This is a genomic window from Sporomusa sp., from assembly GCF_035561155.1.
Lineage (GTDB): Bacteria > Bacillota > Negativicutes > Sporomusales > Sporomusaceae > Sporomusa.
In genome coordinates this window covers 1-57,494 of record NZ_DATMYD010000153.1, presented here as the reverse complement: position 1 = coordinate 57,494, position 57,494 = coordinate 1, and the positions used below count along the sequence as shown (strand labels likewise).

General features: G+C 46.8%; 61 protein-coding genes, 1 pseudogene and 1 riboswitch (1 of these 63 running past the window's edge). Of the genes and pseudogenes, 13 read left to right on the top strand and 49 right to left on the bottom strand.

Features of this window, described 5'->3' with window-relative positions; genetic code table 11:
- Together VN447_RS20640 and VN447_RS20635 are read right to left on the bottom strand one after the other, a co-directional pair.
- A protein-coding gene (locus VN447_RS20640) for an S-layer homology domain-containing protein (protein ID WP_325527854.1) crosses the window boundary here: on the bottom strand, nt 1–502 show its 5' portion. The gene continues 908 nt to the left of window position 1, outside the view; the window shows 502 of its 1,410 coding nt (coding positions 1–502); the start codon lies at nt 500–502; its stop codon lies beyond the left edge, outside the window.
- 767 nt (nt 503–1,269) lie between these two features.
- Complete coding sequence (locus VN447_RS20635) at nt 1,270–1,626, bottom strand: hypothetical protein (protein ID WP_325527852.1); 357 nt, start codon at nt 1,624–1,626, stop codon at nt 1,270–1,272.
- Nucleotides 1,627–1,803: 177 nt separating this feature from the next.
- Here VN447_RS20635 and VN447_RS20630 point away from each other — a divergent pair, with 177 nt between their 5' ends.
- Complete coding sequence (locus VN447_RS20630) at nt 1,804–2,670, top strand: tetratricopeptide repeat protein (RefSeq protein WP_325527850.1); 867 nt, start codon at nt 1,804–1,806, stop codon at nt 2,668–2,670.
- Between the two features lie 153 nt (nt 2,671–2,823).
- Here the strand turns inward: VN447_RS20630 and VN447_RS20625 are convergent, their stop codons facing one another.
- The 4 genes from VN447_RS20625 to VN447_RS20610 all read right to left on the bottom strand — a co-directional run bounded on the left by VN447_RS20625 (nt 2,824) and on the right by VN447_RS20610 (nt 7,333).
- The gene (locus VN447_RS20625) at nt 2,824–3,384 is read right to left on the bottom strand and encodes a DUF2284 domain-containing protein (RefSeq protein ID WP_325527848.1); all 561 of its coding nucleotides are present in this window, start codon (nt 3,382–3,384) and stop codon (nt 2,824–2,826) included.
- Between the two features lie 212 nt (nt 3,385–3,596).
- Complete coding sequence (locus tag VN447_RS20620) at nt 3,597–4,958, bottom strand: S-layer homology domain-containing protein (RefSeq protein ID WP_325527846.1); 1,362 nt, start codon at nt 4,956–4,958, stop codon at nt 3,597–3,599.
- 57 nt (nt 4,959–5,015) lie between these two features.
- A complete protein-coding gene (locus tag VN447_RS20615; RefSeq protein WP_325527844.1) occupies nt 5,016–6,122 on the bottom strand; it encodes a uroporphyrinogen decarboxylase family protein in 1,107 nt (368 codons plus the stop codon).
- A gap of 35 nt (nt 6,123–6,157) precedes the next feature.
- Nucleotides 6,158–7,333 (bottom strand): MFS transporter, encoded by a 1,176-nt coding sequence (locus VN447_RS20610; protein ID WP_325527842.1) that lies wholly within the window; start codon nt 7,331–7,333, stop codon nt 6,158–6,160.
- 290 nt (nt 7,334–7,623) lie between these two features.
- Here VN447_RS20610 and VN447_RS20605 point away from each other — a divergent pair, with 290 nt between their 5' ends.
- Nucleotides 7,624–8,553 (top strand): LysR family transcriptional regulator, encoded by a 930-nt coding sequence (locus VN447_RS20605; protein WP_325527840.1) that lies wholly within the window; start codon nt 7,624–7,626, stop codon nt 8,551–8,553.
- Nucleotides 8,554–8,770: 217 nt separating this feature from the next.
- Here the strand turns inward: VN447_RS20605 and VN447_RS20600 are convergent, their stop codons facing one another.
- Nucleotides 8,771–9,391, bottom strand: a complete 621-nt coding sequence (locus tag VN447_RS20600) for a helix-turn-helix transcriptional regulator (RefSeq protein ID WP_325527838.1) — start codon at nt 9,389–9,391, stop codon at nt 8,771–8,773.
- Nucleotides 9,392–9,460: 69 nt separating this feature from the next.
- Nucleotides 9,461–10,069, bottom strand: a complete 609-nt coding sequence (locus tag VN447_RS20595; RefSeq protein WP_325527837.1) for a YitT family protein — start codon at nt 10,067–10,069, stop codon at nt 9,461–9,463.
- Nucleotides 10,070–10,687: 618 nt separating this feature from the next.
- Between VN447_RS20595 and arsM the strand changes: the two genes are divergently transcribed.
- The gene (arsM, locus tag VN447_RS20590) at nt 10,688–11,656 is read left to right on the top strand and encodes an arsenosugar biosynthesis arsenite methyltransferase ArsM (RefSeq protein ID WP_325527835.1); all 969 of its coding nucleotides are present in this window, start codon (nt 10,688–10,690) and stop codon (nt 11,654–11,656) included.
- A gap of 163 nt (nt 11,657–11,819) precedes the next feature.
- Here the strand turns inward: arsM and VN447_RS20585 are convergent, their stop codons facing one another.
- From VN447_RS20585 to VN447_RS20560, 6 genes are all read right to left on the bottom strand, one after another.
- Nucleotides 11,820–11,978, bottom strand: coding sequence for a hypothetical protein (locus VN447_RS20585; protein WP_325527833.1), 159 nt, complete (start codon nt 11,976–11,978; stop codon nt 11,820–11,822).
- 416 nt (nt 11,979–12,394) lie between these two features.
- Nucleotides 12,395–13,111, bottom strand: a complete 717-nt coding sequence (locus VN447_RS20580; protein WP_325527831.1) for a DUF1638 domain-containing protein — start codon at nt 13,109–13,111, stop codon at nt 12,395–12,397.
- A gap of 13 nt (nt 13,112–13,124) precedes the next feature.
- Entirely contained in the window at nt 13,125–13,781 is a 657-nt protein-coding gene (locus VN447_RS20575; RefSeq protein ID WP_325527829.1) for a cobalamin B12-binding domain-containing protein, read from the bottom strand.
- A 4-nt stretch (nt 13,782–13,785) separates the two neighbouring features.
- On the bottom strand, nt 13,786–14,514 hold the full coding sequence (locus tag VN447_RS20570) for a GntR family transcriptional regulator (RefSeq protein ID WP_325527826.1): 729 nt from the start codon (nt 14,512–14,514) through the stop codon (nt 13,786–13,788).
- 104 nt (nt 14,515–14,618) lie between these two features.
- Nucleotides 14,619–15,308, bottom strand: a complete 690-nt coding sequence (locus VN447_RS20565; protein WP_325527824.1) for an LrgB family protein — start codon at nt 15,306–15,308, stop codon at nt 14,619–14,621.
- Nucleotides 15,308–15,664 carry a CidA/LrgA family protein gene (locus VN447_RS20560; RefSeq protein WP_325527822.1) on the bottom strand — a complete coding sequence of 119 codons (357 nt, stop codon included), beginning with the start codon at nt 15,662–15,664 and terminating at the stop codon, nt 15,308–15,310. The genes VN447_RS20565 and VN447_RS20560 overlap by 1 nt, the downstream gene beginning before the upstream one ends.
- A gap of 226 nt (nt 15,665–15,890) precedes the next feature.
- On the opposite strand from VN447_RS20560, the gene cooS reads away from it, so the two are divergent.
- Both cooS and VN447_RS20550 read left to right on the top strand, forming a co-directional pair.
- Nucleotides 15,891–17,813 (top strand): anaerobic carbon-monoxide dehydrogenase catalytic subunit, encoded by a 1,923-nt coding sequence (gene cooS, locus VN447_RS20555; protein WP_325527820.1) that lies wholly within the window; start codon nt 15,891–15,893, stop codon nt 17,811–17,813.
- A gap of 12 nt (nt 17,814–17,825) precedes the next feature.
- Nucleotides 17,826–18,335, top strand: a complete 510-nt coding sequence (locus VN447_RS20550; protein WP_325527818.1) for a 4Fe-4S dicluster domain-containing protein — start codon at nt 17,826–17,828, stop codon at nt 18,333–18,335.
- A 71-nt stretch (nt 18,336–18,406) separates the two neighbouring features.
- Here the strand turns inward: VN447_RS20550 and VN447_RS20545 are convergent, their stop codons facing one another.
- From VN447_RS20545 to hisG, 11 genes are all read right to left on the bottom strand, one after another.
- Nucleotides 18,407–19,162, bottom strand: coding sequence for a 2Fe-2S iron-sulfur cluster-binding protein (locus tag VN447_RS20545; RefSeq protein ID WP_325527816.1), 756 nt, complete (start codon nt 19,160–19,162; stop codon nt 18,407–18,409).
- Between the two features lie 13 nt (nt 19,163–19,175).
- A complete protein-coding gene (locus VN447_RS20540) occupies nt 19,176–20,978 on the bottom strand; it encodes an NADH-quinone oxidoreductase subunit NuoF (RefSeq protein ID WP_325527814.1) in 1,803 nt (600 codons plus the stop codon).
- Nucleotides 20,965–21,459 carry an NAD(P)H-dependent oxidoreductase subunit E gene (locus tag VN447_RS20535; RefSeq protein WP_325527813.1) on the bottom strand — a complete coding sequence of 165 codons (495 nt, stop codon included), beginning with the start codon at nt 21,457–21,459 and terminating at the stop codon, nt 20,965–20,967. Before VN447_RS20535 ends, VN447_RS20540 begins: the two co-directional genes overlap by 14 nt.
- Nucleotides 21,460–21,618: 159 nt before the next feature.
- The gene (gene hisIE / locus VN447_RS20530) at nt 21,619–22,272 is read right to left on the bottom strand and encodes a bifunctional phosphoribosyl-AMP cyclohydrolase/phosphoribosyl-ATP diphosphatase HisIE (protein ID WP_325527811.1); all 654 of its coding nucleotides are present in this window, start codon (nt 22,270–22,272) and stop codon (nt 21,619–21,621) included.
- Nucleotides 22,269–23,027 (bottom strand): imidazole glycerol phosphate synthase subunit HisF, encoded by a 759-nt coding sequence (gene hisF, locus VN447_RS20525; RefSeq protein ID WP_325527809.1) that lies wholly within the window; start codon nt 23,025–23,027, stop codon nt 22,269–22,271. The genes hisIE and hisF overlap by 4 nt, the downstream gene beginning before the upstream one ends.
- A complete protein-coding gene (hisA, locus tag VN447_RS20520) occupies nt 23,027–23,764 on the bottom strand; it encodes a 1-(5-phosphoribosyl)-5-[(5-phosphoribosylamino)methylideneamino]imidazole-4-carboxamide isomerase (protein WP_325527807.1) in 738 nt (245 codons plus the stop codon). The genes hisF and hisA overlap by 1 nt, the downstream gene beginning before the upstream one ends.
- Before the next feature lie 7 nt (nt 23,765–23,771).
- Nucleotides 23,772–24,404 carry an imidazole glycerol phosphate synthase subunit HisH gene (gene hisH, locus VN447_RS20515; protein ID WP_325527805.1) on the bottom strand — a complete coding sequence of 211 codons (633 nt, stop codon included), beginning with the start codon at nt 24,402–24,404 and terminating at the stop codon, nt 23,772–23,774.
- Between the two features lie 12 nt (nt 24,405–24,416).
- A complete protein-coding gene (hisB, locus tag VN447_RS20510; protein ID WP_325527804.1) occupies nt 24,417–25,004 on the bottom strand; it encodes an imidazoleglycerol-phosphate dehydratase HisB in 588 nt (195 codons plus the stop codon).
- Entirely contained in the window at nt 25,001–26,044 is a 1,044-nt protein-coding gene (gene hisC, locus VN447_RS20505) for a histidinol-phosphate transaminase (protein ID WP_325527802.1), read from the bottom strand. Before hisC ends, hisB begins: the two co-directional genes overlap by 4 nt.
- Nucleotide 26,045: 1 nt before the next feature.
- Nucleotides 26,046–27,386 carry a histidinol dehydrogenase gene (gene hisD / locus VN447_RS20500; protein WP_325527800.1) on the bottom strand — a complete coding sequence of 447 codons (1,341 nt, stop codon included), beginning with the start codon at nt 27,384–27,386 and terminating at the stop codon, nt 26,046–26,048.
- Nucleotides 27,383–28,048, bottom strand: coding sequence for an ATP phosphoribosyltransferase (gene hisG, locus VN447_RS20495; RefSeq protein WP_325527798.1), 666 nt, complete (start codon nt 28,046–28,048; stop codon nt 27,383–27,385). The genes hisD and hisG overlap by 4 nt, the downstream gene beginning before the upstream one ends.
- 163 nt (nt 28,049–28,211) lie before the next feature.
- On the opposite strand from hisG, the gene VN447_RS20490 reads away from it, so the two are divergent.
- Entirely contained in the window at nt 28,212–29,168 is a 957-nt protein-coding gene (locus VN447_RS20490; RefSeq protein WP_325527796.1) for a D-2-hydroxyacid dehydrogenase, read from the top strand.
- On the opposite strand, the gene VN447_RS20485 is transcribed toward VN447_RS20490, so the two are convergent.
- Genes VN447_RS20485 through VN447_RS20475 form a run of 3 tightly spaced genes read right to left on the bottom strand, consistent with a single transcriptional unit; the run spans nt 29,165 to nt 31,195 of the window.
- Complete coding sequence (locus tag VN447_RS20485; RefSeq protein ID WP_325527794.1) at nt 29,165–29,692, bottom strand: HDIG domain-containing metalloprotein; 528 nt, start codon at nt 29,690–29,692, stop codon at nt 29,165–29,167. The two genes, VN447_RS20490 and VN447_RS20485, sit on opposite strands and share 4 nt — an antisense overlap.
- Entirely contained in the window at nt 29,685–30,869 is a 1,185-nt protein-coding gene (gene hisZ, locus VN447_RS20480; protein ID WP_325527792.1) for an ATP phosphoribosyltransferase regulatory subunit, read from the bottom strand. The genes VN447_RS20485 and hisZ overlap by 8 nt, the downstream gene beginning before the upstream one ends.
- A gap of 20 nt (nt 30,870–30,889) precedes the next feature.
- Nucleotides 30,890–31,195, bottom strand: a complete 306-nt coding sequence (locus VN447_RS20475) for a YerC/YecD family TrpR-related protein (protein ID WP_325527790.1) — start codon at nt 31,193–31,195, stop codon at nt 30,890–30,892.
- A 207-nt stretch (nt 31,196–31,402) separates the two neighbouring features.
- Nucleotides 31,403–31,509: riboswitch (SAM riboswitch) on the top strand.
- 139 nt (nt 31,510–31,648) lie between these two features.
- On the opposite strand from VN447_RS20475, the gene VN447_RS20470 reads away from it, so the two are divergent.
- A complete protein-coding gene (locus VN447_RS20470) occupies nt 31,649–32,470 on the top strand; it encodes a MetQ/NlpA family ABC transporter substrate-binding protein (RefSeq protein WP_325527788.1) in 822 nt (273 codons plus the stop codon).
- 65 nt (nt 32,471–32,535) lie between these two features.
- Here VN447_RS20470 and VN447_RS20465 read toward each other — a convergent pair whose 3' ends face one another.
- The 6 genes from VN447_RS20465 to VN447_RS20440 all read right to left on the bottom strand — a co-directional run bounded on the left by VN447_RS20465 (nt 32,536) and on the right by VN447_RS20440 (nt 39,651).
- Entirely contained in the window at nt 32,536–33,123 is a 588-nt protein-coding gene (locus VN447_RS20465; RefSeq protein ID WP_325527786.1) for a TetR/AcrR family transcriptional regulator, read from the bottom strand.
- Nucleotides 33,124–33,137: 14 nt separating this feature from the next.
- Nucleotides 33,138–33,656 (bottom strand): DUF456 domain-containing protein, encoded by a 519-nt coding sequence (locus VN447_RS20460; protein WP_325527784.1) that lies wholly within the window; start codon nt 33,654–33,656, stop codon nt 33,138–33,140.
- Between the two features lie 21 nt (nt 33,657–33,677).
- A complete protein-coding gene (gene purD, locus VN447_RS20455) occupies nt 33,678–34,949 on the bottom strand; it encodes a phosphoribosylamine--glycine ligase (protein ID WP_325527782.1) in 1,272 nt (423 codons plus the stop codon).
- A 26-nt stretch (nt 34,950–34,975) separates the two neighbouring features.
- On the bottom strand, nt 34,976–35,728 hold the full coding sequence (locus VN447_RS20450; RefSeq protein WP_325527780.1) for a YdcF family protein: 753 nt from the start codon (nt 35,726–35,728) through the stop codon (nt 34,976–34,978).
- A gap of 75 nt (nt 35,729–35,803) precedes the next feature.
- Entirely contained in the window at nt 35,804–37,525 is a 1,722-nt protein-coding gene (locus VN447_RS20445) for a glutamine--tRNA ligase/YqeY domain fusion protein (protein WP_325527778.1), read from the bottom strand.
- Nucleotides 37,526–37,683: 158 nt separating this feature from the next.
- Nucleotides 37,684–39,651 (bottom strand): methyl-accepting chemotaxis protein, encoded by a 1,968-nt coding sequence (locus VN447_RS20440; protein WP_325527776.1) that lies wholly within the window; start codon nt 39,649–39,651, stop codon nt 37,684–37,686.
- Between the two features lie 226 nt (nt 39,652–39,877).
- On the opposite strand from VN447_RS20440, the gene VN447_RS20435 reads away from it, so the two are divergent.
- Genes VN447_RS20435 through VN447_RS20420 form a run of 4 tightly spaced genes read left to right on the top strand, consistent with a single transcriptional unit; the run spans nt 39,878 to nt 44,278 of the window.
- Nucleotides 39,878–41,785 carry a spore germination protein gene (locus VN447_RS20435; RefSeq protein ID WP_325527774.1) on the top strand — a complete coding sequence of 636 codons (1,908 nt, stop codon included), beginning with the start codon at nt 39,878–39,880 and terminating at the stop codon, nt 41,783–41,785.
- A gap of 17 nt (nt 41,786–41,802) precedes the next feature.
- On the top strand, nt 41,803–42,885 hold the full coding sequence (locus VN447_RS20430) for a GerAB/ArcD/ProY family transporter (RefSeq protein WP_325527772.1): 1,083 nt from the start codon (nt 41,803–41,805) through the stop codon (nt 42,883–42,885).
- The gene (locus VN447_RS20425; RefSeq protein ID WP_325527771.1) at nt 42,870–44,117 is read left to right on the top strand and encodes a Ger(x)C family spore germination protein; all 1,248 of its coding nucleotides are present in this window, start codon (nt 42,870–42,872) and stop codon (nt 44,115–44,117) included. Before VN447_RS20430 ends, VN447_RS20425 begins: the two co-directional genes overlap by 16 nt.
- Nucleotides 44,114–44,278 carry a hypothetical protein gene (locus tag VN447_RS20420; protein ID WP_325527770.1) on the top strand — a complete coding sequence of 55 codons (165 nt, stop codon included), beginning with the start codon at nt 44,114–44,116 and terminating at the stop codon, nt 44,276–44,278. Before VN447_RS20425 ends, VN447_RS20420 begins: the two co-directional genes overlap by 4 nt.
- Nucleotides 44,279–44,353: 75 nt before the next feature.
- On the opposite strand, the gene VN447_RS20415 is transcribed toward VN447_RS20420, so the two are convergent.
- Nucleotides 44,354–45,202, bottom strand: coding sequence for a pirin family protein (locus tag VN447_RS20415; protein WP_325527768.1), 849 nt, complete (start codon nt 45,200–45,202; stop codon nt 44,354–44,356).
- Nucleotides 45,203–45,423: 221 nt separating this feature from the next.
- Here VN447_RS20415 and VN447_RS20410 point away from each other — a divergent pair, with 221 nt between their 5' ends.
- Nucleotides 45,424–46,746, top strand: coding sequence for a lipase family protein (locus VN447_RS20410; protein WP_325527766.1), 1,323 nt, complete (start codon nt 45,424–45,426; stop codon nt 46,744–46,746).
- A gap of 118 nt (nt 46,747–46,864) precedes the next feature.
- On the opposite strand, the gene VN447_RS20405 is transcribed toward VN447_RS20410, so the two are convergent.
- The 6 genes from VN447_RS20405 to VN447_RS20380 form a co-directional block, all read right to left on the bottom strand.
- Nucleotides 46,865–47,695, bottom strand: a complete 831-nt coding sequence (locus VN447_RS20405) for a hypothetical protein (RefSeq protein ID WP_325527764.1) — start codon at nt 47,693–47,695, stop codon at nt 46,865–46,867.
- 230 nt (nt 47,696–47,925) lie between these two features.
- Entirely contained in the window at nt 47,926–48,354 is a 429-nt protein-coding gene (locus VN447_RS20400) for a hypothetical protein (RefSeq protein ID WP_325527763.1), read from the bottom strand.
- 42 nt (nt 48,355–48,396) lie between these two features.
- Nucleotides 48,397–48,591, bottom strand: a complete 195-nt coding sequence (locus VN447_RS20395) for a hypothetical protein (protein ID WP_325527761.1) — start codon at nt 48,589–48,591, stop codon at nt 48,397–48,399.
- A gap of 31 nt (nt 48,592–48,622) precedes the next feature.
- Complete coding sequence (locus VN447_RS20390) at nt 48,623–48,895, bottom strand: DUF2933 domain-containing protein (RefSeq protein ID WP_325527760.1); 273 nt, start codon at nt 48,893–48,895, stop codon at nt 48,623–48,625.
- Nucleotides 48,896–49,621: 726 nt separating this feature from the next.
- Entirely contained in the window at nt 49,622–49,816 is a 195-nt protein-coding gene (locus tag VN447_RS20385) for a hypothetical protein (protein WP_325527758.1), read from the bottom strand.
- Between the two features lie 133 nt (nt 49,817–49,949).
- Nucleotides 49,950–50,075 carry a hypothetical protein gene (locus tag VN447_RS20380; RefSeq protein ID WP_325527756.1) on the bottom strand — a complete coding sequence of 42 codons (126 nt, stop codon included), beginning with the start codon at nt 50,073–50,075 and terminating at the stop codon, nt 49,950–49,952.
- A 154-nt stretch (nt 50,076–50,229) separates the two neighbouring features.
- Here VN447_RS20380 and VN447_RS20375 point away from each other — a divergent pair, with 154 nt between their 5' ends.
- Nucleotides 50,230–50,898, top strand: coding sequence for a cytochrome c biogenesis CcdA family protein (locus VN447_RS20375; RefSeq protein WP_325527754.1), 669 nt, complete (start codon nt 50,230–50,232; stop codon nt 50,896–50,898).
- A 392-nt stretch (nt 50,899–51,290) separates the two neighbouring features.
- Here the strand turns inward: VN447_RS20375 and VN447_RS20370 are convergent.
- From VN447_RS20370 to VN447_RS20335, 8 genes and pseudogenes are all read right to left on the bottom strand, one after another.
- Nucleotides 51,291–51,430 (bottom strand): annotated as a pseudogene (locus tag VN447_RS20370) (endolytic transglycosylase MltG); the annotation flags it as partial.
- A 261-nt stretch (nt 51,431–51,691) separates the two neighbouring features.
- Complete coding sequence (locus VN447_RS20365; RefSeq protein ID WP_325527752.1) at nt 51,692–51,946, bottom strand: SHOCT domain-containing protein; 255 nt, start codon at nt 51,944–51,946, stop codon at nt 51,692–51,694.
- Nucleotides 51,947–52,028: 82 nt separating this feature from the next.
- Entirely contained in the window at nt 52,029–52,379 is a 351-nt protein-coding gene (locus VN447_RS20360; RefSeq protein WP_325527750.1) for an ATP-binding protein, read from the bottom strand.
- A gap of 36 nt (nt 52,380–52,415) precedes the next feature.
- Nucleotides 52,416–52,835: an FMN-binding protein gene (locus VN447_RS20355; protein ID WP_325527749.1), complete on the bottom strand. Its 420-nt coding sequence runs from the start codon at nt 52,833–52,835 to the stop codon at nt 52,416–52,418.
- The gene (locus VN447_RS20350; protein WP_325527747.1) at nt 52,835–53,548 is read right to left on the bottom strand and encodes an ABC transporter ATP-binding protein; all 714 of its coding nucleotides are present in this window, start codon (nt 53,546–53,548) and stop codon (nt 52,835–52,837) included. Before VN447_RS20350 ends, VN447_RS20355 begins: the two co-directional genes overlap by 1 nt.
- 2 nt (nt 53,549–53,550) lie before the next feature.
- Nucleotides 53,551–54,678, bottom strand: coding sequence for an ABC transporter permease (locus VN447_RS20345; protein ID WP_325527746.1), 1,128 nt, complete (start codon nt 54,676–54,678; stop codon nt 53,551–53,553).
- A gap of 15 nt (nt 54,679–54,693) precedes the next feature.
- Nucleotides 54,694–55,968 (bottom strand): ABC transporter permease, encoded by a 1,275-nt coding sequence (locus tag VN447_RS20340; RefSeq protein WP_325527744.1) that lies wholly within the window; start codon nt 55,966–55,968, stop codon nt 54,694–54,696.
- A gap of 83 nt (nt 55,969–56,051) precedes the next feature.
- Entirely contained in the window at nt 56,052–57,356 is a 1,305-nt protein-coding gene (locus VN447_RS20335) for a Fe-S-containing protein (protein ID WP_325527742.1), read from the bottom strand.
- Nucleotides 57,357–57,494: the final 138 nt, after the last annotated feature.

Sequence of the window (57,494 nt, the reverse complement as noted above, 5' to 3'; positions counted from 1 at the left end):
CATTATTTAACAGAAGTCCCATGGCCATACGGGAATTTGATTTGCTATCAGCCCGGCCATAGTGCGAAGGTGCGGAAAGATACCCAACATCTTCAGCAAGCGGCCGTGGATTCTTTGTATATTCGTACCGATACTTGGCAAAGCCGTGGATGGTTAATGGGGTCTTCTTTTCGACTGCTGCAAGCCGTTTGCCAAGGCCCTTTAATTCGTCAGAGAACTCATTAATAAGTTTGTCCACCAATGCCTTGGTTTCGGCATCAGCTTTGTCGGTTTTAGTCATGGCGTTAGCCACGATGGTAGCCATCTCATATCTGGTCAGAGTGCGGTCGCCTTGGAAAGCGTTGTTTTGACCACTGATAATACCGGATTGAGCAAGCTTGCTCACTGCATCATAGGCCCAATGTTTTGCCGGCACATCACTAAAAGGATCGCTTGCGGCCATAACCACACTGGTCGAACACAACGCAGCAGCTACACTTAGTGCAATTAAACTTTTCTTCAAAATTTCCCCCACCTTTAGTTTTTTGTAATTCTATACCTCTGAGATGCACCACACCCACTGCTTGATGTTTCGAACCCGCTCTTAAAGAGCATGGCGCAACATCCCAAGCAAATCCCCGTCCATTCACACCTGTCCGAACGGGACTGGCATTGCATTCCTTCGATACCTTAGTAAGACGTACTTACCCATCTTCTTTAGATATTAGCAATATTTGCATCGAGTCTAAATATTCAGTTATTTTATTGTGTTTTTTAAGGCAGAACAGCAATCCTGATGCAATAGGTCATCGTTATTCGTACTAAAAAGGCAAAATTTTGGCCTATCTCATCAATTTAGTCATGACTAAACAATCAGCTATTGATGACACCTTGTCGTCACGTTTCGAGATATTAGTTATCGCTATAGAGTAATTAGATGATTGGTATTATTAGCAATATTTTAAAGAGTTTAATTACTTTCTCATGTTTATAATAACGTCTAAGTAACGTCAAGAGAAATTCTTGATTTTGCTGACTATTATGAAAAAACTTCATTACTCGAAAAAAAACGGCATCACTACTCATAACAATAGAATTCGTAATACAAACATCAATATAATCAATACAGCAATTTACCTTGCTTTCTATTCGTCACCTATCATCCTGAGAGACTATGGGCAAAATAAAAAGGCGTGACCGTGGTGTGAACAGTCGCGCCAAGTCGCTTACCGGCAAATGAAGGTGGGAGACACTTGCCTAAGCTAAAACTCTATAGGAGGAGCTGGAAGCTCAAAAATGGTTTTTTTCTTTCCATGAACTAAAATCAACTTTTGGGACATTATGAATGTAAAAGGTTTTATTGAGAGTACCTTCTAGCCCCAAGCCTAAACCTATAGTTGAGTACGACTCTTTGATAACCATCTTGCTCGCAGCATTAACCAGTTGAACTTCAACATCGACTTTGGGTAGATGACTAATAAACACTCCCTGATTATAAAAGTTACCTTCTACAGCCAGCGTAGTGCTATCGACGTATACTTTGTCCGGATAGAAACTGAGCTCTGCTGCCGACGCTGATGCTGTACCAATTCCTAAAACTAAAATACTTACCATACACAAAATCAATAACATACTTTTCGATCTCATTAAGTATACCCCCAGTTATTTGTATTACATTTATTACTATATTGTAATACAAATATAGCTATCTTAGAGCGCCTTGTCAAGTGATTTTTTCTTTATTCTTCCAGCATTATTATATTACCGATATTCCATATCTTTACTATATAATACAAATACTGTAGTATATATAATCGAAGGGTGGTGTCCAAAATAGCTAAATACGCAGAAGCGTCTGACGAAAGAGTTACCGTTAGCGCTAGAGTCAGCGGTGCAGCTGTCAGCATATTGAAACAATATGACATTCCTATTTCGGATGTTATTGAAGCAGGTATTATTCATTTTTTATGTTTAGACGATGTTGATAAAGTTGCTTACTTTTTGAAGAATAGTTGTGATGTTATTGATAGTACCGACCTCAGGGTTCCACATGCCGCCTGGGCGGAATGCATAAGAGACGTACTAAACTTGAGTGCCGAGACTGATGTTAAAGATGAAGTAAAAGCTTTCAAGGCTGCGGCTAAGTGGCTGCCTGATAAAGGCGCCTCGAAAATTAATCAGCTAAGTCTGCGGAAATTAAGCGCAACTGAGGTTGTCAAAAAAGCCGATGACTTCGTACGGACAGGCAATGTGCAAGAAGCCCTATCCTACTATGATTATGCTGCCATGGTTTTAAAAAAATCGGGAAATACCCGGGAACTCGGAAGAATCCACCTCATTGTCGGCGATGCTTATTGTAATATGGGGAATTTCTCGCTGGCACTAGGCGCTTATGAAGCAGCAGAGGCATATTTTGAGAACGATAAAAATCCAGTTGATGTGGCAAACTTATCATACTCTCGCGGAGTTTGTTTCCAGCTTTGGGGTAAACACAAGGAAGCCTATGACTATTTCCAACAGGCACGAAATATATTCATCGATATCGGCTCAGTAGAACAATCATATAAAACGCTGACCCGCATGTCGTTTAGTCTCGATTTTCTTGCGCCCGAAGAAGCAATTAAAGCCTGTGACGAAGTTCTTGACTACTTTGGCCAGCGGAAGGCACAGTTTTCCGACAAGTTAAGATAAAATACGAATACGCCCGGTATCTGACAAGCAATTAATCTTCGGATTTGCAACACATCTACTCATGTAATAGATATGGGAAATGTTAATGATTTAATGATGACATAATACAAAACCAGGACAGCTAACGGCCATCCTGGTTTTTGTATTATGTCATTAATTTTCTTTGTTAAACAGTATAAGTCCAACATATGAAACTGTATTTTTTCCGTTATAATACGGAATTCCACAAGTCTTTTCCAGATTAATAACATCTATTCCATACGCTTCCACTGAGGCAAAAGCCTCTTCGGGAAACCGGCATGGTTCATTATCCAAATAGGCGCATCTAGTGCAAAATTCACAAGCTCCCGCATTCAACGGAAGAATCCCCTGCAATTTGTGCTCATTTTTAACACGATCCAGCAGGTCTCTGAATACTCCATCATGAACTTTTTTTGCAGCTACCATGCCCTTCCAATCAAACGAACTTTTCATTTGATGCACTGTCTGAAATAGAAGTCCGTATTTATACTGGCAAGCCTTATCTTTCAACTCCTCAAAAGGACCAACTGCAGGGGGACAGACCCAATTGGTATCGTATTTCCTGCATACGTTTTGTTCACATGCTTTCCTAAAATCCTCGACAAATTTGATTTTATCTACCTCGGCAATTGCAGCATGGTCAGCCTTTGCAGCTAGCGCAGCCTGAACTAAGTCGCTAAAATTTGTTCCCATTTTTACCTCCCAAAAATTCAAATAACTGCCTCTGGTACAAAAGCAGAACATCCAAAAACGCAGCAACAAATGGTAGAGAAGACTGCCGTGGCAATCTTCTCTATTTTTAAATTTATATATACATCTAGATATAGCTTAACGCACAATTTCTAACATGTCAATATTTTTATACTATTCTTTCAATTGCATTGTTATCTACCCTTCTCGTTGCTTTAGAAGAAAAAGTCTAGTTCGGCTTTTACAGTATTTAGCTTCCCGGTATGAACGTTGTCAGTCGCCTTAAGTGAGGCAGCCCAAAACGTCATGCCAACATTTTTGTCAAACATAACCATTCCGCTTAGCTCAGGCCCCTCAAGACCCCAATCGTACTTTGAAACCCAATAATTATCAGGGGCTATCGATGATTTTGCTTCTGCTCTAATATAACGTGCCGTAAGGCCATACGAGCCTGGGGTATTAAGATCAGCGCGTTTGTAGTTAACTCCAGCTATATATGCTTTATTTTGGGTGGACGCATTCGACTGGCCGTAAGTAGCAAACAGTTGCAGGTCTTTTGCAATTACCTTATCTGCGCCAACTTCCCACAGATTAATATTATCTGAGAAAACAGTCGAATCGGCTCCATCTGTTGTTATATTGTGATAGGCAGCTTTAAAATTGGAATCGCTAGAAATTGGGGCACCAAATTCAAGAGCAGCATAGTGGTTATCGGTCGTAGAAGAAATAATATTGGGATTAGTGGCATTTCCAACCCAACCTTGTCTAAAATATCCATAAGTCAAGGTCGTTTTAGACTTGTCGCCTACCGCAAACTGAACGCCCTCCACACCTTTACGCCCTGGAGCTACCATAAGGCCATACGCCGCTCCGTAGTCAAATTTACCTGCCTTAACAGTAGTTGCACCCACAACACCTTCTGCATACATTTGTCCATTACGCTGGGCTGCGCTTACTGAACCATCTGCTACACCACCGTTAGACCAATAGCCACCACTTCTGAAATCTCGAACTGCTTCGTCTTCGATTTTCACTTGCCATTTGTCATTGACTTTGTAATTGATGTTTAAGTCGATACCTAACGCCGGATAATGGCCATCACGCGGGTGTGGGGTATCCCCTGTCAAACCAGTATGATTTTTAAAATCACCACTATTATCCCATATCTGCTCCGACAAGTGTAGGAACCCGTTGAAGGTTAATTTATCACTTTTCTTTTCCAAGGTATCTACGCGAACGCCTAGGCTTTTGAGCTCACCATTAAACTCTGCCGAGAGTTTGTCAATTAACACTTTGTCTTCTGCGCTCGCTTTTTCAGCATTCCACACCGCCCGGGCAACCATCTGTGCCATTTCATAGCGGGTCACAGTCCGTTCGCCCTGGAAGCTTCCTTTACCATCACCGTCAATCAGCCCATCGTGCTTTAACTTATTCACTGCATCATACGCCCAATGTTTAGCAGGAACGTCACCAAAGGGGTTCGAAGTAGCCGCAAATGCGCTGCCGGTAAAACTAATTAAGGATGCCAGTGCCAGAGCAACAGCCAACTTGCTCTTTAAGTTTTTGCCCTTTTTCATGTTTCCCCCACCTTTAACTCTCTTTTTTCAGCCTGCAAATGCTATGCCTCTATAGCATTATTTACCGGCAGCGGCCGCAACCATGGCTTTGACGTTTTCCACTTTTGCATTTGGCGGTATGGTGCAACCAGAAGCAAGAATGAAACCTGATCCCATATCTTTAATCAATTTTGTACAATAGTTGTATACTTCATCAGGAGTACCAAGAGCCAACAAGGCAGCGGGAACATCCCCCTTAATGGCCATGTGATCACCGAGCACTTCTCTGGCTTTATAGATGTTGGTAGCGCCGTCTAGTTCAAAGACGCATTTCTGTCTGGGGAGTGTTTTGAAATATTCCAGGTCGCGTTCCCAATTGCCGTCAATATGAAGGTCTACTACCGCACCTTCTTCAATGATCATATCAGCGGTTGCCTTCAGGTATTTCCAGACAAAGCGTTCCCAAATCTTCGGCGAATAGAACTCACTTGCCCCCCGGGCTGGTGAAATAAATACCACCATTGGCTTAATGGCTCTGATTTGCTGCCGGAAACCTGCTAGCGTTTCTTCAAGAATGACATCTAAAACAGCCTCTACTTTGTCAGGCATTTTGAACACATCTCTCATGAATTTCGGAAATGACCGGCCGCCGCTTAAGAATTCATTAACAGTGATTGATGCGCTCGGAGTATATACCAGATAACCAGCATCTTCAAAGTTTTTCGCGAATTGCGGGACATCTGCCAACTGTGCAAGCAGCGAATCGACATCCACGCCTAACCGATTTTTCAAATAATCATAGCTAAAATCATTCCAACCTTTATTCAAAATGGTGTCATAATCTTCCACAGTCATCATTTCCTGTTCATCAAGCTGCCACGGAGTATCATCAGGAAGCTCACGCCCAGGTAATTTGATCTTTGTATAAAACATTAACGGGAACATCGTTGCTGCCGCGAATGTACCGCCGGTACCATCAACATCGCCTAAATCTTTAACTGAAGTTAAAATTGCTTCATGGGAAGCTTTCATATTGGAGCAAAACTCTGACAGCTTCATGCCTACGTGTCTAGCACAGAAAGCATCTCCTGTAAGGATAACTGGGGCCCGATCGGTTTTCTCAAATGCGATGGTTTTTCTCAATCTTTCAGTGCGTTCTTGCAGTAATTGTTGTGCTGTTTTCATAATTAATCCACCCCTTAATTTATTTTTAAAATATCTTAACTTTTTACGTCAACTGCTTTTGGTTGTTGGGTATAATTTTGTAACAACAGGAGCACCCCTACACTCAAAAATGCTACTGCACTAACTAACAGATAGAATCTCCCTGGACCTTGGTTGAATGGTCCGGCGATTGCTTCAAAAACGAATGGCGCAACGAACTGACCAATACCGCTAAGGGCTGATGCTAGAGCAATACTAAACGCAACGCGTGACGGCGGAGACATAATGGAAAGTGTCACAAAAAATGCAGGACATGTTGTTGAAAAACCGATACCACCAATAAAGCAACCCACTAATATTACATTAAAGTCATGCATTCCAGAGACGAGTGCCATCCCAATGCCAGTTATTAGCCACCCCAGGGGAATTGTGAAGCTTTTCAGGGCTTGCATGGCTTTACCGAATAATAATCCGCCCACAAGACCACCGCCGGTAAAAACGGTTAATGCTAAACCAGCACTGGCTGCATTGCCTAGGTTTTCACCAACTACTTGGATAGCTACGTTTGTAAAGAACGCAAATATTAGCATGTTGTAGAAAAATACCAAGAACTCCATAAAATATACTTTACCGGATAAAGGGGCCTTCTCTGTCAAATTATCTGGCCCTGCAGCCGGTTTTATCTTAGCAGGCTCTGGAAGATAGGCGTAGACAAATAGGAATACAACAAAACCAACCGCATAGGCAAGAAAGGTATTGTGCCAATCAACTGCACAGAGCAAGCCACCAAGCATGGAGAAAATGATCCCGCCAAGATTTACAAAAACACTTTGCAAGCCCATAACGGTGTCTCTTTCATTTCCTTCAAAGAAATCTGAAATAAGGACGATGGAAAGTGGGAAGATAATACCTAAACTTAATCCCAATATAGCTCGCATAGCTAAAATCATGGTTAAATCATTCATAAAATAAGGAGTTATGCCACCAATTAGGAAGAGTGCCATGGCAAGATAGAAAAGGCCCCGCCTGCTTAGAAATTCGCTCAGCTTGCCAAACACCAGCGAAGCAAGCACCATTGTCATGGATGGCAGCGCCACCAGCAACATAATTGTTTGGGCACTTGTACCCTTAAATGCCGCACTAATATTTGCCAGAGCCGGAGAAACAGCTGTGGCTGCCAACAGTAATAAGGAAATGGATAACACCGCGGCTTTCAGAAGCGTTCTATTCATGTTTTCACCCTCTCTTTACTTAAATCACACCCATACTTTCCTTGAAGCTTTACATGTAAGTCCTCCTTTTATTTGTTTGAATATTCTTTCTGAGAGTCATGATAGCATGTATGTAAAACCGTGTGAAATTCAAAAATAGATGGATGCCTTTGCAAAAAATCATAACCAATTCAACGATCCTGCTGTTGAAAATAATTGCCACAAGATATATGATGATATAGATACAATTTGAAATTTTCAATTAATTAACTAATGAATTCGGCAGATTTACCTTGAATGGAGAGGATATAGTGGAAGATATCCGGCATTTGCGTTCATTCATCTATGTGGCTGAACATTTAAATTTCACCAAGGCTGCTGAACAGCTCTACATTAGTCAGTCAACATTAAGCAAGCATATCGCCGAACTAGAGGAACAATTAGGCGTCCAATTATTTGTCCGTACCCATCACTCGGTTCGGCTAACCCCTCCAGGTGCCACTTTATTTGAGGAATCCCGCACCCTTATGAGCAAGATTGGCGAGGTCTTCGAAAGGACCCGCAAATCACAGATTGAGGTTTGGGGAACACTACGAATTGGCTGTATGGGGCTTGAACATATCTTTTTGCCAAAAATCCTCAAACATTTTGGGGCGCTTTATCCACATGTTAACCTTGATATCCAGGTGATGCCTGTCCCCATGATTAATGAGGCTTTAGAGCGTCAGGAATTGGACATCGGTTTTAACCCATTCTTAGGGAATGAGTTTCCATCAAAATTTGAGATACGCGAAATTCGCCGCTCCCGCTTATGTTTTTTATTACCTCGTAATCATCCTTACGCGAACAAATACTCTCTTGATCTCTCTGAACTTAAGCAGGAACGTTTTATTCTTGTATCCCCCACGACTTTTCCTATTGGTGTAGACTGGTTTACACACCAATGCAACCTCAGAGGATTTACGCCAAACATCGTGAGTCAGCCATCGCGGATAGAAACCCTATTTTGGCAAGTTACAGCAGGATTAGGTATTTCCTTTTGGAGTTTTGATCCGGTATTTTGTCAAATGCTGCGCCATAGTATCTCCCTGGTCGCTATGAACGGGACCAACGCTTACGGAAATATCGCCTTGATCTGGAAAAGCGGCAACCCTAATCCGATAATCCCGCTTTTCATTAAAGAGTTTGATGGAATAAAACCTAACTCGAAGGCTCCACTAAGAAAGCTAGCCGCGCTTTAGTCCTGGTTCATAACAATTTAAACACAAACAAAAAATAAACGTCCTGAACCTTGAACAGAACCCATAAAAACGGCATTGAAGAAAAAATCCCCCTAATGTAGAATTTAAAAGCTACATTAGGAGGAATTTTTTATGGCAACATACCGTCGGTAGAATAAGGCACAATAAGACCGTATACCCTGGAAACCGGGTTACACGGTCTTATTGTGTCTTTGCATCAAGAACGTTCCCGTAAATACTTATAAATCGTATAACGGGAAATATTGAGTTTCTCAGCAATATTGGGAATTCCTTTAGCAAAATTAAAAGCACCCCGCTCTGTGAGCAGATCGATCATCTTCATCCGGTCTTCCTTGGTAAGCAGCGCCACAGGCTTACCAACGATTTTAAGACATTCGTCAAAGATATCCTGCAGTAGATTACCGGAAGGGTACAACTCATCCTCAATAGGTTGTCCGACAGCAGTCAGTTCCTCCAAGGCTGCTTTAGCTAAAGACAAGTGCGTATAATCGTAATTTATCCCAAATGCGTAATGATAGCCTTCACCACGCAAGTGAAAGGTTGAGCTTTTTAGTAACCGGCCGTCTGTGGTTTTGCCTAAACAGTTGACCGTATCTTTGCCTTCAAAAAATTCGTCAACTTCTTTAACGCCGAGAATTGATAAGCTGTCGCCTACCTTACGCTTGGTAACTTCGCCATGATGAATAGAAATAATAGAAGACTTTTTATTAACCATATCATGAATCAGTGTTTCGCAGGAATTACCGAACATACAGGCAATACCTGCAGACACCCGGTTAAGAAATTCCAGGGCTTCCTCTTTATTCAAATCCGTCACCGCCTTCTCTATTATAAAATACCATTTGCGGCGTTATTTTACAAATTAATTTGGCGGTATTGTCCTCCTTCACTCAAGCTCAGTGGATACTGCCATAGGTGATGTAGCGTTATATGTATGGGCAATCCGATTTTTGAATGAGCTGATAACAGCGGCAATAATCGTGACAGACACAACAGAAAATAGACTCTCCCACAACCCGACTGTAAAAATACCTGAGATGACGACAACCGTATCAATCCCCAGGTTAATTTTCCCGGGATTCCATCCGGTGCGGTTATGCAAATACACTGTTAATACACCGACACCACCCAACGGACTTCTACCTAAAAGCAGAAACGCTAGACCCAACCCGAGAATCCCGCTGCCAAAAATCGCACCAACCCAAGAAGAAATAGTGAATGCAGGTAACATTCGTTCAGTTCCAGTAAGAAGGGATACAACAATAACGGTATAAACCGTTGCCCAGGTAAAACCCCAACCCATTTTTTTAATAGAAAGAATAAAAAATGGTAGATTGACTATGACAAATACATAAGGAAACGGTAACTGTAACAAATAGGAGAGATTTAATGCCAAACCTGTCGACCCACCGGTAGTTATGTTAGCGTGTTTTAGTATCAATATACCAACACTTGTTAATAAGCATCCAAACAAGACTATGATTGCTTTTTTCATTACTGCATACTCCCTTTATGTATTGTATATTAGACTAGAGCAGGACCGTATTGAGGGCTGCCCTCAAGAAGTTACACCTGTTAATTAACCCTTTCATCAAAATTTGAGCCTCGCCGCTGGTAACCAAAGAAACTGCCCGCAGCGCTGCTTTATCCATATCCGGTTCATGAATGATGCGGTCATCAGCTGGTAGCCCCACTTTCAGGGCCAGAGGTTTGATACTGTTGGCATCACCGACAAGAATGGGATTGCTTCAATTCCTACATGATAAATCCAATACGCCATCATTGTCAACACTTTTTGTAATGATTAAACAAAATGTTTAATCATTGGTTGGAATTAAGTTAAGCTAATCAGGTATTCGTTTCAACACAGCCCCACTAAGAAAGCTAGCCGCGTTTTAGTCCTGGTTCATAACAATTTAAACCTAAACAAAAAATAAACGTCCTGAACCTTTACTAAGGATTCAAGACGTTTATTTTTCTTTTACATTACCATTATTAATTCCAGCATTGGTCGGAAGAAACTTGATACATTCAGATGATACATCTTACAAATTTACGCTTTTATGATAAAATTTAATTAAATATTCAAATTATTGGTCAGAGGAGCAAATGCATGAGTTATTTAGACATTACCCATGAACTTTATAAAGAGGTGGCTTTAACCCCGCAACCCGGTCTCTGCTGCATTACAAGCCCTGAAAAATCCTTACCGGGTTTAACTGTTCCTGATGTGATGCGTGAAATGAATTATGGTTGTGGAGCGACTGTTCATTTTGGTGACTTAAATTCTAAAGAAACCGTTCTCTACGTGGGTGTGGGCGGTGGCTTAGAGGCATTACAGTTTGCTTATTTCACACGCCAGCCTCAATCGGTTATCGCTGTTGACCGGGTACCAGAGATGTTAATTAAAGCGCAAGCGAATTTTAAGCTGGCCGCAGATCTTAATAAGTGGTTCAATCCAGATTTTATCAAACTCGTTCAGGGTGATGCGCTTAACCTGCCAGTTGAAAGCGAAAGTGTTGATGTGGCCGCGCAGAATTGTTTATTTAATATTTTTAAGGAAAACGATCTAACTAAGGCACTTACAGAAATGCACAGGGCTTTAAAACCAGGAGGCAGGCTATACATAGCAGATTCAATTACAACACAACAGATACCTGAGCGGCTGCGCCAAGATGAACGCTTGCGGGCAATGTGCCTTTCAGGCGCGCTAACTTACCAGCAATATGTGGACAAAATTATCGGTGCGGGGTTTGGCACAATCGAAATAAGATCGCGCCGCCCTTTCAGAATTTTGGACAAGCGCCGCTATCAATTGCCTGAGAATATCCTCTTAGAATCCCTTGAATTGGTCGCCTATAAAAACCCGGTTCCAAATGACGGAGCCTGCGTTTTTGCAGGCGAAACAGTAATATATTTTGGCTCAGAGGACTTCTATGATGATGGAAAAGGCCACACGATTCAACGAGATATTCCGTTGCCGGTTTGTCAAAAAACAGCACAAAATCTACGCGCACTGAACCACGAGGACCTTGTGATAACTGAACCGACTTTCCATTACGCTGGCGGCGGTTGCTGTTAAATATCATGCTATGGGCAGTGTAATCTATACAGCGTAGCGTACGAAGCTGTGTCTTCGCTTAGTTGGTTCTTTATCTAGGTTATCCATAATATATTAGCGCAACAGCGGAAGGAACACCCTGTGGCGTTCCTTCCGCTGTTGCGCCTACTCCCCCGTTTAAACCTCAGGTATAAGCCATTTTAAGTAACTCTTCTGCTCTTTTCAATAATTGAATATCGCCGCACATAGGCAGATCGCCGCAGGTCTCGCTCATCGGGCACTTACCGCAGATTGAATCAGCCAGGTGAGTGAGGCCGGCAGCAACCTCTTGGTTTTGAAGCATAACTGCCACCTCCCACCGTCAGTATACTACCAGATTTAACCCCCGACAATTACCAATTAAAGGATATAACAGCATCTAATTTGCGCTATTACAAGTATTCAGCCGAATATAAGCCATAAAAACTCATCAGGCGATTCGTAACAGGACAAATCCAACACTAGTCTTATCTAAATAGCATAATAATTGACAAGACCCCCTGCGAGAAGAATATCTCGATCATCTCTGGAAAGAGCCTCTAGTTTAAGCTGTAATTTGGTTCCCCCCTTACTATTAATGATAAAGGCTTTACTGCCTCTGTCCTGATTGAACAGCCTGACGAATTTCCGGAATAAATAGATAGTCATACTACTTTATTTTTCAATCTTTTCTTCGCCTAATGCTGGGGGCAATGGGTTAGTAAATGGACGTTTATTTTTTTACTTGTTGCCACACAGTTGTAGGGATGTACTTTGGTTCAATTCCGACATCTCATTACCACCACCGCAGATATCATTCATCGTCACGGCTTTTCCCGGTTCCAGTACCAGAAACTCCTCATCCCATAAGCCTTGCAGCAGTTTGTGAAACAAGCGTAGCGAACCTGGGGCTACTTCATGACACATATCGAGCCGATCAGCAAATTGTTGCGTCTGTGACAGAATGCTGTCCACAGCATATGCTCCAGTGTCGATAAGCATAAACCGTTTATAGTGTCCCATCATAATTTTCATTACTCTTAAGGCCTTAACCTGGCCGTAGCGTTCAACACAACGGTCATATTCCCGGAGCAAGTTATTCTCGTAATCCAACCAGCCTTTAGTTAAAAAATAGGTTCCCATTTCTTTCGATATATTTTTTCTCGCTTCACAAGAACCCAAAAGTAAAGGAATACAATCATCTACCTTGGGGAGTACCAGTTTTGCCTTATCAGACTTTATATCAAGTAAACTATTCCCGCAATAGCCAAACACTAACAATATTACATCAACATTATCGATCCTATTGATCTCTTCCTGAATTCTCTTGTGCAATAACTCCGGTGTGTTGTGCAGCCCCGACTCGACATAAATAACAGGATAGTCTACACCAGTTGTCTTGATGGCCAAAGTAAGCTCATCCTGGAGTGTCTGACACGCTAATATTGCTGTCCCCATTCAATCCCTTCCTTCACGATGATTGAACAATTCTTTTATTAGTCACAAGGATATTCCGGCATAATTCTGTAACCTTTGTACAGTCAGTAGCCCAATAATCGGCTCCCGTATATTTTCGCACGCTTTCATTGACTAAACCGCCAATAATGACTATCGTTTGAGCACGCAGCCCAGCTTCATCTATAAGGTCAACAGTTTTTTTCATCGAATCAAATGCCTCGGTGATCAGCCCGGTTAAGCATACCACCCTACTATTATACTGTTTTACAGCTTCAACAAATTTGGGCCCAGGTACGTCAACCCCCAGATCACAGATATCAAACCCGTTATAGCGCATAATTCCTGTTGTGATATTCTTGCCGATATCATGAATATCGTCTTCCACCGTACCGAAAATGACAGTAGGATACAGCGCACGCGGTGCAACAGCCTGGTCTTGGTTTACCAGGGCTAGTACATCTTTAAAAATCTCAGAAGCCATAATTAGGTCTGATAAAAAATACTCACCTTTACTGTACAACTCTCCTACCCTATCAGTACCTGCTCTAATTTCATCCAGTAGCACATAGGGATTAATCCCCATTTGCAGGCCTTGTTTAACTAAATTAACGACCATCGTTTCGTCCAGTCTAGCCATGGCACCAACAAGCATCTTCTGGATCTTTAGCATAATATCACAACCTTCCTGAAAGTGGGTATGAGGTTGCCTTTAATTCAAACCTGTCTTTATGACAAACCATGACGGAGACTCCCAGCGGTTTGTCATCTTTAGAATAGATCACTTGCTTGATTACAAGCGCCGGTAGGACTTCGTCCGCTTCTAATAATTTAGCTTGCTCAGGCGACAAAGCCGCCACCGATATTACCATATCATTGCGAACCGGCACACTTTCCTGATGTTTTGCAACCAATTCGGGAAAATCGGCATATTCCAGCTGGGTCTCCAATAACGGCTTGCCCTTTTGATACCGCAGAAACTTTTCTTCAATAGCCACAGGCTGAGCACCTTTAAACATTAGGCGCTTTACTGTGATCACGCTGGATTCCCCAGTGAAGCCCAATTCGCTGGCTAATTTCAGGTTATTCCGAATCAAGTTAACGCCTAACAGCTTATAGCGTAATTGCTCATTATTAACACCGCTATTCTTCAGATCAATAACTAACTGGTTTAGACGGGGCCGGGTCACAAAGCTCCCTTTTCCTTTAACTGTATCAATCAAACCAGCTTCTGCCAGCAGTGCAATCCCTTGCCGTACAGTCATACGACTTATTGCGTACTTTTCTCCCAGCTGCGCCTCAGTCGGAATCAAGTCTCCGTCTTTAAGCTCACCTGCTTCAATCTGCTTTTTTATATCTTCAGCTAAACGGTAGTAAACAGGTATTAGATTCTCGCGACTTCTCATCAAACCCCTCCCTTCAGAAGCCTCTATGTAAAGCTGGATATTGAAGTCTATACATCTATATACAGTTTACACAAAAACTAATAATTGTGTCAATTTTTTTTGGCTTATCCTACAAATATAGTTACAAGAATCGGTGCTAACACTGCGGTAAACACTCCTGCCAAAGCCATCGCTACACCCGCCATTGAGCCTGGTTGTTCCCCCTCCAGGAGAGCCATGGCCGTCCCTTGCCCATGTGATACTGTCCCCATTGCCAGTCCCCGGGCAACAGGGTCATGAATCTTAAACCAGGTAAGTAAGGTTAGCCCCACAACAGATCCAAAAGTTCCGGTAGCTACAACAAACGCTACAGCCAAGGCAGGATTACCTCCTGCCAATTGCGCCACCTCGACAGCAAAAGGAATTGTTGACGATTTAGGAATGATGGAAACAATGATTTCTCTTGGTAAACCACCGGCTTGAGTAATGAAAAGCACTGTTAGCATCGATACAATTGTTCCCATGCCAACACCAATAACGATTGCAGGTCCATATTGTTTTAATAGATGCCGGTTGCGGTAAAGCGGTACTGCCAGGGCAACGGTAGCCGGTCCCAGTAAAAAAGTCATGATGTCTTTTGCCGGGACATAGGCAGCATAAGGCAGTTTGCAAATAACCAGGATCGCGATGATTACTGAAGCGCTCAAAAGAACTACATTAATCAATGGATTATTGTATTTAAAATATAAGTAGCGGCTGAGTAGATAGACGCCAACCGTAATAAGAATCGAGAAAACTGTAACAACGGATTGCATTATTTATCCCCCTTATGCAGCAACTGTGTAAGAATACCTACCGTGAAGAAGGGTAACACCGCACCGGCCAACAGGGCTGCAGCTAAAACCACGCCATGTTCATAAAATACAGCTCCCCAATCCATTAGGCCTACAGCGACAGGCACAAAGAAAAACAGCATATGTTTAAGTAAAAAATCGGCAGCATCTTGAATATAGTGAAGCTTTATGATGCCACACAGCAAAAGTAAAAATAGCAACACCATCCCAAATACTGTACCCGGGATGGGCAAACCAGTTACGGCAGTAATCTGGTTTCCAAGCAAAAAAATAACCCACAAGATTACACCTTGCCCTATCATCTGCAACAGTTTCAATCCAGATCCCTCCTACGTTCTTAATAGCGAACGGTGCAATTAATATACAAAGCGTATATGAAAATAGGTCATTTTGTCAACGAATGTCCTTAATTTCATGCAATTATAGTTCCTTATTTCAAAAAAACAGCAAGCTAACATTAACCATTAAAGGAATAAATTGGGTTGCATAGAATGTTATCAAAAGGAAATCAGGTTAGACAATCTATAAGAGGAGATGGTCAGGGTGAAAACACAGGAACCATTAAATCCGAGCGTGAAGGAAATGCTCGATGTAGCTAAAGCAGCCAATGTGAAGACCATATGGGACCGCTATCAGAGTCAGCTACCACAATGCGGTTTTGGCGAAAGCGGTATTTGTTGCCGGAACTGCCTGCAGGGCCCCTGTCGCATTGATCCGTTTGGCGACGGACCAGATGTCGGGGTATGCGGTGCCGGGCCGGACACCATTGTCGCCCGGAACCTGATCCGGAGCATAGTTGGCGGCGCGGCTAGCCATTCCGGCCATGCCAAGCACTTGGCACATGTCTTAAAAAAAGTTGCTAAGGGCACTGCTCCTGATTTTGGGGTGAAAGAAGCGTCCAAGCTAGCGGCTGTCGCTGCCCGGCTGGGGCTGCCAACTGAAAATCGCGATATCCAGGAATTGGCGGAAGATGTCGCCGAGGCAGCGCTAGCTGAGTTTTCTGAACGCGAGACCCCGAACGCCTGGGCGGTAACGACACTGACTGCCGGACGGGTGGCTAAAATGAAGGAGCTCAAAGTGACGCCACACGGTATTGATAGCATTATCGCTGAAATCTTACATCGCACTACCCTGGGTGTGGACGCTGATCCGGTAAACCTGCTTTTGGGAGGCATCAAAGGAGCAATGGCCGATTATACCGGATGTCATCTGGGTACAGACCTTGCAGACATCTTATTCGGCATTCCAACACCAGTCGTCAGCGAAGCCAACATGGGTGTTATTAAAAAAGACGCTGTCAATATTGCCTTGCATGGGCATAATCCGGTGCTTTCAGAGATGATTGTCGCCACCGCCCGTGAACCAGAAATCCTGGCCGAAGCGCGGGCTGCCGGCGCCGAACAAGGCATCAGTCTTATGGGGATTTGCTGTACAGGCAATGAGGTCCTGATGCGGCATGGCGTGCCAACTGTCACTACCGCCATTTCACAGGAATTGCCCATTCTGACTGGGGCGATTGATGCCATGATTGTTGATTACCAATGTGTCTATCCTTCGCTCGCCAATGTTGCTGAATGCTTTGGTACCCGGTTGATTACCACCATGGACATGGCTAAGATACCAGGAGCGACGCATGTAGAATTTAATGAAGAACAGGCTGGCGAAAAAGCCCGCGAAATAATCCGGATGGCAATTACCGCTTTTAAACGCCGCCGCAATAAGCCTGTTCATATTCCGCAAGCAACTAGTAAGGTTGTAGGAGGGTTTTCCACTGAGGCCATCGTGGCGGCACTGGCGAAACTGAACGCCGACGATCCGTTACAGCCGCTTGTCGATAATATCGTCAATGGCAACATCCAGGGTGTGGTGTTGTTTGCTGGCTGCAGCAATATTAAAGTCGGGCATGACCAGGGCTTTGTCAACATTGCGAAAGAACTGATTAAACGTAATGTTTTGGTGCTGGCCACCGGCTGCGGCGCCGGCGCTTTTGCCCGCAACGGACTGCTTGATCCGCAGGCAACGCTTGATTATGCTGGCGACGGTCTAAAAGCTGTTCTCACCGCCATCGGCGAGGCCAATGGCCTTAACGGACCACTGCCGCCCATCCTGCATATGGGGTCCTGTGTTGATAATTCCCGGCCAGTGGATATCGCCGTGGCACTCGCTAATAAACTAAAGGTTGATATTCCTCAGTTGCCGGTTGTTGCCAGCGCGCCTGAATACAAGACTGAAAAGGCTCTGGCTATCGGCACCTGGGCTGTTACCCTTGGCTTGCCTACCCATCTGGGCTTGGTACCGCCAGTGATTGGCAGTAAACTGGTTACCAGGGTTCTTACCCAGGACATCAAAGAACTAACAGGCGGCTACTTCATTGTCGAGACCGACCCAATGTTAGCAGCAGAGAAGATTTTCGCCGCGCTGCAAGAGCGACGTCAGAATTTAAATATCGGCACACGCCGCTGGTAAGGAGGATCATCCATGCAAAGAGAAATTCTCGTGCGTCATGAACGCTGTATGGGCTGTCATTCCTGTGAAATGGCTTGCGCCGTGGCCCATTCACCGACACAAACGCTAGTTGGCGCGATGTTAAGCGATAAGCCGCCGCTTAAACAGATTTACGTCGAACAGGTTGACGACTTGAAAGCCCCGATTACCTGTCGGCATTGCGAGGATGCCCCCTGTGTAGAGCTCTGTATGCCCCATTCGCTGCACCGCACGACAGACGGCGTGGTTACCAACAGTGACCGCTTGAGCAAATGCTTGGGTTGCTGGATGTGCATCATGGCTTGTCCGTTTGGTGTCATCCGACAGGATGGCGACAAGCGTCGGGCGATAAAATGCGACCGGGAATGTCTGGACGAAACTAATACTCCGGCCTGTGTCCGGGCTTGTCCGACCGGAGCGCTGGTATTTACCACCGTAGCCGATTTCGAAGCTGGCAAGCGCCGGGGCCTGCTCCCCCCACTGGCTGGTATTGACAAGAGCTAGGCGCAAGTGAAATAAAATAAAAAAAATCCTACAGCGCTAACGCTTTGTAGGATTTTTTTATTCCTGCCAATTTACTTTGTAACAACATGACCATACATAGCTGTAAACTTTTTAAAGACAAAGGTTTTTTTGCATTTTTCACACAACAATTCATCGCTTGTTGTGTCAAGCCGATTATTGATATATTCCAGCTGTTCCTGAGTTATGAAGTATCTCCCACAGCCTTTGCAATTTAAAAGCTCAAAGCTTTTATTCCAGATAGTTCTTTTGTTACCTTGTTCAGAAGCTTTAATCGCACCAGTGGGGCATACTTGGGCACAGGTGCTACAGCCGATGCAGGTCTGAGATGGTTCATCATAAGGAGTAGATACCTTTTTAGTGATGCCTCTGCTTACTGTGGAGATGGCTGATAAACCCATAGTTTCACAGGCCGCTGCGCATAATCCGCAGAGAGTACACTGCTCATCCTGGTCTGAGGTGAATCGTAGTGATTGGGGGATGGCGTATTCTTCCCGAAGCCTGTTGATGTATTCATTGTTTGGAGCTCTCGCAGTCAGCAGCATAATGATTGTTTTTCTCATATTGACTATTTTAGGAGAATTGGTGATAACCTCAACTTCCTTGGTAACAGGATAAACGCAAGACGTGACAACTTTATGCCAGCCGTTTTCGACTACCTCTACAATACATAGCCTGCAGCTTGCTTGGCCAGGCAGGGCCTCACTATGACAAAGGGTAGGGATATGAATATTGTTACGCCTAGCGATAGGCAGGAGGAATTCGCCCTGCTCGGCTTGGCAGATCTTGCCGTCGATTGTTATATTCATCAATACAGCCTCCTTATTGGACCTTTACTGCATTAAACTTGCAAGTATCAATGCAATTGCCACACTTAATGCATTGTTGCATATCCAGAGTGTGGGGATCTTTGGCCTCACCGCTAATGGCTACAGCAGGACAATTCTTTTTACATAGTCCGCAACCAATGCATACATCTTGATCAATATAGTAAGCAGTCAAATCCTTGCAGATGCCGGCAGGACATTTTTTATCAACAATATGTGCCAGATATTCGTCCTTAAAGTACTTAATGGTTGAGTCGACAGGATTGGGGGCACTTTTTCCAAGTCCGCACAAGGCTGCTTCGCTGGTCATACTGCAAATCTCTTCCAGGAGCGCAATATCTTCAGTTTGACCCCGGCCCTGGCATATATCATTTAAAATTTCGAGCATTCTCTTTAAGCCCTCTCGGCAGGGGACACATTTCCCACATGATTCCTCTGCAAGAAAATTAACATAGTAGCGTGCCACATCGACCATACAGGTTCTTTCATCCATGATAATCATGCCACCGGATCCCATCATCGAACCTGCTGCCGTAAGGGTGTCGAAGTCAACCTGAAGGTCAAGCAGGCTTTCGGGAATACAGCCCCCTGATGGTCCGCCACTTTGAACAGCCTTAAATTTCTTATTGCCAATTACCCCGCCGCCGATATCGAATATCAATTTCCTTAAAGTGATTCCCATCGGCACTTCAACCAGGCCGGTATTTTTTATTTTGCCGACAAGTGAAAAAACTTTGGTACCTGTACTATTTTCGGTTCCAATCGAACTGAACCATTGACTTCCGTTGTTTATGATCAACGGGATGTTAGCCCAGGTTTCAACATTATTCAGGACTGTAGGCTGCCCCCACAGACCTTTTTCCACAGAACGCACATATTTGGCCCTAGGCTCACCTACCTTGCCTTCAATTGAAGCCATGAGGGCAGTTGATTCACCGCAAACGAAGGCACCTCCGCCTCTGACAATCTGTATGTCAAAATTAAAGCCGCTACCAAGAATATTCCTGCCAAGGAAGCCGCGTTCTTTGGCCTTTTCTATGGCAAAGGCAATATTTTTTATCGCAAGTGAGTATTCATCTCTGATGTAGATATAGCCTGCTTCCGACCTTATGGCATAACCGCATATCAGCATACCTTCAATTATACTGTTAGGATCGCCCTCCATAATGCTTCTATCCATAAAGGCACCCGGGTCGCCTTCATCGCCATTGCAAACCACATATTTGGGAAAGCTGTCATAGCTATCACATTGCTTCCATTTGCTACCGGTAGGGAAGCCAGCTCCGCCCCGGCCTCTTAATCCGGATGCCGCCACTTCTGCGATTACCTCCAGCGGTGTCATTGCCAAAAGAGCTTTCTTTAGGGCTTTATAGCCGTCGCGCGCAATATAGTCGTCGATATCTGAGGGATCAATTTCACCAATATTCTTTAGAGCTAACTTCATTTGCTGCCTGTAAAACTCATTATCTTTTTGAGATTTTACCTTTTTTCCGGTCGAATCATTTACATATAGAAGTCTGTCGATGACTTCATTTTTCAGAACGGATTTTTCATAGATCTCATCTATGTCTGATGGTTTAATTTTATAATAGGAGATGTCATCAGGCATAATTTTTACAATAGGACCTTTTTCGCAAAACCCATTGCAGCCAGTGGATTTTATGATGGGTTCGACATTGATATCTAAACCGGCTTCAAGGACTTTGTTTTTTAATCCTGTATAGATTTCCAGGCTATTATTTGCCAGACACCCTGTACCGCAGCAGATCAAAACTGTCTTTTTGCTATTTTCCCCCATCTGTCAGCCCCCCGTATCCGCCCAGGATTTCTCTTATCATAGCTGGCGTAACCTTTCCATAGTAAGTTTCGTTAATGACAATAACAGGAGCAATGGCGCAGGAGCCCAGGCAATTTACGGTTTCGAGCGAAAAACGGCCATCCTCGGTGGTTTCACCAGGTTTGATGTGAATCAGCTTCGCAATCTCATCGATAATAACCATAGAAGACCGGATATGACAGGCAGTACCGTCACATATCTTGATAATATTGTCGCCTTTCGGTTTCAGGCTTAGTGCTTTATAAAAAGTAGCCATGCTGTACAGCTTACTTAAAGGAGTATCGAGATACTTAGACAATATGATCAGGGATTCCTTGGGAATATAGCTATATTTCCGCTGTATATCCTGGAGTATAGCCAGGGTATACCTTTGTTCCCTCGGATATTTTTGTATAATATCATGGGTAGATGAAAAATCCGCTAGAGACTTTGCCATGGACATGCTCTCTCACCTTCTAATTTTAATACCAAAATATTACTTTTTATAAACATTATACCTTTTTTGTAAAAATCCTTTTTCTAATATACAAAAAATGCCGAAACCAGGCCCATAAAAAAAACATGCTATCCAGCTGAACATCCAACTGGAATAGCATGTTTTCTATTTCCTGCGCTTTTTCAATTCCTCTAACAGCTCACTTGGTGTAACGTCATGGTTTGCCAGCAAAACCAAGCAGTGATACCAAAGATCAGCCATCTCGTATAACAGCTCTTCTTTACTATTGTTCTTCGAAGCGATAATGGTTTCGGCCGCTTCTTCGCCGACTTTTTTCAGGATTTTGTCCTGCCCTTTTTCAAAGAGATAGTTGGTATAGGAGCCTTCTTTAGGGTTGTGCTTGCGGTCATTAATGACATGATAGAGTTCATATAAAACGCCTGCCAGCGGTTCTTTATACACCTTATCCGGATCAACCAGTTTTTCCGCTTGCTCGGTATCGGCATCCAGCCTGCGGCTAAAACAGGATAAGGTTCCCTCATGGCAGGCCGCACCTGTCTGGATTACTTTTACAAGAACAGTATCAGCATCACAGTCATAATATATTTCTTTAACCGCCTGCACATGGCCGGACGTTTCGCCTTTCTGCCAAAGTGCGCGGCGACTGCGGCTATAGAACCAGGTTACGCCGGTTTCCAGAGTTTTACTGAGTGCCTCTGCATTCATATAGGCCAGCATGAGCACGGTTCCAGTAACTTCATCCTGAATAATGGCTGGCACTAAACCGTGTTCATCATATTTTATGTTAGTTATATTCATAGTCTCACCTCTACCCCACGGGATTTAAGATATTCTTTAACCTGACCAACAGTAAACTGGCCATAGTGGAACACTGAAGCCGCGAGTACTGCATCTGCCTTGCCTGCTGTCAGCACTTCATAGAAGTGTTCAAGCTCGCCTGCACCGCCGGAAGCAATGACAGGAACATTGACAGCCTCAGAAACCGCCCTGGTAAGGGGAATGTCATAGCCGTCCTTAGTGCCGTCTTTATCCATACTTGTTAAGAGGATTTCACCGGCCCCCAGTTCAGTGGCCTGCTTCACCCATTCTAATACATCCATACCTGTCGGTGTCCGGCCGCCGTTAATATATACTTCCCATTTGCCAGGCTCAGTCTGGCGGGCATCAACAGCCAATACAATACACTGACGGCCAAACCGTTTGGCGCCTTCAGCCAATAGCTCAGGATTTTTTACCGCTGCCGTATTTAGGGAAACCTTATCCGCTCCGGCTTTGAGCATTGTCCGAATATCATCTACAGCCCGAATGCCGCCGCCTACCGTGAACGGAATAAACACCTCGGCTGCCACTCGCTCAACCACGTCTACCATAGTGTTCCGGCCATCAGACGAAGCCGTAATATCTAAGAAAACCAATTCATCGGCAAGCTTGACATCATAAACCTTAGCCAATTCCACCGGATCGCCGGCATCTCGCAGTCCGACAAAGTTTGTGCCTTTTACCACCCGTCCGTCTTTCACATCAAGACAGGGAATAATCCGTTTAGTGTACATTAAGCCGCTCCCTCCTTAGCCAGACGAATGGCCTCTGCCAGATCGACCGCGCCGGTATAAATGGCTTTACCAACAATAACGCCCTCAATGCCGTTATCTCGATTGGCCGCGTGAAGGGCCGTAATATCCTCCAGGCTTTTAACACCACCGGAGGCAATGACCGGGATACCAGCCGCTTTAGCCAGCGCCGCGGTTGCCGCGACATTAACGCCTTGCAGCGTACCGTCCCGGGAGATGTCGGTATAAATGATGCGGGCCACACCAGCCTCAGCCATCTTCTTGGCCAATTCTTCGGCCCCAATCCCGCCTGACACTTCCCAGCCGTCAAGCGCCGCCTGACCGTCCCGGGCATCAATGCCCACAACAATCCGGCTGCCGAACTGCCGGCAGGCTTCCCGTACCAATTCCGGATTGCGGACAGCAATCGAGCCTAAGATCACCCGGCTGACACCGGCCTCAAGCACTTGTCCAATCGTCTCAAGCGTCCGGATACCGCCGCCCAGTTGCACAGGTATCGCCACTGCTTTAACAATGGCACTCACTACCGCAAGGTTCACCGGCTTACCGGCTAACGCGCCGTCCAGATCAACAACATGTAGGTACTCAGCCCCGGCTGCCGCCCACTTGAGCGCCATCTCAGCCGGGTTATCGGCAAATACTGTCTCTTTATCAAAACGGCCTTCAGTCAGGCGGACACACCGTCCGCCCCGGATATCTATTGCCGGATATATAATCATGAATTGTTCAACCCCTTAAAAAGTTAGCTAAAATTGCCAGACCGGCAGCGCTTGATTTCTCGGGATGAAACTGCACGGCCTGCACATTACCGCAGCCTACCGCTGCCGTAACAGCACTGCCATACTCAGTAACAGCCGTTACCACCTGGCTATTTTCAGGTACCGCATGATAGCTATGGACAAAATAAACATAGGGCGCAGGCGGCAGTCCGGTAAAAAGATGACTGGGAGTCTTAATTTCAAGACTGTTCCAGCCCATATGAGGAATTTTTAAACCAGGGGCAATCAGCTTGCGTACCATTCCAGGCAGAATTCCCAGCCCTAGTACGCCGGGGTCTTCTTCACTACCGTCAAATAACAGCTGCAAGCCAAGACAAATCCCAAGAAAAGGCGTGCCCCGCCCAGCCACTTCTTTAATAATGTTAACAAGGCCATAGCTGTTCAGGTTACCCATACAGTCGCCGAATGCCCCTACCCCGGGCAGCACTACCTTGGCCGCACTGCCGATAACCACCGGGTCGCTGGTGACAACGATATCATACTTGCTGCCATTTTCGTCATTCAATTTAGCGAACGCTTTGGACACGCTATGAAGGTTGCCCATGCCATAATCAATAATTGCTAAGGTTTCAAGCGTCATCGCTGAGCCTCCTTATAACATTCCTTTACTAGACATAACGCCTTGTATCCGCTCGTCTTTGCGAGTGGCTTCATCAAGCGCCCGGCCTAACGCCTTAAAAATGGCTTCAATAATATGGTGAGTATTCTTGCCTGACAGCAGCCGCACATGCAGGGTGAGTCCGGCATGAACACTAAGCGCCCGCAAAAATTCTTCCGTAAGCTCACTGTCAAACTGGCCTACTTGCTCACTTGGCATTACAGCGTCAAACACCAAATACGGCCGCCCGCTGATATCAAGCGATACCATAGCCAAGGCTTCATCCATCGGCACAAATGCTGTGCCGTAGCGCTTGATCCCAGCCTTGTCACCCAACGCTTTGGCCAAGGCCTGCCCCAGAACAATCCCAGCGTCCTCCACAGTATGATGCCCATCAACATAGAGATCGCCTTTGGCCGTAACACTTAGGTCAAACAATCCGTGTTTGCTGAGTAGGATCAGCATATGATCAAAAAAACCGATACCTGTAGCAACCTGAGCTTGGCCGCAGCCATCAAGATTTATAGAAACCGTTATCGCTGTTTCCCCTGTTATGCGTTCAATAGCGGCAGTACGGCTCATGCGGTAACAGCCTCCAATACGGCATCGTTTTCAGCAGGTGTACCTATGCCAAGCCTGATACAGCCGGTAAGTCCGGGCGCAGTGCTGAAATCACGTACGCCGATCCCCCTGGTGCTAAGACGTGCTGCCAGCGCCGCGGCGTTGTCACTCTTAACAAGCAGGAAGTTGGTTTGCGAAGGATATACAGTCAAGCCGGAGATAGCGCTAAGGGCAGCTGTCATTCGCTCCCGCTCGCTGCTGTTCTCAGCCAGGCTGTTTGCAAACTCCTGACGCATGCCAAACACCGTCTCGGCGGTAATCAGCGTTAATGCGTTTACGTTGTACGGCAAGAGCACCTTGCCGATGGTGCTCACAATAGTCTCATTGGCTAAGAGATAACCCACGCGGGCGGCTGCCAGGCCATAAGCTTTGGAGAAGGTGCGGGCAATAGCAACATGCGGGTATTTGCTCAGCAAATCGACTGAGGTTTTTCCGTAAAACTCATGGTAGGCTTCGTCAACAACCACTAGACTCTTGGTGTTGGCAACAATATATTCAACTTGTTCCGGCGGCATAACTATGCCTGTCGGGTTGTTAGGATTACATAGGAGAACAACGCTGGCTGCTGCCTGGTTTGCTGCTGCCAGCAGTTTGTCGGCATCCAGCGTGTAATCATCATTAAGTCCTACAGGTATAGGCTGACTATCAGCCAATTTGGCATAAATGCCGTACATGGAAAATGACGGACTAGGGTACACAATGCTGCGTCCGGCACCACCAAATGCATAACACAATGCCTCCAGGATTTCACTTGAGCCGTTGCCAATCAGGACATTGGACGCTGTCAGACCAAACTCATCAGCAATCACTGTTTTCAACGACTGGGCGCTGATCTCAGGATAACGATTAAACGGCAGCGATCTCAGTTTTTCAACTACTTTGGCTTTAACAGCCGGTGGCAGGTCTGTTGGCCGTTCATTGGCGTCAAGCCTGATAGACCAATTTATTTCTTCAACAGAGTATGGTTTTAATGATTCCAACCCGGAACGGGGCATAAACATGCTAATTCCCCCTTATCCTGATAGCATTGGCGTGCGCGTTAAGCCCCTCGGCTTCAGCCAGCTTAATCACTTGACTGCTTACAGCTGCCAGCGCTGCTTGAGTATAAGCGATAATGCTGGTCTTTTTCATAAAGGTGTCAACATTGAGCACAGAGTAAAAACGGGCTGTACCACCTGTCGGTAGTACATGGTTGGGGCCGGCAAAGTAATCGCCCAGCGGTTCGGGAGAATAGGGCCCCATAAATATGGCACCTGCATGCCGCACGTAGGGCAGCAACTTGAAGGGCTCAGCTGTTAACAGCTCCAAATGTTCAGGTGCCGAAAAGTTGGCCAGTTCGACAGCCTCAAAAATATCTTTCGTAATAATAATCAAGCCGTTATCTTCAATAGATTGAGCAGCAATATCCTTACGCGGCAGTGCGGCCAATTGACTTTCGACCTCTTTAGCCACCATGCCGGCCAAGTCAGCGCTGTCGGTGATGAGAATACTTGAGGCTAACACATCATGTTCGGCCTGGCTTAACATGTCTGCCGCCACATAGCGGGGGTCAGCCGTGCTGTCAGCCACAATCAAAATCTCACTGGGCCCTGCCAACATGTCAATATCGACATGACCATACACGGCCTTCTTGGCCAAAGTAACAAAAATATTACCAGGGCCGGTAATCTTGTCCACCTTAGGAATGGTTTCAGTCCCAAAAGCCAGCGCGGCCACGGCCTGAGCCCCGCCTACCTTGAATATTCTTGTGACTCCGGCCAGCTTGGCAGCCGCCAAGACGTAGGGATTAACCCGGCCTTCGCGGTCAGGCGGCACAACCATGATAATCTCTTGAACCCCAGCCACAGCGGCTGGCACAGCATTCATCAGGACAGAAGACGGGTAGGCGGCAGTACCGCCAGGCACATAAATGCCGACCCGGTCAAGCGGCGTGCATTTTTGTCCAAGAACTGCCCCGTGTTCGCGTTCAGTAAACCATGATTCAGGCACTTTCTCAGCATGAAACTTCTTAACGTTAGCAGCCGCAGCCTCTAGTGCAGCAAGCACCTCTTTATCAACCCCAGCTACAGCGCTATCAATCTCAGCCTGCGTTACCTCCAAGGTGTCGGCGGTAAAATCGGCACCATCGATCGACTTAGTATATTTTAGCACAGCCTCATTGCCCTGATTCCGCACATCCTCGACAATGCGTTCTACAACCTGCTGCGCCGAGAGTTCTTCACCAAACAGTTCTTTTACTTTGGCCTTGGCTCCCGCACCAAGTACCACCTTGTCAAAAGCTGGCTTTTCCATAATCTCCGCGATTTCTTCTTTACTCAAATAGCTGCTGAATATCCTTTTCATGCTTTGCCCTCACTTTCCACCAGTGCTTTTAACCCTTCCACCATTTTGTTGATCCGGTCAAACTTCATTTTAAAGCTCACCCGGTTGGCGATAAATCTGGCTGTTGCCGGGTGAATCTGCGCCACTTCCACCAGATTATTTTCTTTAAGAGTACGGCCGGTTTCCACCAAGTCAACAATAATCTCAGCCAATCCCACCATGGGCGCTAATTCAATCGAACCGTTCAGCTTGATAATCTCCATTTGGATGCCAATACTGTGGAAAAAGCTTTCTGCTACCCGGGGATACTTGGTAGCCACCCGCATATGGGCATAGTCGCTCAGCTTTTCCTGCTTGAGCGCCTGGGGTACTGCCACCATCATCCGGCAAAAACCAAACTTTAAGTCTAGCAGTTCGTAGACATCCTTGCTTTCTTCTAACAGCACGTCTTTGCCGATAATCCCGACATCAGCTGCGCCGTATTCGACATAGGTAGGCAGGTCTGCCGTCTTAGTAATGATAAACCGGATCTTCTCAGTCTCATTCGCAATGACCAATTTGCGAGAGTTCTCGCTGAGGCCCTCGGCAGTATAGCCTAGTTTAGCCAGCCTGCTTGCCGAAAGGTCAAACAACTTACCTTTTGGCAGGGCGATTGTTAAATAATCCATATCATTTGAGGTCATGTCATGCCTCCTGTTTTTCTTTAATTAGTTAAAGCATTAATGTAATAATATACTAACACCCTATTGTCTCACCGTCAATACCTTGTTTGCGTTTTTTAAAGGAAAACTGTCTGTATATGTAGAACTAATTGGCAGGATAATAAACCTGATAAGGAGGTTCTATATGGCTGTACTTAATGTTGTTGTGCTCAACCCGCTTGCTGACCGTCATCTAGAGGTCATTCAGGCAGTTGATCCTGATATCAATATAATTGTAACTGATGAAAAGAGCGCCCTTGAAAAAATGCCCGGCTGCCATATTCTCGTAACCTGGGGCTGGGCCGAGACCAGACCTCTGTATCTGGCTGCCCCACACCTCGAGTGGATTCACGCGCTAAGCGCCGGCGTTGAAAAGCTGATTTTCCCCGAACTCCAGTCCGCTGACACCATCCTGACTAATTCCAAAGGTATTCATGGTATTCCGGTATCTGAGCATATATTAGCCATGATGCTGGCCTTTAGCCGCGGACTTACTATCAGTATCCGCCAGCAGGAGGCGAAAAAGTGGAAACGCATGCCAACCACGGAACTGCACGAACAAACCCTTGCTATCGTCGGCTTAGGTTCAATTGGCCGGGAAATTGCTAAAAAAGCCAAAGCCCTTGGAATGAGAGTGCTTGCCAGCAAGCAGGAGGTTACAACCGAACTGTTTGTTGACAAGCTCTATCCGCCAGACAATGAAAGCCTACTTGAGATGTTATCCCAAGCCGATTTTGTCGTTATCGCCTTACCGCTCACCGAACATACGCAAAACATGATTAGCCTGCCCCATTTTACGGCTATGAAACGCTCGGCTTACCTCTTCAATATTGCCCGGGGCACTGTCGTCAACGAAGCCGACCTAATTACGGCTTTAGAACAAAAGTTAATTCAGGGCGCAGGCCTGGATGTCTTTGCCACCGAGCCCTTGCCGGAAACCAGCCTACTCTGGAACATGCCTAACGTCATTATCACACCACATGTTGCAGCCTTATCACCCGCTTATCTTGACCGGGCTATTAAGCTGTTTGCCGACAATCTTACCCGGTTTATCCAGGGACGGGATATGATTAACATTATTGATAAAGAGAAAGGCTATTAATGTAGGCTATCGGCCGCTCTTAATAGCCTAAGCTCCGGTGGTTCACCTGCTGCCGAAGCCTCATGATGCCGCATAACAATCTCGATCACCGGCTGGGGCGCGCCAATAGCCTGAAGCATAGCTGCCCCCCGGACCGCATGGTTATAATAGATATACACCGCATGGCGCAGATTAGCCACTTTACTGCCCCGCCCCAGGCGTGCCCATCGTCTGGCCCAGCCAGGCGCACATTTATCTAGAATTACTGTAATGATTTTATCGGCAGTGCTTACATCGCCTTGCACCTTGCCGACATCATGTAAAAGCGCACACTGTATCAGCAGTTCCTGGTCAACCGTACAGTCACCGGCACTAAGCTCAAACGCTGTATAAGCCACATTCAGGGCGTGTCGCTGGTCTGGCAGATTCATCTGCCAGAAAAGCGCCGCTTGCGCTGAGTCTAAATTGCGAGCGATAAACTCCCGGTCCTGCTCGGTAATCCGGGCTGACAATGCCGACACCAGCTGCTTAACCCGCTTACTCAATATAAATCAGTTCTTCATAGCCTCGTTCAGCAACCGTTGTTTCGGCTGTTGACCTGGACACAGGTGCTAGCGCCAGCTCGGCCCGCCGTCCTTCTTTACGGCATTTGTTGGCAGCCGCAATCGCTGGTGAAAGCCTGCCTTCCCCCCAGGCTATATACACATCTTTGCCACGCACGCTGACACCAATACCTTGTCGTTCCATCGCCAGCAGCACCCGTTCAATGCCTAGCGCAAAACCTGTGGCCGGATTGGCAACACCAAATGAAGCCAGCATATTGTCATACCGGCCGCCGCCGCAGAGCGGGAAGCCTAATCCTGGTGTATAGCCCTCAAACACCATGCCGGTGTAATAATCAAAGTCTCGAATAATCCCTAAGTCGAAGTTTACATAACGATCAACACCATAACCGGCCAGCAGCCTGCGGATATCGGCCAGATTATCCAGGGCCCTCCGGCTAAGGTCATTGCTCACTAGCCGGTAGGCCTTATTGAGCATATCTTCCTGTCCGTGTAGCAGTGGGATTTGCTGCAACAATTCCTGTGCCACCTGACTGAGCCCACTTTGCGCCAGAATTTCACCTAGTCCTACCAAATCCCTCGAAACCATAGCGTATTTGACCTGCTGCTGATGCTGCGGAGTTAACCCACTCTCAGCCATAAGGCCATTGATAAAATCGACTTGACCTAAGCTGATTTGAAAATTGGTCAAGCCAGATTCCAACATAGCTTCTACTGCCAACGCCACAACCTCGGCGTCAGCCGCCGGGCCGGGCGCTCCTAAGAGTTCAACACCCGCCTGATAAAATTCGCACTGCCTGCCAGCCTGGGCCTGTTCGTGCCGGAAGACATTGGTGAGGTAAAACAGCCTCAGCGGCAGCTGCGTTTCTTTTAGCCTGGTAGCCGCCACCCGGGCAATTGGCGTAGTCATATCCGGCTTAAGCGCCAAGATACGGTTGTTTTTATCAAAAAACTTGAACACATGCTGGTGCAGGTCACTGCCAGTACCTACTGTAAGTGTTTCGATATACTCAAACGTTGGGGTTACCACTTCATCATAGCCCCAACGAGAAAAAAGCTCAGCAAGCGAACCTTCAACAATACGCTTCTGCTTGGCTTCCCGCAGCAGCAGGTCCCGAGTGCCGTAAGGAATTTGCGGCACAAACTGATTTTTGTTCATTGTCTACACTCCCTTCGACTCTAGTCAGCCTTATTTTCCTCTAGATGACCCAATACTGCTTTATAGCCGTCAGCGCCGTAATAAAGACAGCGCTTAACCCGGCTGATCGTCGCCGTACTGGCACCGGTAGAAGCAACAATATCATCATAAATAACCCCTGCTTTTAACAGACGCGCCACTTCCAGACGCTGGGCCATAGCTTTGAGTTCGCCGATTGTGCATACGTCCTCAAAAAACTGGTAGCATTCTTCCTCGTTCTTAAGCGATAAAATGCCCTTAAATAACTGATCTGTGAGCCCATCTTTCAATTTGGGATTTGCCGGCATGCTGCTACGCCTCCTGTAAATACTTGCTTACTGATTATTAGTTCGCTATTAACCTAGATTTCCCTTCTTTAATTCTTTTTATCTTTATTTAATTAAAATCGATTATATGCATTATAGATTTGTCCTTTTCACGCAAATAATACCATAAAAATCCTCTGTTGACAGATACATTCAACCATGCTATTATAAATTTCATAAATTAAATATTACTCATCAAGAGCTGGCTGAGGGAATGGCCCTATGACGCCGCGGCAACCATCGCATACTGCGAACGGTGCCAATTCCAACAGGATTAAATTCCTGGCAGATGAAGAACTGGACAATAAGCCTCTTCGCACTGCCGAAGAGGCTTTAATTATTTCCACGGAGGGAGGACCGAGACAACACTTCTCTATCTGCTGCACACAATCACATTTTTAAAAATTGCACTTTATTATTAGGAGGAATATGATTATGAGAAAGTTTACCTTAATACTGATTACCACATTATTGGCTTTGTCCACTTTTATTGCCGGCTGCGGCAGCAAGGAAACCCCGGCACCTTCAGCTTCGGAAAAGAAGACTATTAAGGTTGGCGCTACCGCTGTGCCCCATGCCGAGATTCTCAATGTGATCAAACCTACCCTTGAAAAAGAAGGCATTAACCTTGTTATCGTTGAAATGAGTGACTATGTCCGTCCGAATATTGCTGTAGCTGAAAAAGAGCTTGACGCTAACTTCTTCCAGCACATCCCCTATCTGACCAAATTCAGCAGCGAGCGCAAACTTGACTTGACCTATACCGCAGCCGTACATATCGAGCCTATGGGCATTTACTCCAAGAAAGTAAAAAACCTGAATGACTTGCAAAACGGCGCACAAATAGCCATCCCTAACGACCCCACCAATGGTGGCCGCGCATTAGCGCTTTTAGCCAAAGCCGGCATTATTAAGCTGAAAGACGGCGCAGGCGTTAATGCTACCGTGAAAGACATTACCGAAAACCCCAAAAACGTAAAAATCCGCGAACTTGAAGCTCCTCAACTGCCCCGTTCGCTTGATGATGTCGCCTTAGCGGTCATTAACACGAACTATGCTCTTGAAGCAAAACTCGTTCCTGCCAAAGACGCCCTCTTCATTGAACAAAAAGACTCTCCCTATGTCAATATCCTGACTGTCCGCAAAGGGGATGAAAACCGCCCCGAAATCCAAAAGCTAACCAAAGCCCTAACCTCTGAAGAGGTTAAAAAGTTTATTAATGAAAAATATCAAGGTGCCATTGTACCGGCGTTCTAGATGTATTCAAAAGGCTTGAACCTTTCACACGAAGGGTTCAAGCCTTTTTTATTCTTACTCCTTTATTACCGTTCAACAACACCATAAAGAAAAATATCGGCAATATTGTTCGCAGCCTTATCAATGGAATCATCATCTTCACCGACAAATCCCTGAAATACCATCATCACGATGACACTAAACAGACCGTGAGCCGCTTTATGTACATCACATTGGCGGATAGCCCCTTGTTCAATGCCTTCCTGCAAAATATTCTCCAATATCCCAATGGTGTGGACAAATCTCTCCCGATATTTTTCGCGCTGAGCCTCGGTAAAGCATGACGATTCATGGCCCAGTCCGCGCATCTCATGCATAAGCACCCGCCACAAATCCGCGTTAGCCACATAAAACTCTAAAAACACCTTGATGGCTTTTTTAATTTTGATTAACGGCAGTTCAGCTAAAGTGGCAATCATATTGAGTTCAGCTTCAAATTTTGAGCTGCGTTCTTTGATCAGGGTATAAAAAAGCTGTTCCTTACTGACAAAATAGTTATACACAGTGCCCTTGCCAGTGTCGGCCAGTGCAATAATCTCATCAACCGTAGCGCGGTGATACCCCTTGCGGGAAAAAACGGTATAGGCGGCATCAAGTATTTGCTGGCGTTTCATATTTTTCCTCCTGTCTACCCTGGCCACGTTAACTTGGAAATGATAAACGCCACCATACCGATGGCTACCGCTAATTTGAAGATTAGCCCCAGTGCCTGACCGACAACAATACTTTTTGCTACCCGGCCCGCCTTTTCCCTGCTGCCTGTGGCTGCATACTCAGCCAGATATCCGGCGGCAAAAGAGCCGCCGATAGCCCCGGCAATCGAACCAAGACCAGGCATTACCCCTGTGCCAATAATACCACCGGCAATACCGCCGACAAAAGCTGCACCAATGGCCGCCCTGGAGGCGTTCTCTTTCTTGGCGCCCAGCGACCCTGCCGCAAACTCAGCCAATTCCCCGGCTAGCAACGCTCCAAAAAGGATGAGCAGGACAGTGTTATTCATATAAACAAAGGCTTCCAGATAGCCATATCCTAGCGCTGCGAAAAATATCAACCAATTACCTGGCAGGCCGATAGCAGTCAATCCGATGCCAATAACAGTAACAACAATGACCAGTAAATTAATGGCTGTTAACCCTGCATCCAAGGTGTGCACTCCCTCTGCGTTCTACTTCCGGTTGAATGCCCGGTGAGCGATATCTTTACGATAATGCATCCCTTCAAACTTTATCTCAGGTACAGCCTGGTAAACCTTATCCACCGCCGCACGAATATCACTGGCTACAGCAGTCACGCCAAGCACACGGCCACCATTTGTTACAATATTGCCATCCCGGAATCCCGTACCAGCATGGAAGACCATGGCTCCTTGTGCTTCGGCCTTATCAAGTCCACTAATTTTATCGCCTTTAGTATAATTGCCCGGATAACCACCGGCTGCCAGCACAACACAGACGGCCGCCTTGTTTTCCCATTCAATGGTTACATCAGCCAGCCGCTCATCCGCACAGGCTTCCATAATATCAACTAAATCACTGGCCAAGAGTGGCAGCACAACCTGGGTCTCGGGATCGCCAAACCGGGCGTTAAATTCAATAACTTTTGGTCCCTTGGCAGTAATCATTAAGCCGGCGTACAAGCAGCCCTTATAGATAATGCCTTCCTGGCGCAGGCCATCAACCACCGGCTGTAATACCTCCCGCGTTACTTGAGCCCGCACAGCATCAGTAACCACAGGTGCGGGAGCGTAGGTACCCATACCACCGGTATTGGGCCCCTGGTCATTGTCAGATACCCGCTTATGGTCTTGAGCGGCAATCATGGGCGCTACGGTAAAGCCATCAGTAAAGGCCAGCAGTGACGCCTCTTCACCCTCAAGATATTCTTCAATAACCACTAGGTTGCCTGCACTGCCAAACGCCTTATCCCTCATCATCATATCCACAGCCGCGACAGCCTCTTCCACTGTCATGGCAACAACAACGCCCTTACCGGCTGCCAAGCCATCGGCTTTGACAACAATGGGCGCACCTTGTTTCTGGATGTAGGCTATGGCACTGTCCGCATCTGTAAAGGCAGCAGAGGCTGCAGTAGGAATGTTGTACTTATGCATAATTTCTTTGGCAAAGGCCTTAGATCCTTCTAATTGTGCCGCCTTCTGGGATGGTCCGAATACTTTAAGGTTGAGAGCGGAAAAATGGTCCACAAGACCGTTGGTCAGCGGCAGCTCAGGTCCAACCACTGTTAAGCCGATGTTATGCGCAAGGGCAAACTTGCCCAAAGCTTCATTATCAGTTACATCAATATCCACACACTCAGCCACCGACGCAAGCCCGGGATTTCCTGGCACACAGTATATCTTCTCCACCCGGGGACTCTGTCCCAGCTTCCAGGCTAAAGCGTGTTCGCGCCCGCCGCCGCCAATAAGTAAAATTTTCAAAATACCACTCCTCTATATAATTTTCGTCAAAACCAATTTACAGCCAGAAGGCCGAGATATTCTTTTATGGCTAACTGTGTGTTATAGAACGCATCAGCCCGGGGCCACAGTTGGTGCCATTCAAAAATAAACTGGGTATTTGTCTGGTAATCAGTGGGGTATGGGGTTACTGCCATATTGTATTTAGTAAACTGCTTGACAGATCGCTCCATATGAAAAGCTGAGGTCACCAGAACTGGACTGGAAAACCCCTGTTCATCCAAAATCTTTTTAGTAAATTTAGCATTATCGGCGGTATTGAGGCTCTGCCCTTCAACAATGATTTTATTGGCGGGAATACCTAGCCCACGCAGGATATGCTCAGCAATTTCAGCCTCTTTACCAGAATTGGCAAACACCTGCCCGCCAGAAATAATAATGGGCGCACCTGTAATATAATGCAGCTGCGCTGCTGTCAGTAACCGGTTGGCGGCAAATCCCGTTAAATGGCCTTTGCCATGAACATTGGGGGTGTCTGCCGTTGCTCCGCCCCCCAGCATCACAATAACATCACCGCTGACACTCTGAGGCGGCTGGTAACGGGTTTCCAGTGACCGCATAAGCCAATCGCCCACCAAAGGGGTCGAGATAAGATATAGCAGCCCTGTTATTACAGCCAGTACCCGTACCCCCTGCTGTTTTCGCCGATACAGCCACAGACAAAGCAGTGTCAGAGCGGCAATAAACAAACCCGGCGGCAGCAGGAAGGTTATATACAAAAATTTTATCAAGACCAGCACGTAAAAATACCCCGCTTCGCAGATGTCAGAAAGACTTTTACCGGCATCCCTGCCAGGCAAAAGTCTTTCGTGCTGCTATTTCTTCTCAAGCTTGGCCCACGAATCTTTTAGGGATACGATACGGTTAAACACCGGCATATGTGGTGCTGAATCCCGATCCACTGCAAAATAACCATGCCGTAAAAACTGAAATCGACTTCCCTCTTGAGGGTTTTTAATACTTGGCTCTACCAGGCAATCAACCAATCTTTCCAAGGAATTGGGATTGAGCTTATCCACGAAATCCTTTGCGTCCTCTCCCGCGTCTTCCTGGTCTTGATTATTGACTAGCAGGTAATCATACAAGCGTACCTCCGCTTTCCCGGCATGAGCAGCCGATACCCAGTGCAGTACGCCCTTAACCTTGCGGTTGGCAGTACCGCTGCCACTCTTGGTGTCGGGATCGTATGAACAGTGTACCGCCACAATCTCGCCGGTTTGCTCGTCTTTCACTACCTGCTCGCACTTAATAATGTAAGCGTGTTTAAGCCGGACTTCAGCCCCGGGCGTTAAGCGGAAATATTTCTTGGGCGGATTTTCCATAAAATCATCTTGTTCAATATATATTTCCCGGGAAAACGGGATTGTCCGTGACCCCATCTCAGGGTTTTCCGGATTGTTTTCGGCAATAAGCTCTTCTACTTGTCCTTCCGGATAATTGTCGATAATGAGCTTCAGGGGTTTTAGCACTGCCATAACGCGGGTTGCCTTAGTATTAAGGTCTTCTCTAATGCAATGCTCCAGTAGTGCAACATCCACAGTGCTGTTGCTTTTGGCAACACCAATGCGGTCACAAAAGTCGCGGATTGATTCAGGGGTAAAGCCCCGTCTCCGCAAACCCGAGATTGTTGGCATCCGTGGATCGTCCCAACCGCTGACATAGCCCTCTTCAACAAGCCGCCGCAAATAACGCTTACTCATGATCGTGTTAGTAAGATTCAACCGGGCGAACTCAATCTGCTGGCACTGATAAATGCCTAATGCTTCAAGCGTCCAATCGTATAATGGCCGGTGATCTTCAAACTCAAGTGTACAAATGGAGTGGGTCACACCTTCCATTGAGTCAGAGATAGGATGGGCGTAATCGTACATGGGGTAGATACACCAGGCGTCGCCAGTACGGTGGTGCTTGGCGCGGACAATACGGTAGAAAACAGGATCACGCATATTAAGGTTAGGGGAGGACATATCGATTTTTGCCCGCAGCACCCGGCTGCCTTCAGCGAATTCCCCAGCCTTCATTTTCTCAAACAGTGCAAGGTTCTCTTCTACTGTGCGGCTACGGTAAGGGCTTTCTTTACCAGGTTCAGTCAGTGTTCCGCGATATTGCCGTGTCTCTTCAGCAGACAAATCACAGACATAGGCTTTACCCTTTTTAATGAGTTCAACAGTATATTCATAAATTTTTCCAAAATAATCGGAAGCATAATACTTGCGGTCATCCCAGTCAAAACCTAACCACTTTACGTCTTCCTGAATAGAATCTACATACTCTACATCTTCTTTGGTCGGGTTAGTATCATCAAAACGCAGATTACATTTGCCACCATACTTAAGAGCCAGTCCAAAATTTAAGCAGATTGATTTGGCATGCCCGATATGCAGGTAACCGTTCGGCTCTGGCGGGAAACGTGTATGGACCCGGCTGCCGTATTTTCCGGTCTTTATATCTTCATTGATCATGACTTCAATAAAATTAGCAGGCATAGCAGGATTGGCGGCAGGTTCTTTATCCAAATGTTCAGTTTCTGTATTCATGCAAATCCTCCTTAGGGTATGTCCATTTTATTATATCCTTATATTATACAACATTACTGCCCTTTCCAAAAGCGAGTAACAGCATATATTGATATTTTTTTGTCAAAAAAAACCTAACTGTGTAAATCAGTTAGGTTTTTTAAGTAGAACACGTTTGTCTAAATCTTGAATTTCAACACTGCCTGCTGCAGCTCAGCGGCCATATGGGCCAGGCCAGACGACGCAGCGGTAATCTCCTGGACGCTGGCGTTTTGTTGCTGGCTAGCTGCAGCCACTTGCTCAGCGCTGGCAGCGTTAAGCCGGGCCGAGTCAGCAATGCTGTGAACAGCCTCTTCCACCTGTCCACTGCGCCGTTGCTGTTCTTCTGTCAGCGCCACGATCCGGATTACTTCATCACGCACATTTTTAATGGCAGCATAAATTTCTTTGAAAGCAGCCCCCGAGCTTTCCACTACCTGGACGCCAGCCGCTACTTCCCGACCGCCTTTATCGATGGCATTGACTGTTTCCACTGTTTCAGACTGAATGGCTTGGATAATCCCGGCAATCTCCCGTGCCGCCGATTCCGATTGTTCAGCCAGTTTGCGAACCTCATCAGCAACTACCGCAAACCCCCGGCCCTGCTCGCCTGCCCGCGCTGCTTCAATAGCCGCGTTAAGGGCCAACAGATTTGTTTGTCCGGCAATACCGGTAATAACATCAACAATCTGTCCAATTTGACGGGACTTGTCACCAAGCGCATGAATCATTTTAGTCGCCCGGTTAACGTCCTGCTCAATCTCGTTCATCTTAGTGACTGCCTTGCCAATCTGGTCTGACCCGGCTTCAGCAGCCCGTTCGCTCTGTTCTGAAGCTGCCGCCACCGAATGTGCGGCTTTGCTGGTATTAGCAATAGCTTCTACCATATCCCGGATAACCTGCGCTGAATTATCAGCGAGATTGACTTGGCTGGTAGCGCCTTCGGCCACGCTTTGGATAGTAATAGCCACTTCCTCGGCCGCTTTTCCGACTTCACCGGACGACGCCGCCAGCTCTTCAGAAGATGCGGCAACCGTTTCGGCAGTAGCTGAGGTTTTAGCCACAAGGCTCCGGAGTGAACTGATCATTATATTGAAGGCATCGGTAAGCTTATTAATTTCGGCTACACCCCGCACTTCAATCGTGTGTGCCAAATCACCGTCTGCCACTTGTTCAGCAGCGATGACCAGCTTTTCAAGCGGGCGTACAATACTCCGCGCTACATAGTACGCGCTGATCAGGGCAATGAGTACAGCCAGCAGGGTAATGACCCCAGTCACTAACGCTGCGTGCATTACGGCCGCCATTACTTCACCTATCGGCTCATAGACAATAACGCCCCATTTATTTCTAGCAATTGACGAGTAAACAACAAGCGACTTTTCGCCGCGCGTCGATATTGCTTCCATTGAACCATGCTGACTGTCAATCGCCTGGGCTATGTAATCGTAGGTAGCAAAGGACTCTTTCTTAAGTACCCGTTCTTTATCAGGGTGCGCAATGACCGTGCCTTTATTATCTACAACATCTACATAACCAGTTTGACCAATATGTACTTGGTCAACAATCCCCCAGATGGCCTTTAGGCTGACGTCGGCAGCCATAACACCGACAATTTGTCCTGAACTATTTTTAATGGGAGATGCAATTGTAATACAGGGCGCGTTGGTAAATGAAGAAATATATACGTCGGTGAAAAAATTATTTCCCTTGATGGCTTCTTTAAAATAAGGCCTGTCCGAACGGTTAGCCAAATTGCCGGAAGTTCTGGCAATCTGCATACCAGTCGCATCCATAACAAAAATGAGTTCGAAAATGGAATTTTTCTGCTGGGCAGCCAGGATCAATTCTTTCATTGCAGCAGGGTCCATTGACTTGGCTGTCGGTGTGGCAGCCAGCATCTCTGTCACACTGCGCGCATCTTCTACCATCCGCGTAATTTCATTGCCAATTTGTTGCGCAGTATTAAGGTTTGCATGAATCGTCGATTCCTTGATCGACTGAGAATTTATGTAGCCTCCAACAATACCACTGATACAGGCAGGAATCAGCGCAAACAACACCAGCAGCACAATCAATCTTGTTTTCAAACTATTGTTGACAAACAAAGCCTACAACCTCCGTAATTTATTATTATAACATTTACTGTAATAATTATAACTTCTACAATTATTTTCAGCAATCGACATTTTTTCTAGATTAATGCAATCTCATGTAGGATTTTGTAGGTTTTAGTATAGACGGTGAAGCGACATTTCCGTAGCCATAACTAAATAGTATAAATATGCTAATCCTGCAAAAAATATCCATAGAAAACCAAAGGAGGTGTACGCGGTGATAGATAACTCGATTTTCAAAATGTATCGTTTTGTCAAAAGCCTCTTGGTCTATCAACCGCCCACACAGGCTGCGCCCTTCGTCCTTGAAGAGACGGCTAAAGAGAAGCCTACAACGGGAAAATCACCTGACTCTCAGAGGGAAGCCAGCCGCGGAGAACTCAAGGATCAGTATTACGAGTTCAGTAGCCTGTTGCGGCAAGCTTACCGCATCACCCACCTGATGGAGAAGGCCAAAGCGTCCTTAACCAAGGATATGGATGAAAAATGTCGCACAGAACTTCAGGCTGAGCTTCACCGCCTCGATAAACAGCAAGAGGATTTAACTCCCATACTGCTGAGTTATGACAACCAGGAGGACCGCGAAAGTCTCGGCAACTCATCACTACGGTCAAGCTTGGAGGAGAACCTGCGAATCGTCAACCGCCTATACGAGCTACCTGCTAACAAGGACCTTGTCGTCAGGGAAATTACCCTCCCGCTCACCGCGCCTGTTCCCGCTGTTCTGCTGTTTATCGACGGTATGATTGATTCCAAACTTTTAAACCTGACCATCATTCAACCCTTGCTGCTGATGCTTCCGCCTCAAGGCATCAAGAACGGTGCAGTGCTCATCAACCATCTCAAGAAAGAAGTACTTCCTGCTAATCAGGTGGCACAAGGGAAAAAATTCAGTGACCTGCAGGACGGTGTCAACAGCGGGGATACTGTCCTGATGATCGACGGTGTCGACGAAATACTCATTATCGGGTCAAAAGGCTGGGAGCACAGGTCAGTAGGCAAGCCCACAACTGAGCAGTCCATCCGCGGGGCGCAGATGGCGTTTAGCGAGAACCTCCGCGTCAATACTGCACTCATCCGGACCATGCTCCGGACAAGTGACCTTGTTACCGAAATGATCAAGGTAGGAGAACGCAGCCGGGTGAACTGTGCAATCATGTATGTAAAATCGATTGCTAATTCATCACTGGTCGCTGAAGTCAAACGCCGGGTCGGGAGCATTATGACAGATTTCATTGATGATATCGGTGTATTGGAGCAATTGATCGAAGATCATCCCAGCTTACCTTTTCCCCAGACGATATCTACTGAACGGCCTGACCGGGTATCTGTCCATCTTGCTGAAGGGCGGGTAGCAATCCTGCTTGAGGGCAACCCCTTCGTACTGGTGGTACCAGTCAATATGTTCTCGCTTTTGCACTCTGCCGAGGATTTTAGTCTGAAGGTTCCGGCAGGAAGTTTTATGCGGCTATTAAGGGTCGCCGGTACAACTATCTCAACCATGCTTCCGGCTTTCTATATTGCCATTAGCTACTTCCACCAGGAAGCACTGCCTACCGAGCTAGTGCTGGCTGTCGTCGGCTCACGTGAAGATGTACCGTTTCCCGCCTATTTCGAGGTCATCGTCATGGAGTTATCCTTTGAGCTTCTTCGCGAGGCCAGCCTCCGGATTCCTAATATCCTTGGTTCCACAATTGGTATTGTAGGCGCTATCATCCTTGGCCAGGCGGCGGTCGCCGCCCATATTGTCAGCCCGATTATGGTTGTCATTATTGCGATCACCGGGCTGGCTTCCTTCACCATCCCTGAGTACCGGTTTGCGTTTGCGGTAAGAACCGTCCGCTTCGGGATGCTGTTCATGGCAGCAATCGCCGGGCTTGTGGGATTATCCTCCGGTATTCTCCTGCTTATCACTACCCTGGCTTATATGAAATCCTTCGGCATGCCCTATCTTTCCCCAATATCCCCCAAGTCCATGGGCGGCCTGGACGTGTTAGTGCGCGGCGCTGTTTTCCGTCAAGAATCCAGACCAGATGCGCTTAATACCAAAGACCCCACCCGGCAGCCACATATTAGCCGGGGCTGGACAATGGCTGATGCTGTAGAAGGAGATGATAAGCCATAAGCTACCATGTTGGGCAAATGGGTATCAGTGAAGGGCTGGCCCTGGTCTTTCTCAATACCTTTCCCCGGATATTTCTCACCCGCCCGGCTCAAACTATCGAGGCCAACGCAGGACTTGCCTGGTTTGCTGCTCTCTGTCCTCTAATTACCATACTCATACCCATTTGCCTGTTACTGTATGTATTCAAAAGGATTAAAGGTGATATTTATACAGTAACGCAGCAGCTCCTGGGTAAAGCGGGAGCCTGGGCAGTGTCGATTTTTCTTATCACAATGTTTCTTAGCGACGCAGCACTGCTTCTCCGGCAATTTGCCGAAAACACGCTCCTAACTGCGCTGCCTTTTATGGAATTCAACAACGCCATCTCTTGGTATACCTTCAATGCAGTCATTCTCTGTTTCCTGGGTATCGAATGCATTGCCCGTACCTCATATATCATTTTGCCATTTGGAGTCATTAGCCTTGGATTTGTTATGGCCGCCCTTGGTCCCTTTTATGACATTAATCTCCTCGGGCCGTGGCAAGGCCGGGGCATCAGCACGGCCATCCAGACGGGTCTAGAGGTTTCTGGAATAAATTACGGAGTATTACTACTCTTCGTGCTAGGCCCCGCTTTCCAAAACTTACGTACAATCAAACGGGCAGCATTATTCGGCCTGGGGGGAAGTACTTTACTGAAGTCTCTGTCTATATTCGTGTTTACACTGGTCTTTGGGACAAAAGTTGCGCTTGAGAAAACAATTCCATTTTTCGAAATGGCCCGTCTAGTGTATCTTAACCGGTATGTACAACGGGTCGAGTCACTCTTTATCGTTCTCTGGGTCATCGCCGGCATTATGAGCATCGCCATCGACATCTATATTGCAGGCTACCTCATAACCAGGATATTTAACCTGACCGCCGTTCGTCCGCTCATTGCTTCGCTTGCCCTTTTAGTCACCGGAGCAGCCATGATACCACCCGATATTGCCAGCGTCATCCGGTTGGATACTATGATAACTTTGAAGCTTCATAATGCCGGACTGTATGGAATTCCGTTATTGCTGTTTGCAGTAACACTCTTCAAAGGGAGGCGAAAAAAAACGTGTACCTCCGCCTGAAGATTGCTCTCCTGTTAGTTCTTACCTTATGTATCGCAGGTTGCAACGGTGCCCGTGAGATTGATGATTTTGCCTATGTGGTAAGCGTCGGCATTGACCCGGGGCCTGATAAGCAGAATATCTTTACCTATCAGATAGCAACAGGCCAAGGGCAAGCCGGAAAGGCACCTGGCGCGGGTGAAACCAGTACCTTTCTTGTTACCGTCATTGCGCCATCCCTCGCTGAAGCCCGTAACCTGCTTAATTCGGTAGTTGCGCGAACACCCAATCTGTCTCATACCAAGGCGATAATCATTGGGGAGGATTTGGCAAAACAAGGAATTGGCGATTTATTAGGCCCGCTACTCCGGTTCCGTGAGTTTCGCGGTTCGATGTTTATTACTGTTACGCGGGGATCGGCAAAGGAGTTCATGCAAAAAAACAAGCCTATAATGGAAAAACTCCCCTCACGTTGGCTGGAAACGTCCCTTGCCTCCCGGCAGGATACAGGTTATTTCCCGTCATCCAACCTCCACCAGTTTTACATTAGGTTAAAAGCGACCAGCGGTGCCCCTTACGCTACCTACATGGGACTTAACCCTCTTAACCTGGAGTCTAGACCTGTCGGGAAAAAGGAAGCAGGCGAAAAGGCACTGGAATATTATCCTGAGGGACTAGGGCGTGAAGGCGGCAACCCTGCTGAGATAATCGGCATGGCCGTATTTGTGGCTGATAGAATGGTGGGAGTTCTTAGCAATGAGGAAACGCGGGCGGTTTCCATTCTAAGCGGTGAGTTTGTCAGAGGGTTTATTACGGTGGAAGACCCGCTTACACCGAAGCATGGCATCAACGTCCAACTGCGTCTTGGGGAAAAACCGAAGATTAAACCGACCATAGTTGATGGAACGCCGATATTTGATATTGACGTTCTGCTTGAAGGCGAAACCACCAGTATTCCCAGCGGCATTAACTATGAGGCGCGGGAATATGGACAATTGTTAGAACAGCATTTGTCAAACATCATCACCAGGCAGATGGAGGGAATGTTGACGCACACGCAGCAGCTAGATACCGATGTAGTTGGCTTTGGCCTGCACGCTCGGAAGCTTTTCAGTAATTTTGATGAGGCTGACCAGATCAACTGGTATAAGGTGTATCCGACTGTCAAATTTAATCTCAACGTTTCGGTAAAGATTAGGCGGACAGGGCTCATGTACAAGACCTCGTCGATCAAGAGGGAGGATAGCCAATGACCGACTTTGCTTTTTTACTAGTAGCAATACTAGCAGGGATTCACGCTTGCAGCTATGCTCTATACGAAAAAAAACAAGGAAACACAGTTGGAGCCTTTGGGGTGTTACTACTGGCCCTGGCAAGTATCGGGGTGTTTGTGTACCGCGTGGTTGTAGAATAAGATAAGCAAAGCACCCATTCCCGGCTAACCTGCCGGGAATGGGTGCTTTGCTATAACGAGTCAAAGAAGGTCGCCTTACCGTTTCTTGATAAAAGTACCGTTGTCAATTTCCTGAAAGGCCTGCTGTAATTCCTCTCGCGTATTCATGACGATCGGTCCGCCCCATGCTATGGGTTCCTTAAGCGGCTTCCCGGAGAATAGGAGAAACCGGACACCCTGGTCTGCCGCACGGGCAATAAACTGTTCACCAGTTTCAAAGAGGACTGCTCTGTGACTTTCAATCACAGTTTGCGTTTCGGTATCAAAATAACCGGCTCCTTCAACTATATAAATAAAGAGCGTTGCCTCATTATCTGTTGGTATACGCCACTCGATTCCCGGTTCCAATTCGACATCCAAAGCCAATGCCTGTACGTAATCCCCCTGTGTCGCCCCTGACGTACGCCCGTAGTTGCCGGCGATGACACCGACAGTACAGCCGTTCTCCCGTATTTTGGGGATCATCGACGCCGAGATGTCACGATATTGCGGTTGTGTCATCTTGTCTTTACGGGGAAGATTCAGCCAGAGCTGAACTCCCAACATCCGGTCTGAGGCCTGCGGCATTTCTTGATGAAGAATGCCGCTTCCGGCGGTCATCCACTGGCAACAGCCGTCAAGAATGGTTCCTTTATTGCCTAGACTGTCGCTATGCTCAATGTCGCCGGCAATCAAATAGGTTACGGTTTCAATTCCTCTGTGCGGATGCCAGGGAAAGCCCTTGATATAGTCGGCGGAATCGCGGGAATCAAAAGCGTCAAGCATCAGAAAAGGGTCAAACTCCTGGGTATCGGCATGACCAATTACCCGCACCAGTTTTACTCCCGCCCCGTCAACTTGAGTTGAACCGGTCACAATCCTGCGTATTTTTCTTGTTATACTCATATTGTCATCCTTTCTCTAGCTTTTTTTCCCATAGCAAAGTCAATCTCTTTTGATGTCTTACTATTTTTTACTTACTCTATATTTACCATATATAATGGAAAACTTCCTCCCGAATTTCTACAAAAATTTCGACAAAAGTAATTGTACTTGACAGTAGCTTCCCATCCCGTAAAATTAAAATTAATGAAACATCCTATACGCCACACCCCAATGGAGGAATTATGAGAAGAATTCTTATTTTTCTTTTGAGCTATATGCTTTTGTGCAATTCAGCGATTGGCCACGCCGGGCCTAAGGAAGACTATGAAGAAGCCTATGCCCTATATATTGCAGCCGGCGCCAGCGTAGCCGCCTACAACGACAGGATCGGCGAATTGGCCAGCCGCTATCTGGAACAGGACGGGTGGCACATTGATCACTATGTCCAACCGCAGAAGCATACTGGCGCGCGCTTCCTTTTGGCCAAAAAAGAAAGTGAGCCAGGAAAATACCTCTACGTTCTGGCGATTGTGGGAACAGAAACCCCTGGAGATATGAAAATCAATCTGAAGGTCGACAAAGTCTATTTTTCTGGCAGCAGCGCAGAAGAGTTTGCCGCCAATGCTGCAAAAAGAAAGCTACCGAATACAAGCCCTCAAGTCCATAGAGGCTTTAACGAATTCATCCAAGCCGGACCGGCTGCGATCCTCCGCAATGCTCATGATGCACCCCTCCTGCTTCCCGACCTGCTGCGGATGAATCACGACGATAAGCTCTATCTGACTGGTCACAGCTTAGGCGGTGCAGCAGCAACGCTGGCCGGAGCACGACTTCTCAGCCTGGGAATAAAGCCGGAGCAGATTAAGGTGATCACGTTTGGCGCTCCTGCCGTAGGGAACGCCGCTTTTGCCGCTAAATTTGAACCGATTCTCCCCTTAACGCGGGTAGTGATGTCCGGTGATCCGGTAACAGGTGTCCTGCAAACCCTAGTTGGCGGTTACAAGCAGTTTGGCCGGGAAATAACCTGGAACATGCCTGTCACTACCGACGACCCCCACAAAATAACCGGCTATGTGGATTCGGCTTTAAAAAACTATTACGATAAGCGAAAACTGGCGCTGCAAGCCGGAGTCAAGCTAGCTGGTCCGGCTGCCGAAAAGCAGACAAGCCAGGGCCGGGTCTACATCGCCCCCATGCAAAACAACCTGCCTGACACCTTGGCAAGCGACTTCTGGTATATGCGCGAGGCGTTAGTGGATGAATACCGCAAAACCCTGCCGGACTGCCTTCTGGTTGATAAAAATGGTACAGGCAGTTGGCAGGAACAAGCCATCGCCGCCGGCTGCCAGTGGGTTATTGTTCCCGAAGTGAGCGGGATTCGTTTAAAAGACAAAAAAAACACCTATCTTATTACCTTCCACCAGACTGTCTATAATGTCAACACCGGTGCTGCCGTAGATGCGGCTGTCTTTTCCACTGGAACATACAACATTACTCCCTTGGAGGCATTTATTCACACATTTAAGGGCATAAGCGCCCATCAGACTACCTGGTTGAAAGAATAAGTCAATGTCGATACGGTTTTCCACAGTTGTAACTAAAAATAGAAATTGTTCTAGAAGCCGCTCCCATTTTTACTGGGGACGGCTTTTTAGATTTTACAGGCAAAATAAAAGAGGACGTCTAAAAACAGCTAACTGTTGGTTTTACCGTCTTGGGCGGGAGTAAGTTAATGCGGAGACTGACCGACCGGGCTTGCCAGTCGTTACCGGTGTAAGACAGCACCGTTTCCACGTTGGCAAGGCCATCAGCGTTGTAAGCGCCGGAGATACGTTGTTGACCTTTTAATTCATAAATGCCATCGTTGTTGACATCAACAGGTTCCAGTTTACCAAACGGGGTGACCATGATCTTGGTCTGTTTTTTCAGCACCCCGCTTTTATCGTAAAGGCCCAGACGAGTGTAATCAGCTTTACGCTCACCGACATCCAACGTCACGGCCGAACCGCCAGCGGCGTTATAGATTTCTACTTTGTAGCCGTCAATGAACTGACCGGATACGGAATTTCCGCTATTCTCTTTATGACTAAAGATAATGGGTGCCTCTTGGGTAAATGTAACAACTTTATTATCATACCAGCCGCCACTACCACCGGATGCGGCAGTAACCAAAGCATCGGCGACATGATCACCGGTAAAATCTCCTAAAAATAATTGAGCCTCATAGCCGCCCATCTTTTCCAAGGCCATTTCTGTCCGGGTTTGATCAGCGCCGTTCTCGACAATCAGCCTGATCGAATCTGCATAATTTGAAGCTTCTGATGGCTTATGCCCGATCAGATACACGCGATCATGCGTTCCATCCCCGGTAACATCACCTTCCTGCATGTCAAAGATTTGATAGCCACCAGGCAGTTGCCAATCGATAGCAGTTGTGACGGCAACGCCGCGAGTGGAGCCGATAACCAATAAGCCTAGCGCTAAAGCGGCTACGAGATAATGGTTGTTGCTCATAACAGCAAAGCCTCCTTCTCTATATGTACGTCTATCTTTATAAACGTCACATCAACCAAAAAGTAACGGTCTTACGTAAAAAGGAGAGAAAACAAATAACCTGTTCCCTGATTTTCTTTCATACATTTTCAGAAAAAACAAAGCCCTTTGACTGTTCTACTGGCTAGTCAAAGGGCTACGCTATTTATTTGTCCGGGTAAAGCGAGAGTTACGCTGTTAGACCGGAAACGTCACTGCGCTGTATGGTGAGCATTATGGTCTATAGACTCAGACTCTGGAGCCTGCGGCTGCGGTGCTTGCTCGCCGGACGAAGTGCTCTCCTTAACCATATCTGCCATCATTTGCTTAAACGCCGGGTCGCTTGCCATCATTTGCTTCATCATATTCTGCATCTGGGGCTGCTGCATCATTCCCTTCATTGTTTGCTGCATATCGGCGCTTTTCATCATGTCTTCGCACTGTTTTTGCATTTCCGGCGAATTCATCATCTCAGGGTCCATTTTTCCCATTTGGCCGTTTGGCATCATCTTACCTGCCGCTGCTGCCGCCTGCTCAGTATTCGCTGCCGCACTTGCAAGCGAATTGGCACCAAAGGCCAGTCCTAATGCTGATGCGGTAATTAGTCCCCCAATAATCCACCCTGTTAATTTACTTTTCATAGTTTTTCACTCCTTGTTAATTTATTCGATTACTAACCTTGACTAAGCTATCGCCCAGCCATCTTCAAAAACTAAACCCTGCCGTTCGAGAATGCGCCGCACTTCGCCTGTAGTAATCCAGGTGCGCGGGTCATGCAGCGAATAGTACTTTTTCAATAAACGTTCAACATGGACTGTAATAGCAAAAAAATCCTTGGTTTCGGCTTTGCGATAGGCTTCCATGATTAACTCTTCCATCTCACTTGTCAGCTCCTTACTCAAGCCTTGATTATTTTATAGTTTTATTTTCGTTTGAGGGTTCATTATGTTTGTGTCCCATCCCCCGCATCATGAACAGATGCATCAGCGGGCACAACAGTAGCACTAAATAACTGGCCGCCCCGTCGTAACCGCTTTGCTTGAGAAGTAGGACTACACCAAGCGGCGCTAAACAGCAAGCAAGCATCATCAACATATGTTTAAGGCCGCCGCCGCAGCCATGCTGCTGCCCTTGATTTACGTCATTTCCCTTATTGGGCTGGGATTGATTGCAACACTTCATAACTTTTTCCTCCTCGCTTAGCTGTGCCGGTACACCGCCCTGGTTACCAAGCAGTCTTTCATCATAGACTTATCCACTTTTCCGGAATTCCACCGGTCTATCCGCTTACGCGTAGGTCTGCCTTAGGTGCGGATTCTTTATCTGCCTTTATCATACCAAACCTTTGTGAAGAAGCTATGAAGGACTGGTGAAGAATTTATGATTTTTTCGCCAAACTTTTCCGTCAAACAAAAAAAAGACCGGCATCTATACTTGCCGGACATCTCTATCTCGACTCCCGCTTTCCCCTGCCTGTACCCTTTGGGTGTCCCTTTAGGGTATACAGGCTGGAGTAAGAATAGCTAATTCCCTGTAAGTTGGTTGGCTAAATTTCAGATGGGGTTAAAACCCCACCTGAAGCCAAAGTCTCTCTTTAGCAATAGTAATTTCCCAAATTTAGTTGGCATAGAATAGTTATGAGGTGAAGACCAATGTCAATCATTGATACCGATCCTAACCAACTCGCCCTGTTAATGACCCTGATTGCCATTTCTTTATCTGAGGATGAGATCCGAATGAAGTAAATATTATTGGCAATGTAATTATAACAAAACTCACTCAGGAACCTGACCAAAAAAACAATCAAGAAAATCGTCAGCCACCACAGAATATTCAGCAACAAATTGAGCAATTACAAGCCCCAATCGATCAACTTAAACAACAGATAACCACATAATACTTGTTGTACTAGGGCTCCTCATTGCAAAATAGCCCCGCTGTGGTTGTATCTCCTATCGCTACATCATTGCGGTCGCTTCCTTGCTCTAGGCGAACTGTTTCTAAATTATTCTCGTTTATCCTTGCTGCCAGCGCCTTCATGCTAAGACCCATAGAAAGTAAAAACCAGCCTGCTACCTTAAGATCTTCTGTGTCTTTGTTCACGTTTATCCCTTCCATCACTTTTTATACATGATATACTATGCGATTGTTGAATATGCCGATAATATTTTATTCCCTACTACTCCCTCAACGCACTCCGACACAGGAGAAACCTACTGCCAACCGCCCTGGCCTGCTACCCTGCCAGGCTATGAGTGTTACCCAAGCAGGATACGACTGCAAGCGTCAGCGGTGGCTGGCTGGGAGCAGATGGGCAGCCATGCAGTGGTATCCATTGGATCGGCATGAGCGGAGCGGGCATGGTACTGCCACCACCATGCAAAACACATATATTAGTAATGGTACTTGTATCATTTTTCAGGATTACTACTCTCAAATATAGGAATACATAGGTCTACTCACTCCAGCGTAGATATGATAGCATACAAATTTAGCAAATGAGGAGGACTGAGTAAATGGAGATGAATCAGGTTGCACTTTTGACCGCCTTCACCGCTGGTGTAATTTCCTTTCTATCGCCATGTGTGTTGGCTGTTTTGCCAACCTGTACGGCCTTTTTGAGTAGCACAGGTTCAACCGGCAGTTATCATCGAGTGCGGCAGCTGTGGGTCAACATTGGCATCTTCTTAAGCGGGTTTATTGTTGTCTTTCTTGTGGTCGGCGCCGGTGCAGCCTATCTTGGGCAAGCTCTGCATAACTACCAGCACGTTATTAGTAAAATTGGGGCAGTATTCATGACTATAATGGGCTTGCAGCTTAGTGGACTCATTTCGTTATCGCTGACTAGCCGTAAGTTTCACCTACGCTTTCCCACCAGCGCTGGGCCTTGGAACATTTTTCTCCTGGGGGTGGCCTCCACGGCCGCCTGGGCTCCGTGCAACGGTCCCCTGCTTGCACCGGTATTAGTCTATGCCAGCACATCGCCATCCTTATTAAAGGGGGTTGCCCTCTTTTTCGTTTACGCCTTGGGCTTTTGCCTTCCCTTTGCGTTACTGGCGGTTACACTAGAGCGATATCTAAATAGGATACGCCTTTTTTCATGCCGGATGAATATGATACAGCGTATTGCTGGTATACTGCTGGCAATCAGTGGGGTGTTAATCTTTTTCGAGGTAATTGGCTAAGAATTTGGGGTTCATTTACAGTTGCCGAAGCATGAGGAAACAAATAATGCAGGCGAAATGCCCACTAATAATAAGGGGAACACTTCGTAAAAGCAGGGTTGCAGGCAGGCGGTTTTCTAGGTCTGCACGAAGGATAACAAAGCGGCATACAGTTTGGCAAACAATTTGGCATACAATTTGGTGGACATATCTGCCGTAGTTCAAACTCAGTTGGCCATTCTTCTAATTCTGGGTCATCCCAAAGTTTTTTCAAAATTACCCCTCCATATATGATGTATGGGAACTTTTATGTAATATTTTATGTTGTTTATAGATAATGGGTTACTAAGCATCGCGACAGATGGCATCTTTGCCGTCACGCACTATCTGTCGCGATTGCCACGGGTTAAAACTTAAATCGAAAGAGAGCCGTCCTTGGCCGCCACAAAGTAGAAATAAGGCGTATCTGCTGGATATAGCACCGCCGGAGGGCGGCCATGCCGGGACTGGCAATGGGTCCTGGAGGCAGCCCCGGGTTCTGGTATGTGTTATACCTGGTGCGGAGGCAGTACCTGTCTTCACCTCGCCTACCATATCACAAACGTCCGGACAAGGTACAATCAGAACTTAAACTCTTCGGGGTTATATTATTGCTAATACTTATGGTTAATGCTGCCAATGCTAAATACCCTTGCCGTGCCTCCTCTTAATAGATAGAAAGCATGGTTAAAACAATAAAGTTTGTTTCCTACCGCTAACTTGATAAGATGACGAAAGCGACGGGTTGTTACTCCCCGTCGCTTTCGTCATCTATCTACTCAATTTCTTTCTTTATCCGCTCATATTCGTCGTGACTAATTTCGCCTTTGGCATAACGCTCTTTTAAAATATCAAGCGCGGTCCCGGCGGTTGTCAATGGCCGGACATCTTGCTTTCTCTGGGACAGTGTCCGCACCAGCACGATGCCGCCCCAGAGGATAAGGCCCCAGAATAGGAGCATCGGCAACATCATAAGAATTCCACCTCCGAATAAGCCTGCGGCTCCTGGGCCGTAAAACCATGAACACATACTATTTCACCTCTTGCTTACTTTTTCTGTACGTGGAAACCGGATGATAAAAGCTGTGCCTTGGCCGCCGTACTGGTCACGTCTACCGCAGCACCGTGCAGTTCGATAATCTGCCAGGCAATCGCCAGCCCCAGACCGGTACCACCGCTAGCGCGCGTTTGTCGGCTTTATAAAACCGTTCCAAGATATGGGGCAAGTCGCCAGGCGCAATGCCTACGCCGGTATCGGCGATGGTTAGTACAACACTGTCACTGCTTTCTGCGAGACTGGCAGTGATTTGTCCGCCTGCTGACGTGAATTTCAGGGCATTGTCCACAAGAATAAGCCTAGTTGTGTTAACCGGTCGCCATCGCCCCGGATACCGGGACGTTTTACGTGTTTGATACTGCATCATTTTCAAAACCGGTGCAGTTAAATCCAAATGACCTGACAAAGTTCCTAACTCCTTCCCCCAACAAGAAAGAGGTCACTAGTGCGCAGGGCTTGCCGCCTGCTCCACCGCATTGTTCACTGAGTCAATGATGCCTCGGCTGCTAACGGTAGCACTAGAAATGCCATCCACATCGGTAGAATTTTTAATTAGCATCACCCGTGTGAGCTTACGCAGCACCTTGTCAAAGATGAGCGTTGTGTCATTATGGCTCAAGGCTTTGATATGATGAAATTTTCCGTTTTCAATCATCACTTCTAACTCTACCGGGCCACGCTGGTTAACAGCGTGGCCGATATAGGTACCATCCCGCCAAGCCGGATTGGGGCCGCCGCGCGGTATGGCTGCCGTTGTGACAGAATCACCCATAACAACCTTGATAAGCGGCAGGGCAGCAATAAGACCGATGGCAACTCCTCCGGCGACAGCTCCGAGGATAATCTTCTTGGTTTTCGTCATTAACCATTCACCACCTTACAGTAATCGTCTTCACCCCTCCTGCCGTCGCTGTTACAGATATCGGCGATAATCTGACCGTCTAAAAGCCTCAGCAGACGGTCGCCCATCTTGCCGATTTCTTCGGCGTGAGTGACCATGACGATGGTATGTCCTTCGGCATGCAGTTCTCCAAATATGTCCAGCACAATTTTGCTGTTTTTCTGGTCGAGGTTACCGGTAGGCTCGTCAGCCAGTATCAGTTTAGGGCGGTTGACCAGCGCCCGGGCGATACAGACCCGCTGTTGCTCGCCGCCGGACATATGGGCAGGGCGATGGTCCAGGCGATGCCCTAACCCGACTTTGGTCAATACCTCTCTGGCCTCTTGTTCATCCACTACACTGTGGTAATGCTGGGCCAGCATGATGTTTTCCAAGGCCGTCAAAAACGGCAGCAAGTGGTACTGTTGAAAAACCAATCCCAAGTTTTCCCGGCGAAACCGCGCTAGTTCGTTTTCGCCAAAATGGCTAATATCTACGCCGTTTATAATTATGGCACCACCGGTCGGTTTATCAAGACCGCTTAGAATATTGAGCAACGTCGTTTTACCAGAACCGGATGGTCCCATAATATTGGTCCACTCGCCGGGGCGAATGGCAAAGTTTAATCCATTCAGTACATTTTGTGTACCGTCGTAGGACTTAATCAATTGTTGGGCTGTAATAATTTCTTGCATGGTTATTCCCCCCTCAACGTAATCGCCGGAACGACAGCGGTGGCCGCCCGAACCGGAACAAAGCTGGCAAGTAGTGTCACAATTGCCGAAATAGCAAGTGAAACAGGCAGTACAAATGGCCGGAAGGATATAGCTGTTTGGAAGACCGTTTTACCAATGAGTTGGGCGACGCCAAAGCCGATGACGCTGCCGACCAGGCCGCCCAGGAGTGCGATACATACCGCTTCTGTCCAGAACAGTTTACCGATACTGGACGTCTCGGCCCCAATTGCTTTCATCAGGCCGATTTCCTTGGTCCGCTCAAGTACAGTAGTCGTCATGGTACTCATGACAGCGATGGCTGATGCTCCCAAGATAATTACGGTCACCAAAACCATTAGCCATTCAATTTTTCCCAGCGTCTGGCCTTCGGCCTGGGCAATCTGTTTGACGACTTTGACTTTGGCGGCAGGAACGCTTTGCTCAATGGCGGTGGCCAGGGCTGTCACCGGTTGTTTCCCCGTCTGGGCGCTGACTTGTACCTGGCTTACCTGCCCGGGATGCCCTAAGAGCGATTGGGCCATAGGTAAATCAGCAAATATCTGGTTGTCTTCCACCCCGCCGGTGGTCACGATACCAGCTACCGTAAATGTCCCGGCCTTGTCTTTCTGGCGCACGCTATAGGATGCGCCGACAGTCAGGTTGAGTGCAGTCGCCGCTTTCACGCCGACAATAGACTGGTTAGTGCCGACTGTAGGCCAACTCCCCTGTACTTTCCACCAGGGACTGCTTTTTTGCACTTGGCTAAAGTCAGTACCGGCCAGCACCACCTTTTGGTTTCCTATCTCGGCAATGCCATATAAATAGGGGATAGCACCCAAGATATAGGGAGCCGCCTCACTATTTTTCAACGCCGGTACTACACTTTCCGGCAAAAGCGGCTCCACAGCGCTGCCAGCGCCCCCAACCGGCGGCACCACGACGATGTTGGCGCCATAGTCGCGCAATTCCCGACTGATTTTATCATTCATATCCAGGGACAAGCTGCCCAAGGCAAACACCATGGCTGCCCCCATGGCTACCGCCAGGATAGCGATGGCCACCCGTCCTTTACGATTTTGTAATGAACGCCACAGAATCTGTAAAAACATAGTAATCTCCCCTTTCTATTCACCCCGCAGCACAATCACTGGCTCGATACGCGTAGCCCGCCAGACTGGCAACGAGCTGCCCAATAAGGCTACGGCAATGGCAATACCGATGGTGAGCGGCAGCACCTGAATGTCAGGGGTTATTTGGGCGTTAAAGACGCTTTGTCCGATGAATTTGGCCAAGCCAATACCGGCAGCATAGCCTGCTATCCCGCCGACCAGGCCAATGGCCGCAGCCTCACCTAAAAAGAGCAATGCCACCTGCTGAATTTCCACACCAATGGCCTTTAAGATGCCAATTTCTTTGCGCCGCTCCAATACGGTGGTCGTCATGGTTGTCATCACGCCGAGGGCAGCCGCCAAGAGCGCCATGACTGTCACCAACAGCATGAGCAGGTTCATCTTAGCCAGGAATTTATTTTCGGCCTGGGCAATCTGCTGAATGGGTTTGGCCTGACCGTTTTTCAGTACTTCATCGATTTGCAGGGTAATGGAATCCATATACGGCGTGCAATACCAACGTTCGTATTCTTTGGGCGTCATGGTGTCAGGATTTCTTTTGGCCAGCGCATCATTCGGAGTAATCAGGGCGCTGACTTTTAACTGGCTGTATTTATTCGGCAAGCCTAATAACTCTTGCACAACAGCCAGATTGGCATAGATTTGACTATCCTCGGCACCGCCGGTATTGACGATGCCTGCCACCTGCATGGTGCGGCGCTGCTGGTTGTATGTGAATTCTATATTGTCGCCAGGCTTTACCCGGAATCTCTCGGCCAGCGCTGCCCCCATAATCACATGCTGCCGGTCATCAGCGGCAATGGAATTTCCCTCAACCTGCCACCAGGGGGCCACAGTTTTCATTCCCGCTGCCACCGTTTTATAGGCTTCCTGAGGTACGGCGATTTCTTTATCAAACCAGGTACCGGTTAATGTCACATTTTGTCCCTGAACTTGAACAACGGTGTCCAGGTAAGGATTGAAGCCGACAATGTTATACTTCCAAAAAATCTTTTTAACCTTATAAATTTCCGCCTCATCCAAATATTGCCGTTCAGCTACTGGCGTATAATTTACACCATCCATTTCCAACTGTAGGGCATTATTTTTAGGATTGACCACAATATTGGCCCCGTAGTTTTTCAGTTCTCGCCCCACTTTATCATTTAAGCTGAAATATACGTTGAGCAGGGCGGCAGCGACTGACGCCCCCATCAGTACGGCGGCTATCGCTAGTAGGATGCGCTTGTAGCGGACTTTCAGCGATTGCCTGATAATGCGTAAAAACATGTTTATTCCTCCCGATTAGGCCTTGAAAAGGGGGGAGCCTAGCCAGATGCCGGCTAGGCGTATGCTACTTCCACCCCATAACATTAGTTGGCTTTTTTGTTGTAGACAGGAACACCTTTATCGGCAAGTTGAGCAGCGGCAAGCACCACATTGTCGCCGTTCACCTGGGCTTCCACGGCTACCGGGTTGCAGCCACCAGGGAAACCGATGGTAGGTATGGCGATAGGAGCATTGCAGTTTTTGCAAATAATGTTAGCTTTATTTTCTTCTTCCTGATAATAGCCTTGCGGTCCGCAAATTTCACAAGCGTCCAGGCCGCTGCCGATACTGCCGTCTTCCCGTTTAATTAAGAGGAACTTCACGTCCGTGCCATTAGCCCGGTACACATATTTGTGGATTAAACCGTCATTTAGGCTGTCCACGGAGATGGCCACCTGCCCATTTTGGGCGGTTACTGTTTCCGGCATAGGGTCAATGGTCGGTTTGGCCAGCGCCTCAACCAAATCCCAACCTAAAACCAGATTGATGGCCATCGCGGCTCCAACGACGGCATATTTCCAGTTTTTCTCCTGCTGCATTTTAGCCAATGCCTTACGTCTGGCTATCGGGTCCTTAATCGAATTGATATCGGTCTGAGACTTGTTGCTGTTATCCAGTAACACCATTACGATAGGTAGGGTAAGTAGAATCATGGAGATAATGGCCGAAGAACTATCCCTGACAATGAGACCAAGGAAGTACATAACAGTAGGATTCATCGGGATTAAATTCACTTCGGAAAACTCGTGGGCAGCACCCGCAAACAGACGAATGACCAAAATCATCAGAATGAGGCTGGTGACATTGAAAAACTTGGCCAGATTAATTTTAACGCTGCCGTTAATGAAGAAGTAGGCGAACAACACCGCCATGGCTATACCGGCTAAACCGCCTACCCAGCCCATTACCGGCGCTTCACCCAAACTCAGGGCGCTTAAGAACAATACAGTTTCAATGCCTTCCCGGAAAATCATGAAAAAGGTAAAGGCCAGTAAGCCCCAGCCCTGCTTTTTGAAGTCTCCCGTGGTTTCCACGATGCGGCCCAGTTTAGTTTCCATGGTCTGTTTCATATTCTTGGCCGTCTTACGCATCCACAGCACCATGCTGCCGACAAATATACCAGCAATTAAGAACATCGTGCCTTCAAAAATTTCATTATCCGCCTCAATATCAAAAGCAGTAAAAAGTACTGCACCGAGGATGCTGGCCACGACTGCAGCCCCTACTCCTATGTAGACATACCGGTTGAGCCCGATTTTACCGGTGCGTTTTAAATAAGCCAATATAATGCCAACGACTAAAGCGGCTTCAATACCTTCCCGTAAGGTGACAACCAAAGATTCAATCATGTAAAATTCCCTCCTATGTTTTTGTTAATAATAGCGGTAATCATTATCAGTAAGCGCTTTAAAAAAAAGCAGATCTCGCATCTAACTGATATCGTAGAATGCCTGTCTTATCCCCCCCCCCCCCCCCCCCCCCCCCCC

Coding starts and splice junctions, on each gene's coding strand:
- VN447_RS20635 (WP_325527852.1), bottom strand. CDS start 1,626: ATGAGATCGAAAAGTATGTTATTGATTTTGTGTATGGTAAGTATTTTA.
- VN447_RS20625 (WP_325527848.1), bottom strand. CDS start 3,384: ATGGGAACAAATTTTAGCGACTTAGTTCAGGCTGCGCTAGCTGCAAAG.
- VN447_RS20620 (WP_325527846.1), bottom strand. CDS start 4,958: ATGAAAAAGGGCAAAAACTTAAAGAGCAAGTTGGCTGTTGCTCTGGCA.
- VN447_RS20615 (WP_325527844.1), bottom strand. CDS start 6,122: ATGAAAACAGCACAACAATTACTGCAAGAACGCACTGAAAGATTGAGA.
- VN447_RS20610 (WP_325527842.1), bottom strand. CDS start 7,333: ATGAATAGAACGCTTCTGAAAGCCGCGGTGTTATCCATTTCCTTATTA.
- VN447_RS20595 (WP_325527837.1), bottom strand. CDS start 10,069: ATGAAAAAAGCAATCATAGTCTTGTTTGGATGCTTATTAACAAGTGTT.
- arsM (WP_325527835.1), top strand. CDS start 10,688: ATGAGTTATTTAGACATTACCCATGAACTTTATAAAGAGGTGGCTTTA.
- VN447_RS20585 (WP_325527833.1), bottom strand. CDS start 11,978: ATGCTTCAAAACCAAGAGGTTGCTGCCGGCCTCACTCACCTGGCTGAT.
- VN447_RS20580 (WP_325527831.1), bottom strand. CDS start 13,111: ATGGGGACAGCAATATTAGCGTGTCAGACACTCCAGGATGAGCTTACT.
- VN447_RS20575 (WP_325527829.1), bottom strand. CDS start 13,781: ATGCTAAAGATCCAGAAGATGCTTGTTGGTGCCATGGCTAGACTGGAC.
- VN447_RS20570 (WP_325527826.1), bottom strand. CDS start 14,514: ATGAGAAGTCGCGAGAATCTAATACCTGTTTACTACCGTTTAGCTGAA.
- VN447_RS20565 (WP_325527824.1), bottom strand. CDS start 15,308: ATGCAATCCGTTGTTACAGTTTTCTCGATTCTTATTACGGTTGGCGTC.
- VN447_RS20550 (WP_325527818.1), top strand. CDS start 17,826: ATGCAAAGAGAAATTCTCGTGCGTCATGAACGCTGTATGGGCTGTCAT.
- VN447_RS20545 (WP_325527816.1), bottom strand. CDS start 19,162: ATGAATATAACAATCGACGGCAAGATCTGCCAAGCCGAGCAGGGCGAA.
- VN447_RS20540 (WP_325527814.1), bottom strand. CDS start 20,978: ATGGGGGAAAATAGCAAAAAGACAGTTTTGATCTGCTGCGGTACAGGG.
- VN447_RS20535 (WP_325527813.1), bottom strand. CDS start 21,459: ATGTCCATGGCAAAGTCTCTAGCGGATTTTTCATCTACCCATGATATT.
- hisIE (WP_325527811.1), bottom strand. CDS start 22,272: ATGAATATAACTAACATAAAATATGATGAACACGGTTTAGTGCCAGCC.
- hisF (WP_325527809.1), bottom strand. CDS start 23,027: ATGTACACTAAACGGATTATTCCCTGTCTTGATGTGAAAGACGGACGG.
- hisA (WP_325527807.1), bottom strand. CDS start 23,764: ATGATTATATATCCGGCAATAGATATCCGGGGCGGACGGTGTGTCCGC.
- hisH (WP_325527805.1), bottom strand. CDS start 24,404: ATGACGCTTGAAACCTTAGCAATTATTGATTATGGCATGGGCAACCTT.
- hisB (WP_325527804.1), bottom strand. CDS start 25,004: ATGAGCCGTACTGCCGCTATTGAACGCATAACAGGGGAAACAGCGATA.
- hisC (WP_325527802.1), bottom strand. CDS start 26,044: ATGTTTATGCCCCGTTCCGGGTTGGAATCATTAAAACCATACTCTGTT.
- hisD (WP_325527800.1), bottom strand. CDS start 27,386: ATGAAAAGGATATTCAGCAGCTATTTGAGTAAAGAAGAAATCGCGGAG.
- hisG (WP_325527798.1), bottom strand. CDS start 28,048: ATGACCTCAAATGATATGGATTATTTAACAATCGCCCTGCCAAAAGGT.
- VN447_RS20490 (WP_325527796.1), top strand. CDS start 28,212: ATGGCTGTACTTAATGTTGTTGTGCTCAACCCGCTTGCTGACCGTCAT.
- hisZ (WP_325527792.1), bottom strand. CDS start 30,869: ATGAACAAAAATCAGTTTGTGCCGCAAATTCCTTACGGCACTCGGGAC.
- VN447_RS20475 (WP_325527790.1), bottom strand. CDS start 31,195: ATGCCGGCAAATCCCAAATTGAAAGATGGGCTCACAGATCAGTTATTT.
- VN447_RS20470 (WP_325527788.1), top strand. CDS start 31,649: ATGAGAAAGTTTACCTTAATACTGATTACCACATTATTGGCTTTGTCC.
- VN447_RS20465 (WP_325527786.1), bottom strand. CDS start 33,123: ATGAAACGCCAGCAAATACTTGATGCCGCCTATACCGTTTTTTCCCGC.
- VN447_RS20445 (WP_325527778.1), bottom strand. CDS start 37,525: ATGAATACAGAAACTGAACATTTGGATAAAGAACCTGCCGCCAATCCT.
- VN447_RS20430 (WP_325527772.1), top strand. CDS start 41,803: ATGGGTATCAGTGAAGGGCTGGCCCTGGTCTTTCTCAATACCTTTCCC.
- VN447_RS20420 (WP_325527770.1), top strand. CDS start 44,114: ATGACCGACTTTGCTTTTTTACTAGTAGCAATACTAGCAGGGATTCAC.
- VN447_RS20415 (WP_325527768.1), bottom strand. CDS start 45,202: ATGAGTATAACAAGAAAAATACGCAGGATTGTGACCGGTTCAACTCAA.
- VN447_RS20410 (WP_325527766.1), top strand. CDS start 45,424: ATGAGAAGAATTCTTATTTTTCTTTTGAGCTATATGCTTTTGTGCAAT.
- VN447_RS20405 (WP_325527764.1), bottom strand. CDS start 47,695: ATGAGCAACAACCATTATCTCGTAGCCGCTTTAGCGCTAGGCTTATTG.
- VN447_RS20400 (WP_325527763.1), bottom strand. CDS start 48,354: ATGAAAAGTAAATTAACAGGGTGGATTATTGGGGGACTAATTACCGCA.
- VN447_RS20395 (WP_325527761.1), bottom strand. CDS start 48,591: ATGGAAGAGTTAATCATGGAAGCCTATCGCAAAGCCGAAACCAAGGAT.
- VN447_RS20390 (WP_325527760.1), bottom strand. CDS start 48,895: ATGAAGTGTTGCAATCAATCCCAGCCCAATAAGGGAAATGACGTAAAT.
- VN447_RS20380 (WP_325527756.1), bottom strand. CDS start 50,075: ATGCCCGCTCCGCTCATGCCGATCCAATGGATACCACTGCATGGCTGC.
- VN447_RS20375 (WP_325527754.1), top strand. CDS start 50,230: ATGGAGATGAATCAGGTTGCACTTTTGACCGCCTTCACCGCTGGTGTA.
- VN447_RS20365 (WP_325527752.1), bottom strand. CDS start 51,946: ATGTGTTCATGGTTTTACGGCCCAGGAGCCGCAGGCTTATTCGGAGGT.
- VN447_RS20355 (WP_325527749.1), bottom strand. CDS start 52,835: ATGACGAAAACCAAGAAGATTATCCTCGGAGCTGTCGCCGGAGGAGTT.
- VN447_RS20350 (WP_325527747.1), bottom strand. CDS start 53,548: ATGCAAGAAATTATTACAGCCCAACAATTGATTAAGTCCTACGACGGT.
- VN447_RS20345 (WP_325527746.1), bottom strand. CDS start 54,678: ATGTTTTTACAGATTCTGTGGCGTTCATTACAAAATCGTAAAGGACGG.
- VN447_RS20340 (WP_325527744.1), bottom strand. CDS start 55,968: ATGTTTTTACGCATTATCAGGCAATCGCTGAAAGTCCGCTACAAGCGC.
- VN447_RS20335 (WP_325527742.1), bottom strand. CDS start 57,356: ATGATTGAATCTTTGGTTGTCACCTTACGGGAAGGTATTGAAGCCGCT.